Source organism: Nocardiopsis sp. SBT366 (genome assembly GCF_001083815.1).
In the GTDB taxonomy this organism is placed as follows: Bacteria; Actinomycetota; Actinomycetes; order Streptosporangiales; family Streptosporangiaceae; genus Nocardiopsis; species Nocardiopsis prasina.
Window position 1 is genome coordinate 1 of the sequence record NZ_LAVM01000024.1, and the last position, 56,797, is coordinate 56,797.

The 56,797-nt window shown below is 71.0% G+C and carries 52 protein-coding genes and 1 tRNA gene; 8 read left to right on the forward strand and 45 right to left on the reverse strand.

Features of this window, described 5'->3' with window-relative positions; all coding sequences use genetic code 11:
- Nucleotides 1-397 precede the first annotated feature (397 nt).
- The 4 genes from proC to ADX84_RS09555 form a co-directional block, all read right to left on the reverse strand.
- A complete protein-coding gene (proC, locus tag ADX84_RS09540; protein WP_049570802.1) occupies nt 398-1,192 on the reverse strand; it encodes a pyrroline-5-carboxylate reductase in 795 nt (264 codons plus the stop codon).
- 108 nt (nt 1,193-1,300) lie between these two features.
- Entirely contained in the window at nt 1,301-2,236 is a 936-nt protein-coding gene (locus tag ADX84_RS09545) for a sugar phosphate isomerase/epimerase (protein ID WP_049570804.1), read from the reverse strand.
- Between the two features lie 184 nt (nt 2,237-2,420).
- On the reverse strand, nt 2,421-3,020 hold the full coding sequence (locus ADX84_RS09550) for a C40 family peptidase (protein WP_049570807.1): 600 nt from the start codon (nt 3,018-3,020) through the stop codon (nt 2,421-2,423).
- 233 nt (nt 3,021-3,253) lie between these two features.
- Nucleotides 3,254-4,192 carry an SGNH/GDSL hydrolase family protein gene (locus ADX84_RS09555; RefSeq protein ID WP_234003896.1) on the reverse strand — a complete coding sequence of 313 codons (939 nt, stop codon included), beginning with the start codon at nt 4,190-4,192 and terminating at the stop codon, nt 3,254-3,256.
- A 190-nt stretch (nt 4,193-4,382) separates the two neighbouring features.
- Here ADX84_RS09555 and radA point away from each other — a divergent pair, with 190 nt between their 5' ends.
- The gene (gene radA / locus ADX84_RS09560; RefSeq protein WP_082206371.1) at nt 4,383-5,771 is read left to right on the forward strand and encodes a DNA repair protein RadA; all 1,389 of its coding nucleotides are present in this window, start codon (nt 4,383-4,385) and stop codon (nt 5,769-5,771) included.
- Nucleotides 5,772-5,780: 9 nt separating this feature from the next.
- On the opposite strand, the gene ADX84_RS09565 is transcribed toward radA, so the two are convergent.
- Nucleotides 5,781-6,164: an SSI family serine proteinase inhibitor gene (locus tag ADX84_RS09565; protein WP_049570968.1), complete on the reverse strand. Its 384-nt coding sequence runs from the start codon at nt 6,162-6,164 to the stop codon at nt 5,781-5,783.
- 114 nt (nt 6,165-6,278) lie between these two features.
- Entirely contained in the window at nt 6,279-6,968 is a 690-nt protein-coding gene (locus tag ADX84_RS09570; RefSeq protein ID WP_199776540.1) for a hypothetical protein, read from the reverse strand.
- Between the two features lie 144 nt (nt 6,969-7,112).
- Between ADX84_RS09570 and ADX84_RS09575 the strand changes: the two genes are divergently transcribed.
- Nucleotides 7,113-7,988 (forward strand): A/G-specific adenine glycosylase, encoded by an 876-nt coding sequence (locus ADX84_RS09575; RefSeq protein ID WP_049570815.1) that lies wholly within the window; start codon nt 7,113-7,115, stop codon nt 7,986-7,988.
- Between the two features lie 79 nt (nt 7,989-8,067).
- Here ADX84_RS09575 and ADX84_RS09580 read toward each other — a convergent pair whose 3' ends face one another.
- Together ADX84_RS09580 and ADX84_RS09585 are read right to left on the reverse strand one after the other, a co-directional pair.
- Nucleotides 8,068-8,886 (reverse strand): DUF3105 domain-containing protein, encoded by an 819-nt coding sequence (locus tag ADX84_RS09580; RefSeq protein WP_234003897.1) that lies wholly within the window; start codon nt 8,884-8,886, stop codon nt 8,068-8,070.
- A gap of 117 nt (nt 8,887-9,003) precedes the next feature.
- Nucleotides 9,004-11,508 carry an ATP-dependent Clp protease ATP-binding subunit gene (locus ADX84_RS09585; protein ID WP_082206372.1) on the reverse strand — a complete coding sequence of 835 codons (2,505 nt, stop codon included), beginning with the start codon at nt 11,506-11,508 and terminating at the stop codon, nt 9,004-9,006.
- A 391-nt stretch (nt 11,509-11,899) separates the two neighbouring features.
- Here ADX84_RS09585 and ADX84_RS26960 point away from each other — a divergent pair, with 391 nt between their 5' ends.
- Nucleotides 11,900-12,034, forward strand: coding sequence for a hypothetical protein (locus ADX84_RS26960; RefSeq protein ID WP_255352562.1), 135 nt, complete (start codon nt 11,900-11,902; stop codon nt 12,032-12,034).
- A gap of 271 nt (nt 12,035-12,305) precedes the next feature.
- Here ADX84_RS26960 and ADX84_RS09590 read toward each other — a convergent pair whose 3' ends face one another.
- The 24 genes from ADX84_RS09590 to dacB form a co-directional block, all read right to left on the reverse strand.
- Nucleotides 12,306-12,644, reverse strand: coding sequence for an Lsr2 family protein (locus ADX84_RS09590; RefSeq protein ID WP_017542917.1), 339 nt, complete (start codon nt 12,642-12,644; stop codon nt 12,306-12,308).
- Between the two features lie 215 nt (nt 12,645-12,859).
- A complete protein-coding gene (locus ADX84_RS09595; protein WP_049570821.1) occupies nt 12,860-13,141 on the reverse strand; it encodes a hypothetical protein in 282 nt (93 codons plus the stop codon).
- Between the two features lie 450 nt (nt 13,142-13,591).
- A complete protein-coding gene (locus ADX84_RS09600) occupies nt 13,592-14,173 on the reverse strand; it encodes an amino-acid N-acetyltransferase (protein WP_049570824.1) in 582 nt (193 codons plus the stop codon).
- A 123-nt stretch (nt 14,174-14,296) separates the two neighbouring features.
- The gene (locus ADX84_RS09605) at nt 14,297-14,620 is read right to left on the reverse strand and encodes a LuxR C-terminal-related transcriptional regulator (RefSeq protein WP_049570978.1); all 324 of its coding nucleotides are present in this window, start codon (nt 14,618-14,620) and stop codon (nt 14,297-14,299) included.
- 728 nt (nt 14,621-15,348) lie between these two features.
- Nucleotides 15,349-16,848 carry a bifunctional lysylphosphatidylglycerol synthetase/lysine--tRNA ligase LysX gene (gene lysX / locus ADX84_RS09610; protein ID WP_049570827.1) on the reverse strand — a complete coding sequence of 500 codons (1,500 nt, stop codon included), beginning with the start codon at nt 16,846-16,848 and terminating at the stop codon, nt 15,349-15,351.
- Nucleotides 16,849-16,956: 108 nt separating this feature from the next.
- Nucleotides 16,957-17,739 carry a type III pantothenate kinase gene (locus ADX84_RS09615; protein WP_049570830.1) on the reverse strand — a complete coding sequence of 261 codons (783 nt, stop codon included), beginning with the start codon at nt 17,737-17,739 and terminating at the stop codon, nt 16,957-16,959.
- Nucleotides 17,740-17,800: 61 nt separating this feature from the next.
- Nucleotides 17,801-20,392 carry an L-aspartate oxidase gene (locus ADX84_RS09620; protein WP_049570833.1) on the reverse strand — a complete coding sequence of 864 codons (2,592 nt, stop codon included), beginning with the start codon at nt 20,390-20,392 and terminating at the stop codon, nt 17,801-17,803.
- A 49-nt stretch (nt 20,393-20,441) separates the two neighbouring features.
- Nucleotides 20,442-21,323: a pantoate--beta-alanine ligase gene (gene panC, locus ADX84_RS09625; RefSeq protein ID WP_049570835.1), complete on the reverse strand. Its 882-nt coding sequence runs from the start codon at nt 21,321-21,323 to the stop codon at nt 20,442-20,444.
- A gap of 174 nt (nt 21,324-21,497) precedes the next feature.
- On the reverse strand, nt 21,498-22,382 hold the full coding sequence (locus ADX84_RS09630; RefSeq protein WP_049570838.1) for a Rossmann-like and DUF2520 domain-containing protein: 885 nt from the start codon (nt 22,380-22,382) through the stop codon (nt 21,498-21,500).
- A gap of 165 nt (nt 22,383-22,547) precedes the next feature.
- Nucleotides 22,548-22,787 carry a hypothetical protein gene (locus tag ADX84_RS09635; RefSeq protein WP_049570840.1) on the reverse strand — a complete coding sequence of 80 codons (240 nt, stop codon included), beginning with the start codon at nt 22,785-22,787 and terminating at the stop codon, nt 22,548-22,550.
- Nucleotides 22,788-23,247: 460 nt separating this feature from the next.
- Nucleotides 23,248-23,490 (reverse strand): chaplin family protein, encoded by a 243-nt coding sequence (locus ADX84_RS09640; RefSeq protein WP_049570847.1) that lies wholly within the window; start codon nt 23,488-23,490, stop codon nt 23,248-23,250.
- Between the two features lie 243 nt (nt 23,491-23,733).
- Nucleotides 23,734-25,143, reverse strand: a complete 1,410-nt coding sequence (locus ADX84_RS09645) for a PH domain-containing protein (RefSeq protein WP_049570849.1) — start codon at nt 25,141-25,143, stop codon at nt 23,734-23,736.
- A gap of 81 nt (nt 25,144-25,224) precedes the next feature.
- Entirely contained in the window at nt 25,225-25,716 is a 492-nt protein-coding gene (locus ADX84_RS09650; RefSeq protein WP_049570851.1) for a PH domain-containing protein, read from the reverse strand.
- Between the two features lie 171 nt (nt 25,717-25,887).
- On the reverse strand, nt 25,888-26,379 hold the full coding sequence (locus tag ADX84_RS09655; protein ID WP_049570854.1) for a DUF3180 domain-containing protein: 492 nt from the start codon (nt 26,377-26,379) through the stop codon (nt 25,888-25,890).
- The gene (folK, locus tag ADX84_RS09660; protein WP_082206374.1) at nt 26,369-26,908 is read right to left on the reverse strand and encodes a 2-amino-4-hydroxy-6-hydroxymethyldihydropteridine diphosphokinase; all 540 of its coding nucleotides are present in this window, start codon (nt 26,906-26,908) and stop codon (nt 26,369-26,371) included. The genes ADX84_RS09655 and folK overlap by 11 nt, the downstream gene beginning before the upstream one ends.
- An 8-nt stretch (nt 26,909-26,916) precedes the next feature.
- Complete coding sequence (folB, locus tag ADX84_RS09665) at nt 26,917-27,288, reverse strand: dihydroneopterin aldolase (RefSeq protein ID WP_049570856.1); 372 nt, start codon at nt 27,286-27,288, stop codon at nt 26,917-26,919.
- Nucleotides 27,288-27,734: a nuclear transport factor 2 family protein gene (locus ADX84_RS09670; RefSeq protein WP_049570858.1), complete on the reverse strand. Its 447-nt coding sequence runs from the start codon at nt 27,732-27,734 to the stop codon at nt 27,288-27,290. The genes folB and ADX84_RS09670 overlap by 1 nt, the downstream gene beginning before the upstream one ends.
- Nucleotides 27,731-28,636 carry a dihydropteroate synthase gene (gene folP, locus ADX84_RS09675; RefSeq protein ID WP_234003898.1) on the reverse strand — a complete coding sequence of 302 codons (906 nt, stop codon included), beginning with the start codon at nt 28,634-28,636 and terminating at the stop codon, nt 27,731-27,733. Before folP ends, ADX84_RS09670 begins: the two co-directional genes overlap by 4 nt.
- Nucleotides 28,637-28,737: 101 nt before the next feature.
- Nucleotides 28,738-29,331 (reverse strand): GTP cyclohydrolase I FolE, encoded by a 594-nt coding sequence (gene folE, locus ADX84_RS09680; protein WP_017542899.1) that lies wholly within the window; start codon nt 29,329-29,331, stop codon nt 28,738-28,740.
- Nucleotides 29,328-31,331, reverse strand: a complete 2,004-nt coding sequence (gene ftsH, locus ADX84_RS09685; RefSeq protein ID WP_049570865.1) for an ATP-dependent zinc metalloprotease FtsH — start codon at nt 31,329-31,331, stop codon at nt 29,328-29,330. Before ftsH ends, folE begins: the two co-directional genes overlap by 4 nt.
- Nucleotides 31,332-31,577: 246 nt before the next feature.
- A complete protein-coding gene (gene hpt / locus ADX84_RS09690; protein WP_199560655.1) occupies nt 31,578-32,132 on the reverse strand; it encodes a hypoxanthine phosphoribosyltransferase in 555 nt (184 codons plus the stop codon).
- Between the two features lie 109 nt (nt 32,133-32,241).
- Nucleotides 32,242-33,216 (reverse strand): tRNA lysidine(34) synthetase TilS, encoded by a 975-nt coding sequence (tilS, locus tag ADX84_RS09695; RefSeq protein WP_049570871.1) that lies wholly within the window; start codon nt 33,214-33,216, stop codon nt 32,242-32,244.
- A complete protein-coding gene (locus tag ADX84_RS09700) occupies nt 33,213-34,292 on the reverse strand; it encodes a zinc-dependent metalloprotease (RefSeq protein WP_049570873.1) in 1,080 nt (359 codons plus the stop codon). Before ADX84_RS09700 ends, tilS begins: the two co-directional genes overlap by 4 nt.
- A 393-nt stretch (nt 34,293-34,685) precedes the next feature.
- A complete protein-coding gene (dacB, locus tag ADX84_RS09705) occupies nt 34,686-36,032 on the reverse strand; it encodes a D-alanyl-D-alanine carboxypeptidase/D-alanyl-D-alanine-endopeptidase (RefSeq protein WP_049570875.1) in 1,347 nt (448 codons plus the stop codon).
- Between the two features lie 83 nt (nt 36,033-36,115).
- Between dacB and ADX84_RS09710 the strand changes: the two genes are divergently transcribed.
- On the forward strand, nt 36,116-36,640 hold the full coding sequence (locus ADX84_RS09710; RefSeq protein WP_017542894.1) for an inorganic diphosphatase: 525 nt from the start codon (nt 36,116-36,118) through the stop codon (nt 36,638-36,640).
- Between the two features lie 67 nt (nt 36,641-36,707).
- On the opposite strand, the gene ADX84_RS09715 is transcribed toward ADX84_RS09710, so the two are convergent.
- Both ADX84_RS09715 and ADX84_RS09720 read right to left on the reverse strand, forming a co-directional pair.
- Nucleotides 36,708-37,301, reverse strand: coding sequence for an RNA polymerase sigma factor (locus tag ADX84_RS09715; RefSeq protein WP_049570878.1), 594 nt, complete (start codon nt 37,299-37,301; stop codon nt 36,708-36,710).
- Between the two features lie 125 nt (nt 37,302-37,426).
- Nucleotides 37,427-37,678, reverse strand: coding sequence for a hypothetical protein (locus ADX84_RS09720; protein WP_049570882.1), 252 nt, complete (start codon nt 37,676-37,678; stop codon nt 37,427-37,429).
- A gap of 551 nt (nt 37,679-38,229) precedes the next feature.
- Between ADX84_RS09720 and ADX84_RS09725 the strand changes: the two genes are divergently transcribed.
- Nucleotides 38,230-38,790, forward strand: coding sequence for a hypothetical protein (locus ADX84_RS09725; protein WP_049570886.1), 561 nt, complete (start codon nt 38,230-38,232; stop codon nt 38,788-38,790).
- Nucleotides 38,791-39,037: 247 nt separating this feature from the next.
- Here ADX84_RS09725 and ADX84_RS09730 read toward each other — a convergent pair whose 3' ends face one another.
- Nucleotides 39,038-39,427 carry a hypothetical protein gene (locus ADX84_RS09730; protein WP_199776539.1) on the reverse strand — a complete coding sequence of 130 codons (390 nt, stop codon included), beginning with the start codon at nt 39,425-39,427 and terminating at the stop codon, nt 39,038-39,040.
- 58 nt (nt 39,428-39,485) lie between these two features.
- Nucleotides 39,486-39,701: a hypothetical protein gene (locus tag ADX84_RS09735; protein ID WP_049570891.1), complete on the reverse strand. Its 216-nt coding sequence runs from the start codon at nt 39,699-39,701 to the stop codon at nt 39,486-39,488.
- Nucleotides 39,702-39,872: 171 nt separating this feature from the next.
- Here ADX84_RS09735 and ADX84_RS09740 point away from each other — a divergent pair, with 171 nt between their 5' ends.
- On the forward strand, nt 39,873-40,706 hold the full coding sequence (locus tag ADX84_RS09740; RefSeq protein WP_049570894.1) for an exonuclease domain-containing protein: 834 nt from the start codon (nt 39,873-39,875) through the stop codon (nt 40,704-40,706).
- 70 nt (nt 40,707-40,776) lie between these two features.
- Complete coding sequence (locus ADX84_RS26290) at nt 40,777-40,932, forward strand: hypothetical protein (RefSeq protein WP_017542887.1); 156 nt, start codon at nt 40,777-40,779, stop codon at nt 40,930-40,932.
- Between the two features lie 12 nt (nt 40,933-40,944).
- On the opposite strand, the gene ADX84_RS09750 is transcribed toward ADX84_RS26290, so the two are convergent.
- From ADX84_RS09750 to ADX84_RS09770, 6 genes are all read right to left on the reverse strand, one after another.
- Nucleotides 40,945-41,298: a hypothetical protein gene (locus ADX84_RS09750; protein ID WP_049570898.1), complete on the reverse strand. Its 354-nt coding sequence runs from the start codon at nt 41,296-41,298 to the stop codon at nt 40,945-40,947.
- 59 nt (nt 41,299-41,357) lie between these two features.
- A complete protein-coding gene (locus ADX84_RS09755; RefSeq protein WP_049570901.1) occupies nt 41,358-44,729 on the reverse strand; it encodes a right-handed parallel beta-helix repeat-containing protein in 3,372 nt (1,123 codons plus the stop codon).
- Between the two features lie 141 nt (nt 44,730-44,870).
- Nucleotides 44,871-45,017, reverse strand: coding sequence for a hypothetical protein (locus ADX84_RS25985; protein ID WP_156208057.1), 147 nt, complete (start codon nt 45,015-45,017; stop codon nt 44,871-44,873).
- Nucleotides 45,018-45,415: 398 nt separating this feature from the next.
- Nucleotides 45,416-45,491, reverse strand: a tRNA-Thr gene (locus ADX84_RS09760).
- Nucleotides 45,492-45,566: 75 nt separating this feature from the next.
- Nucleotides 45,567-47,111: an alpha/beta hydrolase gene (locus ADX84_RS09765; RefSeq protein ID WP_199776541.1), complete on the reverse strand. Its 1,545-nt coding sequence runs from the start codon at nt 47,109-47,111 to the stop codon at nt 45,567-45,569.
- A gap of 159 nt (nt 47,112-47,270) precedes the next feature.
- Nucleotides 47,271-48,443 (reverse strand): DNA polymerase III subunit delta', encoded by a 1,173-nt coding sequence (locus ADX84_RS09770; protein ID WP_049570907.1) that lies wholly within the window; start codon nt 48,441-48,443, stop codon nt 47,271-47,273.
- Between the two features lie 184 nt (nt 48,444-48,627).
- On the opposite strand from ADX84_RS09770, the gene ADX84_RS09775 reads away from it, so the two are divergent.
- Nucleotides 48,628-49,149 carry a pyridoxamine 5'-phosphate oxidase family protein gene (locus tag ADX84_RS09775; protein WP_049570983.1) on the forward strand — a complete coding sequence of 174 codons (522 nt, stop codon included), beginning with the start codon at nt 48,628-48,630 and terminating at the stop codon, nt 49,147-49,149.
- A 93-nt stretch (nt 49,150-49,242) separates the two neighbouring features.
- Here the strand turns inward: ADX84_RS09775 and tmk are convergent, their stop codons facing one another.
- From tmk to ADX84_RS09790, 3 genes are all read right to left on the reverse strand, one after another.
- Nucleotides 49,243-51,351 carry a dTMP kinase gene (gene tmk, locus ADX84_RS09780; protein ID WP_049570910.1) on the reverse strand — a complete coding sequence of 703 codons (2,109 nt, stop codon included), beginning with the start codon at nt 51,349-51,351 and terminating at the stop codon, nt 49,243-49,245.
- A 274-nt stretch (nt 51,352-51,625) separates the two neighbouring features.
- Nucleotides 51,626-54,472 (reverse strand): type I DNA topoisomerase, encoded by a 2,847-nt coding sequence (gene topA / locus ADX84_RS09785; protein ID WP_049570913.1) that lies wholly within the window; start codon nt 54,470-54,472, stop codon nt 51,626-51,628.
- A gap of 717 nt (nt 54,473-55,189) precedes the next feature.
- On the reverse strand, nt 55,190-56,497 hold the full coding sequence (locus ADX84_RS09790; RefSeq protein WP_049570916.1) for a hypothetical protein: 1,308 nt from the start codon (nt 56,495-56,497) through the stop codon (nt 55,190-55,192).
- Between the last annotated feature and the right edge of the window lie 300 nt (nt 56,498-56,797).

Sequence of the window (56,797 nt, forward strand, 5' to 3'; positions counted from 1 at the left end):
CCCCTGGCCCATGGGTGGCGGACCGCCGAGCGGTGGGCCGCCCGGGGGTGGACCGCTGGGAGGCTGGCCGCCGGGGGGAGGCTGGCCGCCGGACGGGTGACCGACGGCGGGGTTGCCTCCCGAGGGCGGACCCCCGACGGGGTTCTGGGGACCGCTCGGAGCGGGGGGCGGGGTCGCGGCCCCGGGCTGGCCCGGGACGTTGGACGGGTCCGAAGGGGGTTGAGGATGTGTCATGGGGCCCCGGAATCAGTGAGGGGAAGACGTACAGAGTCGGAGGTAAGAGGGGGCGAGCCCCTCTTATCCCGACTTTATTCGTCAGGTAGGACGCAATGTCCGACACCTCACGACCAGAGGAACCAGGAAATCCATGTGTGAGTTAGGTCACACACACCCGTGGCTAGCTCTCCGACAGCGCCCTGCTCCGGTCCCTCGCCGCCTCGATCGCGTCCGTGAAGGCCGTGCGCACTCCGTGTCGTTCCAGTTCACGCAGCGCCGCCGCCGTGGTGCCCCCCGGCGACGTCACGGCCTCGCGCAGGACCACCGGGTGCTCCCCGGAACCGTCGAGCATGGCCGCGGCCCCGGTGATCGTCTGCCCCACGAGGCGCTGCGCGGTGGCCCGCGGCATGCCCATGGCCACTCCGGCCTCGATCATGGTCTCCGCGATGAAGTAGAAGTAGGCCGGTCCGCTCCCGGAGATCGCCGTGACCGTGTCCATGTGCTGCTCACCGACCCGGAGCACCTCACCGACCGCGCCCAGCAGCTCCTCGGCCCGGTCCAGGTGCTCGGCCTGCGCGAACGCCCCACCGGAGACGGCCGTCATCCCCCGGCCCATGAGCGCCGGGGTGTTGGGCATCGCGCGCACGACCGGCACGCCGGAGGACAGGTGGTTCTCCATCACCGCGGTGGTCAGCCCGGCTGCCACCGAGATGACCAGGTGCTCCCGCGTCAGGTGCGGGGCGAGGTCGTCCAGCAGGGCCAGCATGTCCTGGGGCTTGAGAGCCAGCAGCAGGGTGCCCGCCCGCTTGGCGGCGTCCCCCGCCGGAACCGTCTCGACCCCGTGTCGGGCGCGCAGCTCCGCCGCGTGCTCCTCGCGCGGCTCCGTGACGAGCACGTCCTCCGGTGCGTGGCCCTGGGCCAGCAGCCCGGCGAGCAACGCCTCGCCCATCTTTCCTGCGCCGATGATCGCGATCATTAGGGGTCCTCTCTGCGCGTTCACTCCACGCTAGCCGCACGGAGGCTCCCGCGCCGACCACGCGTCCCACGGAGTGGACGTCCGAGGAGGCGGACCCGTCCCCGCCGGTCAGTCCTGGGCCGTGCCCTCGTCGTCGACCGACCCGCCGGGGTCGACCGAGAAGCGCCGGGGCGGGGACTGTCCGCGCCCGCGCAGCAGCGCGATGCGCTCACGGCGGCCCAGCGTGGGTTCGGGCTCGGGCGGCCCCTGCGCGAAGTGCAGCCGGGTGAAGGCCAGCGCCTCGGCCAGCTCGCGCATGCGCGCCTCGCGGTCCACGGACTTGCGGGTGCTCACCTCCAGGACCAGCTGTCCCTCGTAACCGCTGCCCGCGAGGTGTTCGAGCAGTTCGGCCACGGGCTGGGTACCGCGTCCCGGGATCAGGTGCTCGTCCAGGTTCTGGCCGCCGAGGCCGTCCGTCACGTGCACGTGGGACAGCCGGTCGCCCAGCCGTCTGGCCATGTCCATCGCGTCGGAGCCGGACATGGCGGTGTGCGAGAGGTCGAGGGTGACGTCCGGGTAGTCACGGTCGAGCGGGTTCCAGCTCGGGGCGTAGGGGACGACCTCGCGGTCGCGCACGCGCACCGGGTACATGTTCTCGACCGCGAAGACCACGTCGGTCTCGTCCTGCATGCGCGCCACGCCGTTCTCGAAGTCGCGGGCGTACTCGCGCTGCCAGCGGAAGGCGGGGTGCACCACGACCGTCCTGGCGCCCAGCGCCTCGGCCATCTCCTTGGACCGCTGGAGCTTCCCCCAGGGCTCACGCCCCCACACGCGCTGGGTGAGCACGAGGCAGGGGGAGTGGACCGCGGTCACGGGCATCTGGTGGTAGTCCGAGAGGCGCCGGAGGAGTTCGGTGTCCTGGCTGGCCGGGTCGGAGGAGACGAGGACCTCCACGCCGTCGTACCCCAGCTTCGCGGCGATCTCGAACGCGGCCGGGGTCTTCTCCGGGTAGACCGACGCCGACGAGAGGACCACGGGCGCGTCTGGGACCTGGATAGGGCTCACGTGTTCCAGAGTATGCGCTCCTCGGCGATCTGGCGCGGGCGCCCGCGTGAACACGGCGTGGCGGGGGTGCTCGGCGAGGACCGTACGGGCCTGTGAACTGGAGGGACGGCCGTTCCCCGGCACTCGGGGAACGGCCGTCGGAGATCAGTGGCGCGCCGGTGGCGCGGCCCCGCGGATGACGGGGTCAGAGTCGCACGGCACCGGCGAGGTCGTGACGGGTCACGTCCCGCTCGGAGATCTTCCCGCCGGAGTTCGGGGCGTCGATCATGCGGTCATCGCCGAGGTAGATCGCGACGTGGTAGGCGTGTCCGCCCGAGTCCGTCCAGTACAGGACGTCGCCGCGCCGGGCGTCGGAGTAGCTCACCCGGGTCCCCGACCGAACCTGGTCCTGGGCCACCCGGGGCAGGCTCACACCGGCCTGCTTGAAGGAGTGCTGCACCAGTCCGGAGCAGTCGAAGGAGTTGGGTCCCGTCCCGCCCCACGCGTAGGGCTTGCCCTTGTGGGACTCGGCCTCGTCGATGGCCTTCTCCACGTTGTCGGTGGACAGGGACTGGTGGACCCGCTCGCGGTTCTCGGCGTTCGCGGGGCCCTCCTGCGGGGCCGCGGCGGAGACGGGCTGGGCCTGAGCCGGGGCTCCCCCGGCGACTACGGTCGCGGCCGCGAGAGCCGCGACGAGGAGTGCGCTCGACCTACGGCGACGCGCCTGGGCGGATGCGGCCTGTCGCCCCGAGTGGGTGGTGGAACGGCAGGCCCGCGTTTGCTCATGGTGTCGTGGTGTTCGCATGACGTGGTGCTCCCTCGGTGCTCCCGTCGGGGCAGCCCGCACCACTGTGACGCGGGTCTCCCTGCCGCCAACACACCACCATTGGTCACACAGAGATCACGGAAAATCACTCTGCGTAGCCTAAGCAGCACCCAAGGACGGTAAAGACCACTTGACCTCGGCGGGCAAATCGGTCGTCGAATCATCAAACGACCACTCGCCCGCCGAGGTCAGTCACCACCGGCTACAGCCAGCTACGGCTGCGGGACGTTCAGGGCGGAACGCACGAAGTCGGTCGTCGCCGCCATGCCGAGGTTGTTCGGGTGGATCGGCGCGCCGTCCTCCGGGATCAGGCCCTCGACCCAGCGGGTGCTCGAACCCTGGCAGACGTCATGGCCGCGCTCGAAGGTGTCAACGAAGACCGCGCCCTGGGCTTCGGCCTCCTCCTTGAGCATCGCGTTCAGCGCGGTCTGGGCGGAGTCCAGCCACGGGACGTCCCCGCGGGAGATCGGCGTGCTCGGCCAGCAACCGCCGCTCTCCGGCAGGATCTGGAGGTAGCCGACGCTGAGGACCGTGGCGTTGGGGCTGCGCTCGGCGATGTCCGCGTACACGCCGGAGACCTCACCCCGCAGTCCCTCGATCCGCTGGTCGAGCTCGTCACCGTAGTAGTCGGCGCAGGGGCTGCCCAGCGGGTTGCCCAGGCTGCGCTTCGCGCACTCCAGGAGGACCTCGGAGAAACCGAAGTCGTTCCCCGCGATCCCCACCGTGACCAGGTCGGTCTCGGGACGCAGCGCCTCCAGCTGCGGCGGGGTGTCGTCGAACTGCGCCTCGTAGAGGTGGCTCATGACCGCACCGGAGCAGCTGACGTCGGTGAGGTCGGCGATTCCCAGCTCGTCCGCGAGGCGCTTGGGGTAGTTGACCGAGGACTGCATGCAACCGAGGAGCGGCATGTTGGCCTGGGCCTGGACCAGCGGACCGGCGACGAAGGAGTCGCCGATGGCCACGTAGTGCTCGAAGGCGGCGGCCTCGGCCGCCTGGGCCTCCTCGGCGGCGACGGGTGCGGTGGCCAGCGAGATCCCCATGGCGGCGAGCGCCAGGGGGGCCGTGAACCGGGCGAGGCGGCGCAGAGCGCCGGGGCGCTCACCGCCTCGGGAGGCACGGGGGATGGCGGGGGTTCGGTTCGTACGGAACACGAGGGATTTCCTCTCTCCAAGGAGCGGGGGCACAGGAGTGTTCTGACCATGGGGCGAGAGTGACTCTCCCCACATACTCTCTAACATGACTTACGAAACCCTTGACCTAACCGGTAGGTAACTTTCTTGTGTTTCATGGGGCTCCCGATTCCATTCGGGTCTGTCCCCCGCAGCCGTTAGCGTGTCGCCCATGGCAAAAGCTGCGAAGACGACGTTCCGGTGCGCCGAGTGCGGATGGACCACCCTCAAGTGGGTGGGGCGCTGCGGTGAGTGCCAGGCCTGGGGCACCGTCGAGGAGGCCGGGGCCCCCGCGCCCATGGCCGTCGCGGCCGCCCCGGTGACCTCCCGGGCACGCCCCATCACCGAGATCAGCGTGGAGAGCGCCGAGGCGGTGCCCACCGGAGTGGACGAACTCGACCGCGTCCTGGGCGGCGGAGCGGTCCCCGGCGGCGTCGTCCTGCTGGCGGGCGAGCCCGGCGTGGGCAAGTCGACGCTCCTCCTGGAGGTCGCCGCCATGCGCGCCGCCAAGGCGCCCGTCCTCTACATCACGGGCGAGGAGTCGGCCGGTCAGGTCCGGCTGCGCGCCGAGCGCCTCGGAGCCCTGTCCGACCAGCTCTTCCTCGCCGCCGAGACCTCCGTGGCCACCCTGGCGAGCCACGTCGACGCCGTCGCGCCGCAGCTGCTGATCGTCGACTCGGTGCAGACCATGGTCTCCCCCGAGGCCGCGGGCGTCCCGGGCGGAGTCACCCAGATCCGGCAGGTCACCGGTGCGCTGATCCAGATCGCCAAGGAGCGCGGCATCGCCACCGTGCTGGTCGGCCACGTCACCAAGGACGGCTCCATCGCCGGTCCCCGCCTGCTGGAGCACCTGGTGGACGTCGTCCTCCACTTCGAGGGCGAACGCCACTCCCAGCTGCGCCTGCTGCGCGCGGTCAAGAACCGCTACGGGCCCACCGACGAGATCGGCGTCTTCGAGCTCACCGAGAAGGGCATCTACGGCCTGCCCGACCCCAGCGGGCTCTTCCTCACCGAACGGACCGACCCGGTCCCGGGCACGTGCGTCACCGTGACCCTGGAGGGTCGGCGCCCCCTCATCACCGAGGTGCAGGCACTGGTCGCTCCGACGCCGCTGCCCGCGCCCCGCCGCGCGACCTCGGGCCTGGACACCTCGCGGGTGAACATGATCCTCGCCGTGCTGGAGAAGCGCACCGGGATGAAGCTGGCCAACATGGACGTGTACGCCTCGACCGTGGGCGGGGTGAAGCTGGGCGAGCCCTCCGTGGACCTGGCCCTGGCCCTGGCCGCCGCCAGCTCCAACAACGACGTCCCCCTGCCGAGCGGGTTCATCGCGATCGGCGAGGTGGGGCTGGCGGGCGACGTGCGCAGTGTGAACGGAGTGCGGCGCCGGGTCGCCGAGGCGCAGCGCCTGGGCTTCACGCAGGCGGTGGTGCCCAAGCACTTCGGCGACCCGGTCAACGGCATCCGCGTGCACGAGGTGGAGGAGCTGAGCGAGGCCCTGTCCTGGGTGGAGCGACGGGGCCGGCGCCGGGGTTCCCAGCGCGCGGCCGCCGAGGACTAGCGGACCGCCCTAGAAGTCGAAGATCACGCCCTTGGCGTTGGCCAGCTGGCAGGCGTTGCCGAAGGTCTCCTCGTAGTCCTCGGCACCGGTGACCCGGACGGTGACCGGGCGGTACTCCATCGTGCAGACGCCGTCCGTGTTGGCCGTCACGCTGGCGATGTCGCCGTGCTCGGCGATGAGGTCGCAGGCCTGGGCGGCCCGGGGGTGGTCGCCCCCGGCCGGGTCGCACTCCAGGGTGGCCCCACGGGCCCAGCTCGTGGCGGTGTCACCGTGCTTCTCGACGCCTCCGAAGACCTCGAGCATGTACGCGGCGCCCCGTTCGTCGGCGGTCGCGGGCGCGGCCGCGCTCACGGCGAGGGCGACGGCGGCGGCACAGGACAGGGCGGTGGCCATGAGCTTCACAGGAACTCCCGGGACGAGAACGACGAGAACAACTTTCGCCACGAATAGTAGTCACTCAGTGACGATCAGTTGTGTGTTTTGCGTGAACTCGTCCCGCGACCGCGGTCAGGCCTTGAGCTGGAACACGAGCTGGTCGACGCTGCCGACGTGGTCGCCGCGCAGGTTCGCCTTGTACCACCCGGGCTGCGCCTTGGCGCCGCCGTCACGGCAGTCGGTGAAGGAGCGCTCCAGGTCCCAGGAGACCGTGTACTCGTGCGGTCGGCCCTGGGTGAGCTGACGCTCCTCCTTGCTGTTGCCCTTGACGCAGTCGGCTGAGGAGTAGATCCGGTCGTCGCCGGAGTCCAGCCTGAGCTCGAACGCCTCGGGACCCACGTCCACGGTGCAGGTCTGCTCGGCGACGTTGACCACGGTCACCTTGAACTCGGGGTTGGCGCCACCGCCGTACACCTCCCGCTCCTTCTCCGCGAAGTCGAAGGTGACCACGACGTCCTGCGGACGGCAGTGGTCCTCGGGGCGCTCGGGAGCCGCGGCGTCGGCCGATCCCCCACCGGAACCGCCGCCGGAACCCTCGTCCCCCTCGCCCTCGGAGGGCGAAGCGGACGGCGACGGGGACTCCGACGGGGAGGGCGAGGCGGACGGGTCCGCGTCCTCTTCGTCGGTTTCGGCCTCGGAGGGATCCTCGGCTGGGATACTGGAGGAGGCCTCGGGTTCCTCGATGGACGCCTGGGAGCCCGCTGGCTCGCCGTCGTCGGAGGAGTTCCGGAAGGCGAGCGCGACCAAAGCGAACACCAGCATCACGCCAGCCAGGACGAAGGCGCGTCGCTTCCAGTAGGTCTCACGGCTGACGGGTGCAGGTTGTCCGGTACTTGACGCCATGGGCCGTAGTATTGCGGTTTTGCGTGCCACCCACCTACTCAACCCGCCGATTTCCCGTTAAAGATGAGCGATAACCCTTACAGCACCGCCGTTCTGGCGTGGTACGAGTCCAACGCCAGGGACCTGCCCTGGCGCCGCCCCGAGGCCTCGGCCTGGTCCATCCTGGTCAGCGAGATCATGCTCCAGCAGACCCCCGTCGTGCGGGTGCTCCCCGCGTGGGAGGCCTGGATGGAGCGCTGGCCCACCCCCGCCCACCTGGCCAAGGAGCCCTCCGGCGAGGCGGTTCGCATGTGGAACCGGCTCGGCTACCCGCGCCGGGCGCTGCGCCTGCACGCCTGCGCCGTGGCCATCACGGAGGAGCACGGCGGCGAGGTCCCCGACGACCACGCGACCCTTCTGTCCCTTCCGGGGATCGGCGCGTACACGGCGGCGGCGGTCGCGAGCTTCGCCTACGGACAGCGGCACGCCATTCTGGACACCAACGTGCGCCGGGTCCTGGCCAGGACCGAAACGGGGATCGAGTACCCGCCGAAAACCCAGACCAAGGCGGAGACCTCCCTCGCCGAGACGCTCCTGCCGCCGACACCCTCGGTCGCGGCCCGCTGGGGCGTGGCCGTGATGGAGCTGGGCGCCCTGGTCTGCACGGCCCGGTCGCCGCGCTGCGCGGACTGCCCCGTCGCGGGACAGTGCGCCTGGAAGCTCGCCGGGAAGCCCGCCCACGACGGCCCTCCCCGGCGCGGGCAGACCTACGCGGGAACGGACCGCCAGGTGCGCGGCAAGCTCCTGGCCGTGCTGCGGGCCTCACGCGAACCCGTGGTCAAGGACGCCCTGGACGCCGTGTGGGACGACGGCGTCCAGCGCGAGCGGGCCCTGGACGCCCTGGTCTCCGACGGTCTGGTGGACCCCCTGGACGACGGCCGCTACGCCCTGCCCGGGTAACCGGGTAACCGGGTAACCGGGTAACCGGGTCCCCGGTCACCCGGGGGCCGGTCCGGTCGTGTCGGGTCCGGACGGGACCTCAGTTCATCCGGGCCCCGACCTCCCCGGCGCCCTCCGCGTCGAACTCCGCCTGGGTGCCGTCGAAGGCGCCGCTGCACGGAGCACCGGGCTCGGGGGCGTGGGGGCTCTGCTCGTACTCCAGCAGGAAGTCCGCCAGCCGCGGGTCGGCGGGGTCGTCCAGCTTGAGCTGGGCTCCCCAGGCCGAGGCCACCACGGGGGACGGCAGGTCCTCCATCGGGCTGACCAGCACGTAGGAGCCCTGGGTGTGATGCGCGGTCAGCGTCTCCACCTCGTCGTCGGACAGTGCCGGGTCGTGCGTGATCCACACCGCCCCGTGCTCCAGCGAGTGGACGGCCGCCTCGGTCAGGACCGGTTCGTCGTACACCCCGCAGTTCTGCCAGAAGCCGTAGTGCTCCCCGCCGACCGGCGGGTACTGCTCGTAGTCGACGCTCACGCCGGTCTCCACGTGGTCCTTGGAAAGGTCCTCGAAGGTCTCGACCCCTTCGGTCCCCCCGCCACCGGCCCCACCGGAGCCGCTCGCCTCGTCCGACACCGCGGTGCCCCCGTAGAACAGGAAGCCGCCGAGGACCGCGCCACCCACCAGGAGCAGCGCCAGGGCGACGCCACCGACGATGAGCCACGGCGCCGCCGAACGGCCGCCGGGACCGGGCGCCCCCGGGTGCCCGTAGGGCGGATGTCCGGGCGGCGGACCCTGGCCCACCGGAGGCCCCTGGGAGGCGTCGTGCGGCCCTGAGGGGCCGTGCGGGAACGGGGAACCGAGGGGCCCCGGCTGCGGCGGCTGGGAGCCGTCTGGGCGGGGTTCGTTTGGATTGGCCACGGACGGCACCCTAGCGTCCGACTGCCTTCCCTCGCTTCGGGAAACGACGAAGGGGGCACCCCCGAAGGGATGCCCCCGTTCCTCAGACCACCGCCGGTACGGGACCGGCCGGGTCCACTACTCGCCCTTGGCGGCGGACTCCACCTCGGGGGTGTCCGGCACCGCGGCGGGCTTCGGCACGCCCTTGAAGGTGAACTTCGCGTCCGTGCCCTCGCCCTCGGCGTCGATCACGACGATCTGACCCGCCTTGAGGTCGCCGAAGAGGATCTTCTCGGAGAGCTGGTCCTCGATCTCCCGCTGGATCGTGCGACGCAGCGGCCGCGCGCCCAGGACCGGGTCGAACCCGCGCTCGGACAGGATCTGCTTCGCCTTGGGGCGCAGCTCGATGCCCATGTCCTTCTCCTTGAGCCGGTTGTCCAGGCTCGTGATCATCAGGTCGACGATCTGGAAGATCTCCTTCTCGGTCAGCTGGTGGAAGACGATGACGTCGTCCACACGGTTGAGGAACTCAGGCCGGAAGTTGGTCTTGAGCTCATCGCTGACCTTCGCCTTCATCCGCTCGTAGTTGGTGTTGGCGTCGTCCTCCTTGGCGAAGCCCATGGCCTGGCCCTTGGAGATGTCCCGCGTACCCAGGTTGGTCGTCATGATGATGACCGTGTTCTTGAAGTCGACGTTGCGACCCTGGGCGTCGGTGAGACGACCCTCCTCCAGCACCTGGAGCAGAGAGTTGAAGATGTCGTTGTGGGCCTTCTCGATCTCGTCGAACAGGACCACGGAGAACGGCTTGCGGCGCACCTTCTCGGTGAGCTGGCCGCCCTCCTCGTAACCGACGTAGCCGGGCGGGGAACCGAACAGCCGCGAGACCGTGTGCTTCTCCATGAACTCGGACATGTCCAGCTGGATCAGCGAGTCCTCGTCCCCGAACAGGAACTCGGCCAGGGTCTTGGACAGCTCGGTCTTACCCACACCGGACGGACCGGCGAAGATGAACGAACCACCGGGGCGCTTGGGGTCCTTCAGACCAGCGCGGGTACGGCGGATCGCCTGGGAGAGCGCCTTGATGGCGTCCTCTTGGCCGATGACCCGGCGGTGCAGCTCGTCCTCCATGCGCAGCAGGCGCGAGCTCTCCTCCTCGGTCAGCTTGAAGACCGGGATGCCGGTGGACGCGGCCAGGACCTCGGCGATGAGCTCCTCGTCGACCTCGGCCACGACGTCCATGTCGCCGGCCTTCCACTCCTTCTCCCGCTGCGCCTTCTTGTTGAGAAGCTGCTTCTCGTCGTCGCGCAGGGACGCGGCCTTCTCGAAGTCCTGCTCGTCGATGGCCGATTCCTTGTCGCGGCGCACGCCGGCGATCTTCTCGTCGAACTCGCGCAGGTCCGGCGGAGCGGTCATCCGGCGGATGCGCATCCGGGAACCGGCCTCGTCGATGAGGTCGATCGCCTTGTCCGGCAGGAACCGGTCGCTGATGTAGCGGTCGGCCAGCTGCGCGGCGGCCACGAGGGCGCTGTCGGTGATGGAGACCCGGTGGTGGGCCTCGTAACGGTCGCGCAGGCCCTTGAGGATCTCGATGGCGTGCGTGATCGTCGGCTCGTCCACCTGGATCGGCTGGAAGCGGCGCTCCAGCGCGGCGTCCTTCTCCAGGTACTTGCGGTACTCGTCGAGCGTGGTCGCACCGATGGTCTGGAGCTCACCCCGGGCCAGCATGGGCTTCAGGATGGAGGCGGCGTCTATGGCACCCTCCGCCGCGCCCGCGCCGACCAGCGTGTGCAGCTCGTCGATGAAGAGGATGATGTCACCGCGGGTGCGGATCTCCTTGAGCACCTTCTTGAGGCGCTCCTCGAAGTCACCGCGGTAGCGGCTGCCCGCGACCAGTGCGCCCAGGTCGAGCGTGTACAGCTGCTTGTCCTTGAGCGTCTCGGGGATCTCACCCTTGACGATCTTCTGTGCGAGCCCCTCGACCACGGCGGTCTTACCGACACCGGGCTCACCGATGAGCACCGGGTTGTTCTTGGTGCGCCGTGAGAGCACCTGCATGACGCGCTCGATTTCCTTGTCCCGGCCGATGACCGGGTCGAGCTTGGACTCACGCGCGGCCTGCGTCAGGTTGCGGCCGAACTGGTCCAGCACCAGCGAGGTGGAGGGGGTGGACTCGGAGGAGGCTCCGGTGGCCTGCGGCTCCTTGCCCTGGTAGCCGTGCAGCAGCTGGATGACCTGCTGGCGGACACGGTTGAGGTCCGCACCGAGCTTCACGAGGACCTGGGCGGCGACGCCCTCGCCCTCGCGGATCAGGCCCAGCAGTATGTGCTCGGTACCGATGTAGTTGTGGCCGAGCTGAAGCGCCTCGCGCAACGACAGCTCAAGGACCTTCTTGGCGCGCGGGGTGAAGGGAATGTGTCCCGACGGCGCCTGCTGGCCCTGACCGATGATCTCCTCGACCTGCTGCCGAACCGCTTCGAGGCTGATACCAAGGCTCTCGAGAGCCTTGGCGGCGACACCCTCACCCTCGTGGATGAGGCCGAGCAGGATGTGCTCCGTACCGATGTAGTTGTGGTTGAGCATCCTGGCTTCTTCCTGAGCCAGAACCACCACTCGCCGCGCGCGGTCGGTAAACCTCTCGAACATGTCTCGTCGCTCCTCTACAGAGCGGTCAGGCAGGGACGGCGATGACCGACCCGACTCTTCCGCATATAGGCCCCACAGGGATTAACCGCCCCGGGGAGCACTGTCGCACCCGCCCACCCTTCCGGCGGCTGCCGACAGGGTGGACATCTCCGTACGGCCGACCGCAGCCGTCCGTGCCAGAGACTTTCCCCGACGATAGGGCGTTCACCCAACATCCAACTACCAATTGGCGCGTCAGATTTCCCTGTACGCCGAAGGCGAACGGCCCGGGACTCCCATCCATCACGAGAGTGCCCGGGCCGCACGTGCGTAAGCCGGATTGTCGGCTCTAAGCGAACAAGCGGAAGCCGTGTTGTTCTTCAAGCGGAAATGGACCGAACCATCTCCCGGAGTGAGCCCGGTGACCCGGGCCGACCCGCGCGCGAGCCACCCGGCGGCGGGCCGGGGGCAGAGCCCCTCGGGGATCCTCAACGGCGGCGCGAACCGCGACCGAGCCGACACGCCGGTGTACCGGGCCGCCTCGTGAGCGGGGGTACCGCGCGTGTCACGTCACCCGCACCGCTCTCCGCCTTCGGTGAACGCCGGGGACCACGGGTCCATTCCGAAGCCTCCCCGGCCTCGGGTCGGGATCCGTGCCCACAGGGCCTCACGTTCATCGGCGCGCCCTCTCGTCCCGGTGTCACAGGCCTCGGGAACCGGGCCTCGGGACGAACGGGTTCGGGACACCGCGTCGGTGACGCATGGGGCGAAATGTCGACCAGGACCCACCCCTATTCCGCCGCGTAGCGGCGGCAAACCTAACCCTTGACGGCCTCGTATTCGGCGACGATGGCCGCGGGGATACGGCCGCGCTCATTGACGGGCTTCCCGGCGGCCTTCGCCCAGGCGCGAATCTCGGCGCTGCGCTCACGGCTGGGAGCATTCCGGGTACCGCGACGAGCGGTACCGCGTGCCTGCTTCGCGGGGGCCTTGCGGGAGGCCTCAATGAACGGAGTAAGAGCCTCACGGAGCTTGGCGGCATTACCCGCGCTGAGGTCGATTTCGTACGTCGATCCATCGAGACCGAACGTCACCGTCTCCTCGGCCTCGCCGCCGTCGAGGTCGTCGACCAGGAAAACCTGGACCTTCTGTGCCATGGAATCAAACCTTTCAGCAGAGCGGTGTCTCCACACCTGAATATAAAGCTATCTCGCGAGAACGCGAAAGACAATTCCCGGCGTGCCAGAAATCACCTGGACCCGGAGCGACGAGATTCGGGGTCGCCGGAGCAGCGCGGGGCCGGCGAGTTGGCCCGCACACGCTGACCCCCGGCGCCGCGGCGCTGGGGACCGGGTTCAGCGAGGCACGGTATCTAACGAGCCTCGGATTCGGTACGTTCCCCGTCCTGGGCAATCGGCGTCTCGTTCGTCGCCTTGGTCTCGTCGACCCGGGCCGCGTCGTTGTCGACCGCGGCCTCCTCATCCTTGGCCTCATCGCTGACCAGGCTTCCGTCCATCCTGCGCGGCGCCATCTCCTTGCGCAGCAGCTTGATGACGAAGGCACAGAACACGGTCGCGACAACCACGGGCGGGATGAGCGCGGACAATACGTCGATCAGTCCAGGGGGAAGCACCGATGACAAAAAGTCACCCATCGAAGCGGCCTACCCTTCCTGGTTGTTACTTATTGCAGCAAATACCCGACTCAGTGTCGGTCCTGCCGTGGGGGATGGCGCTCCGGCACCGCCGGGCAAACGCATACCAGACATCATAGACATCGTTTGCCCCCGACTTGACACCGGACGTACCGAAGATGGTCCTTCAAAGCCTGATGGTGGCCAATGTCCGGTCGACTGTTCCACCTCCGCGCGGGAAGACCTCCATCACGGAGTCGGCCGATCGCGGACGGTGTCCCACAAATCCGGGATGCCGAACGTCCCGTCGTCACTTCACCGGGGAACCGGCGATCCTGACGGACGCAGGTACACATTACCTGCCTTGTTCCACACCCATACCACCCGGTGCGGTTAAGGACCTAGGGCCATCGGGGGATCCGGCGAACCGTTCCGAAGACGAAGCCGGTCCCTATCCGGGACCCAAAAGCTTTAGCCGGACACGCTTGCCGGACTCCCGTCGAGGTGCACAAGCATCCTGGTGTTCCCCAGGGTGTTGGGTTTGACCCGCTCCAGGTCGAGGAATTCCGCCACGCCCTCGTCATAGGAACGCAGGAGTTCCTCGTAGACACGGAACGAGACCGGAGTGCCCTGGATCGGGGCAAAGCCGTGTTTGGCGAAGAAACCGGTCTCGAATGTCAGACAGAACACACGGCGTACGCCCAACTCGCGCGCGGTGTCCAGTAGTTCGGTCACGATTCGGTGTCCGACGCCGAAACCGCGCAGGGAGGGGTCCACGGCGACGGTGCGCACCTCGGCCAGGTCCTCCCAGAGCACGTGGAGGGCGCCGCAGCCGACCACGCGGAGCTCACCCTCCGGCTCGGCGTGTTCGCCGGGTGTCGGCTCGGGAACGCTCTCCGCCTCGGCCACCCAGAACTCCTGGATGTCCTCGTAGAGGTTGACGGTGCTCTTGGAGAGCACGCGGCGGTCGACGGAGTAGGTGTCGACGAGGCGGCGGATGTGGGTCACGTCACGCGTCCTGGCGCGACGGATCCGGACATGACGAACGGGCATAGCCGGACCAGACTACGCCCAAGCGACCTCCCACCGGAACGCTCCTCATCCGGTGGTCGAAAGCTCGGCCTGCTGGGCCGGTATGCCCGCGGTGTCTCCCGGCGGTCGCCGGGTGGCGTCAGATCAGATGAGCTGACGCCGCGCGGCCCACACGACCGCCTCGATGGGTGTGTTCACGCCCAGCACGTCGCAGATGTTGCGAATGCGACGTCGCAGGGTCCGGGCGCTGAGCTCGAGGTGCCGAGCGGCCACTTCGGTGGTGACACCGGTGGCGATCTCGGCGAGCAGTTCGACTTCCTCGTGACTCAGCTCGACCGGCGTGTAGGGGCCGTTGAACGCGTTCTCGCGCGACCGGGCCTGCAGGGGAACCACGTTCTCCCTGTGTTCCCGTGGCGAGAGGGTGTTCTGGTCCTCAACGGTACGTCGTACGAGTGTGGCCTGTTCCACTCCGTCCTCCCTCATCCATGTGAGTGCGGAACATCAACTCGTTACCGAGGAGTCAAGCGCGTCGACTGGCTGTCGGCGCGGGTGAGTCCCGACCACCCCGACCGCCCCCGGAACCCCTCTGGCACAGGGGTGGGAGCAGGAGGGGAGCACGAGACACACGGACCCCGGGCGTCGCGGTCTGGGACGGACAGACCTCGTCGTGGGTACGCGTGCGGCGGGTTGTCCGGATCGTGTCTCGACCCGGGCCCCGGCTCACCGTTGTTCTCGACCACTTCGGCAAACTCGCGGACCGAAGTCCGCCCTCAGCACGCTAAGCGGAGCGGATGATACCGTCAAGGCCCAATAAATCACCATGCGTGATGGCGTAAAGCCCGTGCGTCACAAGTTCACGCGTCGGGAAATATCCTCCCCAGCCTGACCTGCGTAAACAATCTCCAACTTTGTCGGGGCTCCGATAACTCAACTTTCAAGGGAAAAACCGGGCTCTTCCCCACAGGACATCCTGTTCTGGCGGGTGGTTTGTTCCGTCTGCCCGGAAAGTGAGGCGAGTCTCGTGGTGTCAGACACATTTGCGCTCTCAGAGGCGCCCACGACTCGGGGCCGCCGCACCTGAGGGTGCGACGGCCCCGAGTCCAACTTTCGGTCATCCCGCTACAAGCGTTTCGCCTTTCCCCTTTCCCTCCTCGGGATCGGGGAACCGGCTAGGACGTACGTCCGTCGGACACGACCTAGTCCCCGGAGGGCTTGACGATCGGGAAGAGGACGGTCTCCCGGATGTTCTTCCCGGTGAAGGCCATGAGCAGACGGTCGATCCCGATCCCCACACCGCCGGTGGGCGGCATGCCGTACTCCAGCGCGCGCAGGAAGTCCTCGTCGAGCTGCATCGCCTCGGGGTCGCCGTCGGCGGCCATCAGCGACTGCTCGGTCAGGCGGCGGCGCTGCTCGACCGGGTCCACCAGCTCGGAGAAGCCCGTGCCGAGCTCCATGCCGAACCCGATCAGGTCCCACTTCTCGGTGAGCAGCGGGTCCTCGCGGTGCTGACGGGTCAGCGGGCTGGTCTCCAGCGGGAAGTCGCACACGAACGTGGGCTGGATGAGCGTGTGCTCCACCAGCTCCTCGAAGACGTGCTCCACCAGCTTGCCCTGACCCCATTCGTGGCTGTACTCGACGCCCTTGGCCTCGGCCAGGCGACGGACCTCCTCGATCGGCGTCCTCGGGGTGACCTCGGCCCCCAGGGCCTCCGAGACCGAGCCGTACAGCGTGACGCGCGGCCACTCCCCGCCCAGGTCGAAGGTCTCGCCGTCACGCTCGATCGTGGTGGAGCCGAAGACCGCGCGGGCGGCCTCCTGGATCAGCTCTCGGGTCACCTCGGCCACGTCGTCGTAGTCGGCGTAGGCCTGGTAGAACTCCAGCATCGTGAACTCGGGGTTGTGCGTGGAGTCCGCGCCCTCGTTCCGGAAGTTCCGGTTGACCTCGAAGACCTTCTCCAGGCCGCCCACGACGAGCCGCTTCAGCGACAGCTCGGGGGCGATGCGCAGGTACAGGTCCATGTCGTAGGCGTTGATGTGCGTGACGAACGGACGCGCGGTGGCGCCGCCGTGCACGCGCATGAGCATCGGGGTCTCGACCTCGATGTAGTCGCGGGAGCTCAGCCCCTCCCGGATCGCCCGGATGGCGGCCGAACGGCTGCGCACCATCTGCTGCGACTCGGGGTTGACGATGAGGTCCACGTAGCGCTGGCGCACCCGGGCCTCGGGGTCGGTCAGACCCTTGTGCTTCTCCGGGAGCGGGCGCAGGCACTTGGCCGTCAGCGTCCAGTCGCTCACCATGATGGAGAGCTCGCCGCGGCGGGAGGTGATGACCTCGCCCTCCACACCCACGTGGTCACCGAGGTCGACGTCGGCCTTCCAGGCGTCCAGGCCCTCCTTGCCGACCTGGTCCAGGGACAGCATGATCTGCACGTCCCCGGTCTCGTCGCGCAGGGTCGCGAAGCACAGCTTGCCGCCGGAACGGTAGAGCATGACGCGACCGGCGATGGCGACCCTCGCCCCGGTGTGGGTGTCGGGCTCCAGGCCCTGGTGTTTCTCACGCACGGGACCGATCGACGTCGTCCGCGGGTAGTTCACGGGGAAGGGGTCGGTGCCCTCCTCCCGGAGACGGTCCAGCTTCTGCCGCCGGACCCGCATCTGTTCGGGCAGGTCGTCATAGTCGTCGTGCGTGTCATTCACGGGCCCGATCCTACCGGCGCCAGCACCCCGGGGGGCACCGTACGAGTGGTGCGCGGTGGTGGGCCCGGGCGCGGACGGGCGGGTGGGCGCGGGGCCGCCCACCCGGGGTCAGCCGGTGTTGCGCTCGAAGACCAGGCGCAGCCCGGTGAGGGTGAGCCAGGGTTCGTGGACGTCGACGGTCTCGCACTCGCCGACCACCGTTCCGGCCAGGCCGCCGGTGGCGACCACCGTCACGTCGTCCGGGTTGTCCGTCAGCTCCGCGACCATGCGGTCCACGATGCCGTCGACCTGCCCGGCGAACCCGAAGACGATCCCCGAGCGCAGCGCCTCCGTGGTGTTCTTGGCGATGGCGGAGCGCGGCCTCACGATCTCGACCATGTGGAGCTGCGCCCCGCGCCGGGAGAGGGCGTCCACCGAGATGTCGATGCCCGGCGCGATGGCGCCACCCACGTACTCGCCCTTGGCGCTCACCGCGTCGAAGGTGGTCGCGGTCCCGAAGTCCACCACCACGCTGGGCCCCCCGTAGAGGTGGCTGGCGGCCAGCGCGTTGATGATCCGGTCGCTGCCCACCTCCTTGGGGTTGTCCATGCGGATGGGCACGCCCGTCTTCACCCCCGGCTCGACGATCACCGCGGGCCGGTCGCCGAAGTGGCGGCGGAACATGTCCCGCATCTCGTGCTGGACCGAGGGGACCGAGCAGCACATCGCGATGCCCTCGATCTCGCTCTGGTCGTTCAGGGAGCTGCCGTCGATGAGCCCGCGCAGGACCACCGCCCACTCGTCGGCGGTGCGTCTGGTGTCGGTTCCCACTCTCCAGTGTTCGAGAAGGTCGTCGGAGTCGAAGAGACCGAAGACCGTCTCGGAGTTGCCGACGTCGATCGCGAGCAGCATTCTGGGGGCCTCACTGGTCGAATTGGTGTGTACCCAAGGAATCTTCCACCAAGTGGCCCCCTCACAACAGGTCGAGCGCGATATCCAGTGCCGGGCTGGAGTGGGTGAGCGCCCCGACCGCCAGGTAGTCGACCCCGGTGCGGGCGACGTCGGCGGCCACGTCCAGGGTGAGTCCGCCGCTGGACTCCAGACGGGCGCGGCCGTCCACGAGGGCCACGGCCTCGGTCAGCCGCTCCACGGGGAAGTTGTCCAGCAGGATCTCCTCGGCCCCGGCGGACAGCGCGTCCTCGATCTGGTCGATCCGGTCCACCTCCACCTCCAGGGGCAGGTCCGGGAAGCGCGCGCGGATGGCGCGGACCGCCTCGGCCACTCCCCCGGCGGCGACCACGTGGTTGTCCTTGACCAGCCCGGCGTCGCTCAGGCAGTACCGGTGGTTGACCCCGCCGCCGCAGCGGACCGCGTACTTGTCGAGGGCGCGCAGCCCCGGGGTGGTCTTGCGGCTGTCCCGGATCCGCGCTCCGGTACCGGCCACGGCGTCCACCCAGGTGCGGGTGGCCGTGGCGATCCCGGACATGTGGGTGAGCAGGTTGAGCGCCGTGCGCTCGGCCGTGAGCAGGTCGCGGGTGCGGGCGGTGACCGTCATGAGGACGTCGCCGCGCTTGACGGGGTCGCCGTCCCGCACCGCCCGGGAGACCTCGACGGCGCCCTCGGCCACCGTCCAGAAGACGAGTTCGGCGAGGGGCAGACCGCTGACGGTGCCGTCGGCCCTGGCGACCACGTGGGCGGTGCGGACCTGGTCGGCGGGGATGGTGGCCACCGTGGTGACGTCGATCCGCGGACCCGCGGTGAGGTCCTCGGCGAGGGCGCGGCGGACGGTGTCCACGTGGGACTGGTGGGGGGCGGTCCACGGAAGCGTGAACTCGGCGCGCGCCTCGGGCGCGGGGCCGGGCTGGGCCAGGGGGAGGGCGATGGCGTCGAGTTCGGCCACGAGGGCGGGCGGCAGCGACGCCTCCCGGATCTCGTCGGTGGTCACGATCGTGTCCCCTTCCAGTCGGACGACCACGGGCCGCACGCGCAGCTCGGGTCGGGGTTCGGGTGTGTCGGCGCGCTGGTGCGCGCCCCGGCTCTCGGTCCGGTGGAGCGCGGCGGCGGCCACGAGGCGCGCCACCGTGAGCAGGTTGGTGGCCTCCCAGGCGGCGACGCCGGGTGCGACGTGCGCGGCGGGAGTCGCCAGGGAGCCGAGCCGGTCGACCAGCGCGGCCAGCCCCTCACCGGTACGCAGGACCCCGGCGTCGCGGGACATGAGGGCGCGGACCGTGGCGGAGGTGGCCGGGTCGACCAGCGGTGCGGTGGTCCCGGTGGTCCGCGCGGTACCCGGGTTGCGTTCCGGGTTCCGGGCCAGGCGGTCGGCGATCCGGTCGGCGTAGACCAGTCCCTCCAGGAGGGAGTTGGAGGCCAGACGGTTGGCCCCGTGCACGCCGGTGCGGGCCACCTCGCCCACCGCCCACAGGCCGGGGACCCCGGTGCGGCCGTCGATGTCGACCTCCACCCCGCCGGACGCGTAGTGCGCCGCCGGGGCCACCGGGATCACCTGGGTCAGCGGGTCGATGCCGTGGGAGCGGCAGGAGGCCAGGATGGTCGGGAAGCGGCGCTCCCAGGTGGCACGGCCGAAGTGCCGGGTCTCCAGGAACACGTGGTCGGTGTCCTGTTCGGCCATGGTCCGGGCGATGGTGCGGGCCACGACGTCGCGGGGGGCGAGGTCGCCGAGCTCGTGCACCCCCTCCATGATCCGGCGGCCCTCGGCGTCGACGAGGTAGGCGCCCTCGCCGCGCAGTGCCTCCGAGACCAGGGGTTGGCGGCCGCGCGCGTCCGGGCCGAGCCAGAGCACGGTCGGATGAAACTGGATGAACTCCAGGTCGCGCAGGCGGGCCCCGGCCCGGGCGGCGAGCGCGAGGCCGTCGCCGGTGGACACGGTCGGGTTGGTGGTGGCGGCGAAGATCTGCCCCATCCCCCCGGTGGCCAGCACCAGGGCGGGGGCCAGGACGGCACCGACGCCGTCGCGCTCCCCCTCCCCCATGACGTGCAGGGTGGCGCCGAGCACCGCCCCGCCGTCCGGGTCGCGCAGGGCGTCCAGGGCCACGGCGTGTTCGACGACCTCGATGCGCTCCTCGGACAGGACCGCCTGGACCAGGGCCCGCTGAATCTCGGCACCGGTGGCGTCGCCGCCCGCATGGGCGACCCGGTCGGCGCGGTGCCCGCCCTCCCGGGTCAGGGACAGCTCCCCGTCGTCGTCCCGGTCGAACTCGGCGCCGAGGGAGATGAGCCAGCGCAGCGCGTCGGGGCCCTCGGTGGCCAGGACGTGCACCGCGTGGGGGTCGCACATTCCCGCTCCGGCCAGGAGGGTGTCGACCATGTGGGCGACCGGCCCGTCCTCGGGGGCCATGGCCGCGGCGATACCGCCCTGGGCGTAGGCGGTGGAGCCCGTCGAGAGCCGGTCCTTGGTGACCAGGACGACCCGGCCCGTCCCGGTGCGGCGGACGTAGCGCAGGGCGGTACTCAGGCCCGCGATGCCCGAGCCGACGACGGCGACGTCGGCGTGGACGGTCCAACCCGGCTCCGGGGCCTCGATCCGGGTCTGTCTGGCAGGTGTCATCTTGGATCTCTTTTGGGGGCTGTGGCGGATGGCGGCTGGGGGGTGACGGTCACGTCCGGAGGGGCACGGTCACGTTGTCGATGAGCCGGGTGCGGCCCACCCGGGCGGCCACGGCCAAGACGGCGTCGCCCCGGTGGTCGTCGGCCGCGTCGGCGAAGGTGGCCGGGTCGACCAGGGCGAGGTAGTCGAGTTCGACCGGCGGGGTGGCCCGGGCGGCCTCGTCCAGGACGGCGCGGGCCGCCTCGCGGACGGCCACGGCGCCTCCGGTCGCGGCGTCGGCGCCCGCGCGCAGGGCCCGGGACAGGAAGAGGGCGCTCGCGCGGTCCGCCTCGGAGAGGTAGACGTTGCGGCTGGAGGAGGCCAGGCCGTCGGGCTCGCGGAGGGTGGGGGCGCCGACGATCTCCACCGGGAGGTCGAGGTCGTCGACCATGCGGCGGACCAGGGCGACCTGCTGGGCGTCCTTGGCCCCGAAGACCGCCAGGTCCGGGCGGACCAGCTGGAACAGCTTGGTGACCACGGTGAGGACTCCGGTGAAGTGGCCGGGGCGCGAGGCGCCCTCAAGGCGTTCGCCCATGGCGCCGGCGTCGACGGTGACCATCTGCGGGCGCGGGTACATGGTGGCGGTCTCGGGGGCGAAGACCACGTCCACGCCCTCCTCGCCGCACAGCCGGGTGTCGCCGGGCAGGTCGCGCGGGTACTGGTCCAGGTCCTCTTCCGGGCCGAACTGGAGCGGGTTGACGAAGACGCTGACCACGACGGTGTCGGCCCGTTCGCGGGCCAGCCGCATGAGGCTGCGGTGGCCGCCGTGGAGGGCTCCCATGGTGGGGACCAGTCCCACGCGGCCCGCGTCGGCCAGGGCGCGGCGCAGTTCCTCGGGGGTGCGGACGACGAGCGGACCGTCGGCGCCGTCGCGCCGGGCGGGATCGGTCATGGTTCTCCTTGGTGGTCTGCCGGGTCTCCGCGTCGAGTCCGGGTCGTGGCCCGGTACCCGTGCGTGTGCCGGTGGACGTCGTGTTCGCGGTGGCGCTCCGCCGTGGGCGGGCGCGCCCTCGCGGTCGGAGGGCGGTGCCCCGGGGTCGGGATCGGTCTCCGAGGCGCCGTGGGGTCAGCGACGCAGGACGTCCAGCAGACGGGCGGCGTCCTCGGGTTTGAGCATCCCGGCGTTGATGGCGCGGTCCGCGGTGAGCCGGGCCAGCTCGACGTAGCTGGCCACGCTCTCGGGCGCGTGTTCCCGAAGCTGCTCGACGTGTCCTGCCACCGTCCCGGCGTCGCCGCGCAGGACCGGCCCGCTCAGGCCGTGGATGCCCAGTCGCAGGGCGTTGTCCAGGGCCGCGCTGAGCATGGGGGCGAGCATGCGCGCGGGTTCGGACACCCCGGCGGCCGTGAGCAGGGAGGCGCTGTCGGCGACGAGGGTGACCAGGTGGTTCGCCCCGCCCGCGAGGGCCGCGTGGTAGAGGGTGCGCTTGTCCTCGGCGACCCACACCGGTTCGGCGCCCATCTCGACCACGAGGGCCTCGGCGATGGGGCGGAGCTGCTCGGGCGCGGTCACGCCGAAGGCGCAGTTGGCGAGCCGTTCGACGTCCTCGTCGCGGCCGGTGAAGGTCATGGCCGGGTGCAGGGCCAGGGGAAGCGCGCCGGCGACGGTGGCGGGGGCCAGGATCCCGTAGCCGTGGGCGCCGCTCGCGTGGACGAGGATCTTGCCGCGCAGGTCGGTGCCGGTCGCGGCCAGGCCCTCGACGAGGTCGGGGAGGGCGTCGTCGGGGACGGTCAGCAGGACGAGGTCGCTGGCCTCCGCCACCCGGGCGGGTTCGAGGACGCGGGCGCCGGGGAGCCGCTCCTCGATCCTGGTCCGCGAGGCGTCGGAGACCGCAGAGGCGGCCACGACCCGGTGCCCGGCCCGTGACAGGGCGACGCCCAGGACGGAGCCGACCCGGCCCGCCCCGATGACGCCGACTCGCAGGCGGGCGGGACGCCCTTCGGTCGTCTCCATGAATCGTGTCCCCTCGTGGTCCGGTGCGTCCGCTTCACCTCGCACCGTGCTCTGAGCACACGATAGCCCGCCCGTACCGCTGACCAGCCGCCCCGCCCCCGCGGAAGGGGACGGGGCGGCCGGGTGACACGGAGAGGGGCGGGTGAGGGCACCCGCCCCTCGTCGTCAGTTCTGGATGATGACCCCGGAGTTGAAGCAGGAGCCCAGCGACTGGCCGAGGACGGCGTTCGAGTTGCCGCAGCCCTCGTTCTCGGCCTCCAGGTCCTTGATGTGGGTGAAGTTCCCACTGGCGTGGGTGTGGTGCGGGGTCCAGTGGCCCGCGTGCGCCGCGGCGGGGGCGGCGGAAAGGAGGACTCCGGCGGAGGCGAGGAGCACGGCACCGGTGGCGAGCGTCTTCTTCAGCACTACTTGTCTCCTTCAGTGTCCGGACGGGGGGACCGACCGAACTCGCAGTGACCCTTCGTGGCGCCCGGGGGCGTCGAGACGAAACTATCGACGCACGACCCCCATGAACATGCCCTGAACTGCATTGATCACAGAACATTGGCCTTTGCTCACACTGGGTACCCGAACGTCCCGGTGCCGATCGGGACAAAGGCGGGGACTTCGACCCCCGCCGCGTGCGCGCAGCGTGACCGGGCCACGGGGTTCCAGCCAGGCACCAATCACGGTTCCGGATGGGCAACCACCACCGGACACCGATTCCCCGGAGGCGGTCCGCATCCGGACACGCGAAAGGGCGCCACACCGTCGTCACGGAGTGGCGCCCCTGCACGGAAAGCTCGCTGGCCCTGGACCGGGTCGGATCAGCCGGGACGTCTCCGGCCGGACACCCCCGCCCGGGCGGGCCGGGAAGTCAGTCCTGCTACCAGTTCTTGACGCTGGCGCCGGAGTCGGTGCAGCTCGCGCCGGAGACACCCAGGATGGAGATCGCGTTGCCGCAGACGTTGATCGGCGCGTCGACGTCCACAACGGCCTGGTTGCCGCTCAGGATGCCGCCGTTGCCGGAGGTGAAGACGTTGCTGTTGGCCATGGCAGGAGTGCCGGCGAACAGGACGCTGCCGGCGGCAGCGGCGATGGCCGTGGCGGCGAAAGCCTTCTTCAGCATGTGTTTTCTCCCGTCAGCCGGTCAGCGGGGGCGCCAACCGGTCGATAACGTTGACGATGTGTATGACAGTGAACACTCAACGTGTTCACCACTATTTAGCCATAGGCCATCGCCGTCCGTGGCCGAAACACGAAAGAGTTTTCCAGTCCTGACCTGGAGGTATCACCATGAGTGAGAAGACATGTCGGACATGAAACGCCGAATCGGAACCCCTGAGGCCCCACAATGTGACACACGACACAGTTACGTCTCGGGGGTGTCACCGCTCGAACCCTCCGTTTTCTCACCCTCGTCCAGGCTGTTCAACGACTCTCCGTGCATGGTCGCCCGGGTCGCCCACCGTTCCGTTCCCGCGGAGGGCACCCTCGCCCGCCTTCCGTGCTCCACCAGAGCGTCCAGGAAACGGCGTCCCTCACTCGCGTTACGGTCGGTCGCACGCGCCGAGACGGGCCCCGGAGGGGTGTCCACGTCGACGGTCACCCTGCCCCTCAGCTGCGCGACCGGGCCCGCCGACAGCCGCAGCGCCTGCATCCGCTCCACCGGCACGATCTCCGTCACCCGGCACAGGATCCCGCGCACACTGACGAACAACCGTTCGTCCACCCCCACCGCGTGCGGCAGCGGGCCGCGGTTGTCCACCAACGGCACCAGGGCCGCCTCGCTCTCCGGGAACACCTCGTTCACCAGGGCGAAGGCCCTCCCACGCGGCGCCACCGGCAACAGCGCCGTCGAGTCGGCCTGGCGCGCGCCCGCGTATCCCGCCATCGTCGCCTCGACCCTCGCCACGCCCAGGGCCCGCCACAACAGCGGCTCCACGACGCGAACCGCCTGCACCCGGCCGGGCGGGACCGTCTGCATGCGCCGCTGGAACATCCCGTAGCGCAGCCGCAGCCCGTCCGAGGACGAGGAGGCGTAGAAGTCCGTGTAGCGCGCCAGCGGCCCCCAGTAGTAGCGCAGCAGCCCGAGGACGAGCGGGACCGCCCCGGCCAGCGCACCCTGTTCGAGGAAGACCACGAACGCGGTGAGGAGCAGGAGCAGCAGGACGAACGACAGCAGCACCGGCACGCGGAACGTCAGGGCGCCCAGGAGCAGCAGGAAGGGAAGCCGGTAGAAGGGCCACTCGGGTGCCTCGGGCGCCCGCCCAGGCAGACCGGCGGCGTGCGCCAGCACCGCCGCCCGGAGCCGTTCGGCCACCCTCCACCGCAGGCAGCGCAGCCGGATGGCGCTCCCGTCGCCCCCGGCCAGCTCGACCCGCAGCTCCGCCAGCCCGAACACCTGCATCAGCAGCGGGCGCACCACGTCCACCGCCTGGAGGCGGCTCAGCGGGATCTCCCGCGAACTGCGCAGGAACAGCCCGCTGTGCACCACCAGATGGTCCTCGCGCAGCCCGAACGAGCCGTACCACCACGCGGGCAGCGCGTAGGCGAGGGAGCCGAACACCACCGCGAACGCCAGCACGAACACCCAGGCCAGGCCGAACTGGCTCAGGATCGGCCCGACCAGCGCCGCGAAGACGAGGGTGACCCCGAGGACCTGGAGCGGGATGATCAGCCAGTGTGAGCGGAAGATCCCCGTGGTGACGTCGGCCGCCGGGTCCGGCCGCCGGGGCGGCGGGGGCGGCGGGGCGCCCCAGGCGCCACCCGGCGGCAGCATCGACGGCCCCCAGGCGGGCGGCGGAGGCCCCGGGCGGTGCGGTCCCTGCGGCCATGGTCCCCGCTGCGGCGGTCCGTGCACTTACAACCCCGTAGAGAAGGTCTCGCTGCGCGCCGCGAGCCGGTCGCGCAGCTGGACGGCCTCGGCCAGTGGAAGCCCCACCACCCGCGTGTCCGCCGTGCTCGCGGCGGTGCGCACGCGCACTGTCGCGATCCCCAGCGCCTGTTCGAGCAGATCAGCGGTGACGTCCACGACCTGCATCCGGCCGTAGGGGATGACCACCAGCTGCCGCACCAGCACCCCGTAGGTGAGGTACAGCTCGGCGGACTCCTCGGCGTATCCCCAGGAGCGCTGGAAGCGCCCGGCCAGGAGCCACAGAACGACGGCGGCCACCAGGACCGCCACCACCCAGGCCACGGCCGTTCCCGGCCGACCCGACAGGAACAGGAACAGGGCCCCGGCCGCCCCGACGACCAGGCAGCCCGCGCCCGTCACCAGACGGCGGTACCAGGCGAGTGCGACCGGAACCCGGGTCCATGCGGTGTCCCCGGGTGCGGCGAAGGCGGCGTCCACGGGGCGCGGCGGCGGGTCGGAGCCCTCCGGCGCCGGTGATGTCGGTTCACTGGTGTCCACGGGCTCAGTCAACCATCAGCGGGCAAGCCCCGCCCGAAACGGCTCGGCCGGAACCCGGAGTCATCCGCGTTCCGCCCCCGTCCCGGGCGGGCCCCACCCCTCAGCTCGCTCCTAGGCGAGCCCCGGTGTGTCGTCGCGGTCCTCGTCCTCGTCGTCGGGCACCCGGCAGGCGTGCTCGAGGTAGAGGGCGGCGGCCAGCAGCAGACCGGCGGCGAGCGCCGTGCCCAGCGCGGTCGCGAACACCTCACGGTGGCTGGGCAGCTCCAGCCGGTCGGAGACGGCCAGCGCGGTCCCCGCGAAGTACCCCGCGGCCAGCGAGGCGAACAGCGCGCTCGCCTTGGCCAGGGCCAGCAGGCGGGCCGCGCTGAGCGGCTCCATCGGCTCCGTCCCGGGCGCCCGGCGGACACGGCGCGCGGTGCGCCCGGCGGTGAACCCCTCCGCGAGGGCCAGCAGGAGCAGGGTCGGGATCGCCGACCACGGCATCAGCGGCAGGCCGCTCACCGTGTTGGCGACCAACAGCCCCAGCAGCGCCCCGAGGAGCGCCAGCAGGGTCGGGACGCGCCACCCGGTCGGGGTGAGCGTGCCCCCGCCCTCACCCGACACGTGCGTCCTCCTCCGGCAGCGTGAGCCCCAGGTCCTCCCGGAGGGTCAGCTCCTGCTCGCCCCCGGTGTCCGCCTCTTCAACACCGGCCAGCAGGGCGGCGACCGGCGCCCGGCCGGGCAGGACCGCTCCGGGGTCCGTGTCCAGCCAGGGACGCAGCACGAACGCGCGCAGGTGCGCGCGCGGGTGCGGCAGGGTCAGCTCCGGATCGTCGTCGGTCGTGTCGCCGAAGGTGATCACGTCCACGTCCAGGGTGCGCGGCCCCCACCGGACCTCGCGGACCCGCTCGAAGGCGCGCTCGGCGGACCGTGCCAGCTCCAGCAGCTCCTTCGGAGCACCGGCGGTGTCCACGACCAGGACCGCGTTGAGGAACGCGCCCTGGTCCGGCCCGCCCACCGGGGCGGTCTCGTAGACCGGGGAGACCGTCACCGGGGTGACGCCCTCCCCGGCGGACAGCAGGTCCACCGCCCCCTGGAGGGCGGCCATCCGGTCCCCGAGGTTGGAGCCCAGGGAGAGCACGGCACGCGCCACCGCCGGGCTCACCGCTGCCCCCGCTCACCCCGGGTGACGGTGACCGCCACGTCCGCGAACTCGTGCTCGATGGGCGCCGACGGCTTGTGCACCGTCAGCTCCACCCCTCGCACCAGGGACTCGGCCAGGCACACCTCGGCCAGGCGCTCGGCCAGGGTCTCGATCAGGTTCACCGGCTCGCCGGTCACGACCTCGACCAGCCGGTCGGCCAGCTCACCGTAGTGGACGGTGTCGGCGACGTCGTCGCTCTTCGCGGCGGTCGTCGTGTCCAGGTACAGCACGGCGTCCACGAAGAAGTCCTGCCCCTCGCGGCGCTCGAAGTCGAACACCCCGTGGTGGCCCCGGGCCCGCAGGCCCCGGAGCTCGACGCGGTCCCGCATCAGTCCTCGGCCTCCGTCTCGTCGTCGTCCTCCATCAGCACCGGGGAGGCGTGGTGCGACCACAGCCGCCACCCCTGGTCGGTGTCGACGAACAGGTTGGTGGTGACCACCTGCCCGCCCGCCACGAACCCGGGGCTGCCGTCCTCCGCCGTCAGCACGTTCTCCTCACAGGTCACCATGGCGATGTCGCCACCCACCCCGATGTGGGTCTCGGTGAGCACGTACTGGATGTAGGTGACGTTGGCCATGATCAGCGACCAGGCGCGCATGATCTCGGTGCGGCCGCGCAGGAGCGGCCAGCCGGGGTTGACGCAGACGAGGTCGGGGGCCTCGTGCTCCTCCGCCCACACGGTGCGCATCAGGTCGATGTCACCGTTCTCGATGGCGCTGTAGAACTGCGCGTTGGCCTCGGCGACGCGCTCCATGACCTCCTGGCGGGACTTCACACGTCACCCCGCTCAAGGTTCCGGTCCCGGCCCTCGGCGAGGCTGGCCCCGCCGTCGGCCCAGGCCGCCGCCACGCGAACCGCGTCGGCGTTCGGACGAACATCGTGCACCCGCACCGCCCAGGCGCCGCGATCGGCGGACAGGGTGGTCACGGCCGCGGTCGCGGCGTCGCACTCGACGAACGGGCGGTCCTCGCCCTTGGCGTCGCCGAGCAGTCGGCTGAGGAAGCGTTTGCGTGATCCCGCCACCAGGACGGGTCGGCCCAGTTCGTGGAACCGGTCGAGATGCCGGAGCAGCGCCCAGTTGTGCGCCTGTTCGGGGCGCTTGGAGAATCCCAGGCCCGGGTCCAGAACGATCTGGCCGGGGTCGACACCTGCGCTGATCATGGCCTCCATACGGTCGCGGAGTTCATCGAGGACCTCCTGGACGACATCCGTGTACACAGCACGGCTCTGCATGTCATGACTATGCCCACGCCAGTGCATCAACACGTAGGCCACACCGGAAGAAGCGACGAGTCGGCCCATCTCGGGGTCGGCCAGGCCGCCGCTGACGTCGTTGACCAGCACCGCGCCGGCCTCGACCGCGCTCGCGGCGACCTCGGACCGCATCGTGTCCACGCTGACCGCGACGCCGCGCGCGGCGAGTTCGCGCACCACCGGTTCGACACGGCGCAGCTCCTCGGGGGCCGAGACCCGTTGGGAACCGGGGCGGGTGGACTCACCACCCACGTCGACGATGTCCGCGCCCTCCTCGACGAGGCGCAGACCGTGTTCGATCGCGCGCTCGGGGTCGAACCAGGACCCGCCGTCGGAAAAGGAGTCGGGGGTGACGTTCACGACCCCCATGACCAGGCACCGCCCTCGGTCGGGCAGCCCCGGAAGTGTGTGTTTCGGCGCCATGCGCATCACCCTACGCGTACGCCGAGGGGCCGGGGGCACACGGCCCCCGGCCCCTCGGGCGGTGGTGTCGGAGTTCGGACCGGCACGGCCCCGAAGCGGGGTCAGCGCTGGTCGAGGATGAGGCTCATGACCTCGGAGCGGGTGCGGTCGCTGCTGCGGAAGATGCCCCGCACCGCGGAGGTGACCGTCTTGGCCCCGGGCTTGCGCACCCCGCGCATGGTCATGCACAGGTGCTCGGCCTCGACGACCACTATCACCCCGCGCGGGTCGAGGTGCTCCATAATGGCGTCCGCGACCTGGCCGGTGAGGCGCTCCTGCACCTGCGGGCGGCGGGCGTAGACGTCCACGAGGCGGGCGAACTTGCTCAGCCCGGTGATCCGGCCGTGCGGTCCCGGGATGTAGCCGACGTGCGCCACCCCGAAGAACGGCACCAGGTGGTGCTCGCAGGTCGAGTAGAGCTCGATGTCCTTGACCAGGACCATTTCCTCGTGGTCGGCCTCGAAGACCGTGGTGAGGACGTCACCGGGTTTCTGACCGAGCCCGGAGAACTGCTCCTCGTAGGCCCGGGCGACTCGCTCGGGGGTCTTGGTCAGACCGTCGCGGTCGGGGTCCTCCCCGATCGCGATGAGGATCTCCCGAACCGCGTGCTCGATGCGCTCGCGGTCGACGGGTCTGGCGGGAAGGTCCGAGCTCACGCCTGGTCTCCTTCGGTGGTGGTGGTCGACTCCGGGTGCTGACCGTTGCTGGACGGACCCTGGACGTCGGCACCGTTCAGCGCGGCCGTCTCCTTCTTGGAGCGGACCGGGGGCCGGTTGGAGGGCTGGCGCTTGCCGTAGCCGGTGTAGGAACCGCGGGTGGGCCGCTTGCGGACCGGCTCGAAGACCTCCAGCACCTGGGTCTTGGTGAGCGTCTCCTTCTCCAGGAGCTGCAGGACCAGCTCGTCGAGCACGTCGCGGTACTCGACGAGGACCTCGTAGGCCTCGTCGTGCGCGGACTCGATGAGGCGCCGCACCTCCTCGTCGATGAGGGAGGCGATCTCCTCGGAGTACTCGCGGGCGTGGGACATCTCCCGGCCCAGGAACGGCTCGGTGTTGCCGGAGCCGAACTTGCGGGCGCCCAGGCGCTCGCTCATGCCGTACTCGGTGACCATGTTGCGGGCCAGGCTGGTGGCCTTGTCGATGTCGTTGCCCGCGCCCGTGGTGGGCTCGTGGAAGACGAGCTCCTCGGCGGCGCGGCCGCCGAGCATCATGGCGAGCTGGTCCATCATCTGCGAGCGCGAGGTGAGGAACTTGTCCTCGGTCGGCACCGACATCGTGTAGCCGAGCGCGCGGCCGCGCGGCAGGATCGTGATCTTGTGGACCGGGTCGGCGTTGGGCAGCGCGTGACCGACCAGGGCGTGACCGCCCTCGTGGTAGGCGATGACCTTCTTCTCGCGGTCCGACATCACGCGGGTCTTGCGCTCGGGACCGGCCATCACGCGCTCGATGGCCTCCTCGAGGACGGCGTGGGTGATGACCTTGCTGTCCGCGCGGGCCGACAGCAGGGCGCCCTCGTTGATGACGTTGGCCAGGTCGGCGCCGGTCATCCCGGAGGTCTGTCGGGCGATGACGGCGAAGTCGACGTCCTCGGCCATGGGCTTGCCCTTGGCGTGCACGCCGAGGATCTCCTTGCGGCCGTCCATGTCGGGACGGTCCACGACGACCTGGCGGTCGAAGCGGCCCGGGCGCAGCAGCGCGGGGTCGAGGATGTCGGGGCGGTTGGTGGCGGCGATCAGGATGACGCCGCCCTTGACGTCGAAGCCGTCCATCTCGACCAGCATCTGGTTGAGGGTCTGCTCGCGCTCGTCGTGCCCGCCGCCCATGCCGGCGCCGCGGTGGCGGCCGACGGCGTCGATCTCGTCGATGAAGATGATCGCGGGGGCGTTGGCCTTGGCCTGCTCGAACAGGTCGCGCACACGTGAGGCGCCCACGCCGACGAACATCTCGACGAAGTCCGAACCGGAGATGGAGTAGAACGGCACCCCGGCCTCACCCGCGACGGCGCGGGCCAGCAGGGTCTTGCCGGTTCCGGGCGGGCCCATGAGCAGGACGCCCTTGGGGATCTTCGCCCCCATCGACTGGAACTTCTCCGGGTTCTGGAGGAACTCCTTGATCTCGTGGAGCTCCTCGATGGCCTCGTCCGCACCGGCCACGTCCTCGAAGGTGTTCTTCGGGGTGTCCTTGGTGATGAGCTTGGCCTTGGACTTGCCGAACTGCATGACCCGCGAGCCGCCGCCCTGCATCTGGCTGAAGATGAACCAGAAGATGACGATGATGATGATCAGCGGCAGGAGGCTGAACAGGGCCGTGGTCCAGATCGGTGTGGTCGCCACCGAGACCTCGTAGGCCTTCAGGTTCCCGTCGGGGTTCTCGCTGGACTCCTGGAGCATGTCGGCCAGCTGGAGGCCCTGCCCCTCCACCCAGTAGGCCTCGAGGATGTCCTCATCGACGGTGGTCAGTCGGATGCGCTGGTCGCGGTCGACGATCTCGGCGTTGTCCACCTCGTCCTGCTCGATGAGCTGGTAGACCGTCGAGATGTCGGCTTCCTCGGGCTGGGGACCGGAGCCCACGTCGAACACGCGGAAGCCGATAACGAGCATGAGGGCGACAGCCAGGATCCAGATCCAAGGGCCGCGGAAAAAACGCTTCAGATTCATGTGAGCGGAACCCTGTCGGGTCCGTCCCTCCTGACCAGGCCGCCCGCCCCAGAGGAGATTCCGAAGCAGGACCTATCGGACACGTGCTCCCTGCGATGACGCCGGGATATTCGACGGTACACCTCGCCGCGCGGAGCGGTCACACCGCTCGGACCGGTGGCGGGTCCGTCATGAACGCAACGACCGTGACCCGCTCCGTTGTTCCCGTGGTCGCCGCCGCGCGGGCACCGCGCGGCGGCGGTAACGCTACTTCTCGTAGACGTGCGGGGCGAGGGTGCCGATGAACGGCAGGTTGCGGTACCTCTCGGCGTAGTCGAGCCCGTAGCCGATGATGAACTCGTTGGGCAGGTCGAACCCGATGTACCTGACGTCGAGGTCGACGTCGAAGGCCAGGGGCTTGCGGACCATGGTGCAGATCTCCACGGACCGGGGCCCGCGCGACTTCAGGTTGCCGACCAGCCAGGAGAGGGTCAGGCCGGAGTCGATGACGTCCTCGACGATCAGGACGTCGCGGTCCTTGATGTCGGTCTCCAGGTCCTTGAGGATGCGCACGACACCCGAGGAGGTGGTCCCGGCCCCGTAGGAGGACACCGCCATCCAGTCCATGGAGACGGGGTTGTGCAGCGCCCGCGCCAGGTCGGCCATGACCATGACCGCGCCCTTGAGCACGCCGACGATCAGCAGGTCCCTGCCCTCGTAGTCGGCGTCGATCCGCGCCCCCAGCTCGGCCAGGCGCGTCTTGATCTCTTCCTCGGTGACGAGGACCTTCTCCAGGTCCTCGCCCATGTCCTTAGCGTCCACGCTCACGTCCTCGCTGCTGAGTTCCCCGTTTGCGGCAACCAGGATAAACGTGCCGAACGAGGCCACGGTGCCCGACCGCCCGCCCGGGGCCCGGGGTTCGGCCTCCGGCTCAGGGCCCGAAGACGATCCGACCAGCGGTCCGACGCCCGCGAACCCCTCCTGGAAGGTCGATGTGGGCCTGCCCCCGCCACTCGGTGACAAGGCGATCCAGCTCACGTACGTGACGTGCGTTCAACGCGCTCGCCGGGCACCCCGATTCGAGGGCGGCACGGCGCAGCACGCGGGTGCGCAGTGAGGGTTCGGCCCGCTCCAGCGGTTCGACCGCCAGCCCGGGCCCCCCGCCCTCCCGGGCCCGTTCGTGCAGGGCCCCGGCGAGCGCGTCCAGGGTGTCGGCGTCCGAGCGCAGCAGGGCGGCGGTCCTGGCCAGAGCGGAGGCGACCCCCGGGCCCAGGGCTGCCTCCAGGGCGGGCAGGGCCTCGTGGCGCACTCGGGAGCGGGCGAAGCGCGGGTCGTGGTTGTGCGGGTCCTCCCAGGGGCTCAGCCCCTCCAGGGAGCAGGCCTCGCGGACGGTGGCGCGGTCCAGGTCCAGCAGGGGACGCAGGTAGGCGCCGGTGCGCCGGGCCATCCCGGCCAGGGACCGCGCCCCCGATCCACGGGCCAGCCCGAGCAGAACCGTCTCCGCCTGGTCGTCAAGGGTGTGGCCGAGCAGGACCACCGCCGGACGGAGTTCGTCGACCACCGCGTCCAGGGCGTCGTAGCGGGCCCGCCGGGCCGCCGCCTCCGGGCCGCCGGACCCGCCGACCCGGACGGGGACCGCCCGCACGGGGTCGAGGCCGAGCCCGTCCAGGACCTTGGCCACGGTTTCGGCCCGTTCCCCCGAGCCCTCCTGGAGGCCGTGGTCGACGGTGACACCGCCCGCCCGCACACCCGCCCGGGGCGCCTCGAAGGCCAGCGCACCGGCCAGGGCCAGGGAGTCGGCGCCGCCGCTGCACGCCACGAGGACGGTGGTCCCCTCGGGCAGCTCGGACAGCGCCCGCCGGACCGCCGAGCGGACGGCGGCCACGGCGGCGGGCGGCCCGCTCACTCGGTGATGGCGGCGGGGCGCACGACCCGTTCGATCCACTGCGACGGGGCTCGGATCTCCTCCAGGGTGGGCAGCGTCTCCGGCGAGGTCCACACCCGGTTGAAGTCGGCCATTCCGACCTGCGCGACGACCTGCCGCACGAAGGCCGCCCCCTCCTCGTACTGCTTCATCTTGAGGTCCATGCCCAGCAGCTGGCGCATGATCCGGTCGAGGGGGTTGAGCGACTCACGCCGCTTCTGGAAGCGGGACCGGATGGTCGCCACCGAGGGGACGACGTCCGGCCCCACGGCGTCCATCACGTAGTCGCCGTGGCCCTCGGCCAGGCTCATGACGGCGGTGACCCGGTCCATCAGAGCACTCTGCTCCGGGGTCTGGAAAGCGGTGAGGAGGTTGCCCTCGCCACCACGCACCGCGTCCGCCACGGCCTCACCCGCCTGTCGCAGGCGGTCGATGAGGTCGGAGGCGTCCATCTCCGTGGACAGCAGGAGTTCCCGCATGAGGTCCTGGACGTGGCCGCGCAGCCACGGCGTGGCCGTGAACTGCATGCGGTGGGTCTCCTCGTGCAGGCAGACCCACAGGCGGAAGTCGCGCGGGTCGACGCCCAGCTCGCGTTCGGTGTTGACGATGTTGGGTGCCACGAGGGTCAGGCGCCCGGTCGGCGAGTGGCCGTCGGGGTCCGGTGGCAGGAAGAGTTCGTACTGGCCGAGGACCCGCCCGGCCAGGTAGGACAGGACCGCCCCGAGCTGCACCCCGGTGATCCGGGAACCGACCGCGCTGGTCAGGTTCCCGGCCGGGCTGTTGTTCAGCCGGTCGGCTCCCATCTGTTCGAGTACGGGTTCGAGTACGACCCGAAACCCGTCGACGTTGGCTCGAATCCAGCCCGGGCGGTCGACGATGACCGCGGGCCCCGAGGGTTCGAGGGGGTTCATTCCGGTGAAGTCGCGCACGTGCCCGGCGGCCACGGTGGACAGCTCGCGCAACTGCACCACGGCCTGCCGTGCGTCGGACAGGTCCACCTGCGGCCCAGGGCGCACGAGGCGAACACCGGTGTTGACGGCTACGTCCCAGTCGATCACAGTCACACGGTCAGCCTACCCACGCGAGGGCTGTGAGCACGGGGATCAGGGCGCGATTTCAGGGCAGACCCCGGGATACCCCTGAGACGGCCCGAAAGCCCCACCCGTACACCTCGGCCGTGGATCCGGCCCTTCCCCGCCCAGGTGGGGAGTCGAACGCTCGCCCCGGCCACGGCTGACGGACCACCGTGCCCCTGAGCCACAGGCGTGAACCCCGCCCGTACGCCCCAGCCGCAAGGGGGGTGCTTGGTTCGGCGCCGGAGAGGGTTCTGGAGGTGGTGGAGGTGGGATTGCGAGGAACGAGCCATCACACCGCAGACACCGAAGGTTCCTCTGCAAAGGCGCCGAACCCGGGCCAAAGCGAAGCGGAGGCCCCCAAGAACACCCCACCCGTCAACCGCACCCGCACTGGCTGAGCGCCGTCGCCAGCGTGTCCAGCTGGGGCCCGGAGGCTCCGGGACTGTTGGCCATCAGGGCGAACACGAAGACGTTGCCCTCCTGGTCGTGGATGGTGCCCGCCAGCGTGCTGACGCCGTCGAGGGTTCCGGTCTTGCCCCGGACGAGGCCCGCGGCCGCGTGGGAGCTGGAGTTCTCCGAGTAGCGCCCGGCCAGGGTCCCCGTGGAGTGGGCGGTGGGCAGACCGGTGATGGTGGCGTTGAGGCGCGGCTCGTCGGCGGCGGCCTTGACCAGCTGGACCAGGGCGCGCGGCGTGATGCGGTTCTCGGTGCTCAGACCGCTGTTGTCGGAGAGCCGGACCCCCTCGATGCCCAGTCCGTCCATGACCCGGTGCGTGGCGACCGCGGCTCCGGCGTGGTCGGGCTCCTCGCCCATCTCCAGTGCGGTGATCCGGCCCAGGGACTCGGCCATGTTGTTGTCGCTGGCGAGCATCATGAACTCGACCAGGGCGCTCATCGGCATGGAGTCCACGGTGGCGACCGGTTCACCGGAGGCTTCGGCCTCGTCGGGCGAGCCCTCGACGGTCAGCCCGGCCTTCTCCAACTGGTCGGCGAAGGCCTCGGCGGCGGCCAGCGGCGGGTTCGCGGACCGGGTGAGCACGTCGGTGTCCACCCGCCCGCTGTCGACCATCAGCGCGTGGATCGTGGCCGTGCTGCCCTCGGTGACGTAGGTGGGCTTCCACCCGGGGGCGGTGTCCGGTCCGGTGAAGAGCGAGTCGTCGTAGCCGACGGTCACGGTGTCCAGGCCCCGCTCGGCGAGGGCGGCGGCGGTGTCCTCGGCCAGCTCCTCCAGTGTGGCTACCTGCGGGTAGGCTGCGGAGTCGGCGGTCGCGGTCAGTGTCACGTCGCCCCCACCACGCAGCACCACCCGGTTCTCCTCGGCGTCGAGGTGGGCCCCGGTCCGCAGCACGTGGTCGGGGCCGACGGTGTCCAGGACGGCGACGGCCGTGGCGATCTTCGTCGTCGACGCCGGGGTCACCGGGGTGTCCGCGTCGCGTTCGAAGAGCGTCTCTCCCGTCACGCCGTCCACGACGTAACCGGAGAGGCCCTCCTCGAGCCCGGACGATGACATGGGATCATCAAGAATGTCCGCGATCCGAACCGGGTCCGCCGGGGTCGGGGTCGCGGGTGCAACCGCCGCCACGCCGTCGGCGCGCGTGACGGGGTTGGGCACCGCCGACAGCGGTCGTGCCTCGATCACGTCCAGGGCGACCAACCCGGTGATCAGCACGAATATGTTGAGCAGGGCCAGCGCGAGGAACGCCTCGCCTCGTACCCGTCGCACCCGGGGACCTGCCTTCCGTCGGTGTCGCGGCCTGACGTTGTAGTTATACGGCGACATTAGTCGCATTGGGAGCCGAGATCAGCATGGAATTCGACGTTACGATCGAGATCCCCAAGGGGGAGCGCAACAAGTACGAGGTGGACCACGAGACCGGTCGTATCCGTCTCGACCGCATGCTGTTCACCTCCACCACCTACCCCGCCGACTACGGCTTCGTCGAGGGGACGCTCGGCGAGGACGGCGACCCCCTGGACGCCCTTGTCCTGCTCAAGGCCCCGACGTTCCCGGGCTGCCTGATCCGTGCGCGCGCGATCGGCATGTTCCGGATGCGCGACGAGGCGGGCGGCGACGACAAGCTGCTGTGCGTTCCGGCGACGGACCCGCGCCAGGAGCACCTGCGTGACATTCACCACGTGAACGAGTTCGAGCGCCTCGAGATCGAGCACTTCTTCACCGTTTACAAGGACCTGGAGCCCGGCAAGTCCGTCGAGGGCGCCAGCTGGGTCGGCCGCCACGAGGCCGAGCAGGAGATCATCGCTTCGGTGAAGCGCGCGGAGGAAGCCGGTGCGCACGGCGACTCCTCGCACATCACCAACGAGGACCAGTAACCGGGGTTGCCGGTGTCGGCGCCAGGCCCGGTCGGGGTTTCCCGCCGGGCCTTCGCCGTGCCCGGGGTCAGGAGGCCCCGGCGATCTGGGGTTCGCCCGTGCCCAGTTCACGGCCGGGGTCACGGGTCAGCGCGTACCCGGCCAGGACGAGCACCAGCAGCGCGCACAGCAGGGCGATGACGAAGGACAACTGGGGCAGCGGCCCGTCCGCGAGGGGCCCGTGGCCGGGAGGCAACGGGAAGCCGTCGCGGTCGAAGCGGTCGGCCCGGGCGGCGACGTGTGTGCGGTACCCGGCCAGTTCCGGTCTGCCGATGCCGTTGAGGACCCGCGCCCGGACCAGGTCCGCCCTCGCGGGCAGGGCCAGGGGGTGGGCGTCCCAGGCCCGGTGCGCCTGGTGGCTTCCCAGGTAGCGGGAGCACTCGGCCTCCGTCAGGGCGTGCAGCCACTCCCTGAACCGCTCGGCGTTCGGCAGGCGTCCGATGTGCGCGCGGGCGACGATCAGGGTGTCCCTGAGGACGACGTGCGCGGCGTCCCGGTCGCGAAGGACCAGGATGCAACGCCGGTACAGCTCGTCTCCGTAGGCGTCGAGGAGTCTCGCGTAGGCGTCCGCCGTGTCGCCCCGGTCGAAGCGCAGGGCGTGCAGAAGATCCCGGTCCGTCATAGACCTAGAATCTACGCCGCGCGCGGCGCGGTGACCCACGGCTCGCCGGTGCCGCGATCGTACCGTCGCACACCTGGACCGGCTCCTACCTGCTCGGCGGGCCTTCCCGAGGGGCGAGTGTGACCTCAGTCCGAGGTCCCCCGGGGCGGTTCCGGGGGGTCGTCCCGATCACCGGGAGGTTCCTCCCCCGGATCGACGAACAGGAAGCCCGCGTAACGGGAACGGGCCCACAGCAGCACGTGGGTGAGGGCGGTCAGGAAGGCGACCAGCAGTGCCGCTCCGGGGCCCAGGAAGCCGAGCGCCATCACACCGGCGGCGACCACCACGAGGGCGCGCACCAGTACACGCGCCCACAGGCCCGGTGCCTCCGGGGTCAAGGCTGCCCTCTGGGGACGGACGGCTGCACGGCCACTCCTGTCGCTACGGCTGTACTGGGGGATGGTCTCCGGTTCGACGGACGCGCCGTGTTCTCGGGTTCCACATGTCACCACCACGGGACGCCGCCCGCAACACGTTCCGGGCAGACCGGTAAGTGGTCCGACACGCACGATTCCCGGCGTTCGCTTGACGCGCCACCGACTTTGCTGGTCTCCTTACCTTCATGTATCCGCGCACCCGCACCGACGCCACGGCTCGTACGACCCCCTGGGTCTCCTGCCACCTGGCCCGTGCGGCGTGTCCGTGTTGTCGTCGCTGAGTCGTTGCCGAGGGGTCTGAGTCGACCGACCCCGCCCGACCAGTCCGCGAGCGGCCTCCACCATCCGGTGTGACTGGCCCGCGAGCGAACTCCACCAGGGTGATTGTCCTCTCCGAACGTGCGTTCGGTGTGGCCGCCCCTGCCGCCCCGCACCGTCCGGGGCCCATTGACGACACCCTCGCGGCTCCGGTCACCGAACCCGGCCGCGTACACGTGAAGGATCTTCCCACGATGTCCCAGCAGGCCCTGGCCACGAGCGCCGCCCGTCCCGGAACCACCGAGCCCGCTCCCCGTCCGCGCGCCGCGTCGGTCTCCCTCGACGGGATCGGCGACGTGGTCGACGCCGGACGCGCCTCCGGCTACTCCCACCTGGCGGAACGCCGTCTGCCCACCGTGGGCCAGTTGGTCGCCGCCGCGCGTGGCGCCGCCGAGTCGCTGCGCCGCCCGACCCTGTGGCCGACCCGCAGGGGCCACTGGCAGCCCGCGCCGCGCAGCGCCCGCCGCCACGTGGGCGGCCGGTTCCGGGTGACCACCGTGGCCCTGGAACCGAACAGCTTCGTGCCCGGTCCGGCCCGGCGCCCGGACCGCTCGCACGGCATGGAGGTGCTGCACCTGGTCAGCGGGAGGGCGCACCTGATCACGTCCGGCGCCGACGGCCAGATGCGTTCGGCCGCGGAGTTGGCCACCGGCCGCACCCGCGTGGTGGGCGGCGCCGGGAGCTCCTCCCAGGGCCACCACCACCTGGTGAACACCGGCGACGAGGTCGCCGTCCTGGTCCGGGTGAGCGTCTGACCCTCCCGATCGGCGCACCGGGACGGTGGCGTGTGGTGGGTCCTCCCCCTCCCCCGGCGTCGGCAGGAGTGCCCGTCCCGGCCCCGGTGACACCGGCTTCGGGATCGACCGGACGTCCGGGGTTGGTCCGGATGGTGCCGGGGCGCAGACCGCCGCCTCCGGCGGCGACGGGGACCCCGGGCCCGAGGTGGTCCGCGTGTCCGCGGGACGCGCTCCGGACCGTCCGGGGGTGCCGTGCCTCGGAGGTTCACTCATCGCGGCCCCGACCCGGGGCCGCGGCGCGCAGGGCGCCGTCCACGGCCTCGACCGCGCGCAGGACCTCGGCGGTGCGCCGTCCCTCGGCGAGGTAGGCGTTCATCACCTGGTCGAGCGCGTGCGGAGGGAGTTGGCCGCGTAGGTCCACGCGGGCCGTGCGGTACCCCTCCCGGGCCGCGTCCAGCGTCGCGGAGACGTACTGGCGCGCCAACCGGGAGAGGGCCACGGGATGACGTCGCAGAACCCCGTGCAGCCGGTAGTCGGCGGGCACGTGGTCGAACAGCCACTCCAGGGCCGTCTGCTCGAAGGAGTCCGACCCGGGTGGGTGCACACTCGCGGGCCAGTCCGATGTCAGGGACTGATCGGGCATACCACACAGCATACCCGCTGTTCGAAAGTATGTTCGATGTCCACGGCCCCGGGATCGCGGAGCCCTCCGATCATTCGGGGGTGTCGGCCTCTTCCTTTTCCTTCTTCTCGGCCGTGCGCCTCTCCAGTTCCACCCGGATGGCCTGCTCGGCCGCGTCCACGGCGGCCCTGGCGGTGATCGCGTTGGTGTGCGCCCGATCCAGTTCCTCCAGCAGGATGCAGTCGAACGCGACCCGCGCGTCGTGGATGGTCGCTTCCAGCTGACGTGATGCCTCTTCCAGACTCATGCTCCTTCCCTTCCCCAGAATTGGGCACCCGCACACACTCGCCACATGGGCCCCGTCACCCCACAGCCTGGGACGTCCTCCTCCGCGCCTACGATGGTTCCGAATCGCCGCTGTTCACGGCGGTGACGCCGAGGCAGGCACCGGGAGACCGCCCGGTCGGAGAGGGACCCCATGCGCAACCGCTACCCCGGCACCTGTTCCACCTGTTCGGTCCTGGTGGCGACCGGAGAGGGCTCCCTCCTCAGGGTGGACGCCCGCTGGCGCACCTACTGTGTCGGGCACGAACCGCGCCCGGTCCCGCCACCGCGCGGCGAGCACCCCGGCTGGCACACCCTCGACCTGCTCGGGTTCGACACCGAGACCTCGTCGCCGGACCCGGCCACCGCCTTCCTGGTGTCGGCCGCCCTGATCGACGTCGACGGCCACCGACGCACGTGGCTGGTCGATCCCGGTGAGAAGGAGATCCCCGCCGGAGCGGTGGCCGTCCACGGCATCAGCACCGAGCGGGCGCGCGCCGAGGGCCGTCCCGCCGTGGAGTGCCTGAGGGAGATCGCCGAGGCGCTCGCCGGACACCTGGGCCGGGGCGGGGGGCTGGTCGTGTTCAACGCGCCCTTCGACCTCACCCTGGTCGACGCCGAGCACCGCAGGCACGGTCTGGGTCCGCTCGCCGAGGCTCTCGGCCGCCCGCCGGAGCCGATCGTGGACCCGCTGGTGATCGACCGCGCCGTGGAGCCCTTCCGGCGTGGCAGGCGCACCCTGGGCGACCTGTGCGCGTACTACGGGGTCCCGCTGACCGACGCGCACACCGCCGGGGGCGACGCCCGGGCCGCGCTGGCCCTGGCATGGGAGATCGGGGCCCGCCACGCCGAGACCGCCGCGCTGACCCTGCCGGAGCTGCACCGGCGCCAGGTGGAGTGGGCCCTGGAGTTCGCCCGCAGGCGGCAGGAGTGGCTGGACCGGGAGAAGCCCGACCACGGAACCGTGATCGACGGCACCTGGCCCTGAGGGGCGGCGCGGCTTTGGAGGTCGGGCCTCGGGGTAGGTCACCGAAAACGCTGACTACCCGGGGGTCCACATGCTCTACCTCGTCCTCGTCCTGCTCGCCGTCTGGCTGATCCTCGCCATCCTCGGAGTGGTGATCAGGGGACTGTTCTGGCTGGCGGTGATCGGCGGTCTGCTGTTCGTCGCGACCGCCGTGTGGGGCTGGCTCCAGAACCGCCGGAGGGTCTGAGGCCCGCCCGGTTCAGGGTTCGAGCGCGGGCCGTTCCTCGCCGCCCAGGCGTCGCACGACCCCGCGCGCACGCACCTCGTCAGCGCCGAGGCGGGTCCGCACCATCCGGACCGCGTCGTCGGTGTGACCCAGCGCGACCAGGTTGCGCACCCGCGCGCGGAGTTCGGCGGGCAGTTCGTCGGGGTGGCCCTGGACCGGGACGTACCCGCCCACGTGCGGGTCGGGCCCGACCCTCGGGGGCGGTTCGGGCTCCGCCACCGTCATGGGCGGGTCCATGTGGGCGAGGACGCGGCGCAGGGCGTAGGAGCCACCGCCGAGGACGACCACGGCACCCATCAGGGCGAACAGCATGAACATCAGACTCATAACGCCCACTTACCCATACTTCGGACACAGCAGGCGCATCACCCCCACACGCTGAGTAATCATTCCCCCAAGTCGGGTCCCCCGGTGGGAAGGTCCTCCGGCAGCAGGGTCCGGAGCTGGTCCACGTCGGGGCTCTCCCCCGACAGCGCCGCCGCCTCGATCCGCCTCGCCTGCCTGGTCAGACCGGCCTCGAACAGCGCGCGCACCCGGTGCCCGCCGCCCTCGGCCAGGCCCCGGGAGTCCACCCCCAGCAGCTCCGACAGCGCACGCCGGGTCGCCTCCGGCACCAGGAGGTCGGCCCGCTCCGCCATCCCGACGAAGATGGCCGCCAGCTCCTCCCTGTCGTAGGAGGAGAACTCCAGGGTCCGCGAGAGCCGCGCCGCCAGGCCGGGGTGGTCCGCGAGGAACCCGGTCGTCTCCCGGGCCCGGCCGGACACGACCACCACGACCTCGTCCCGGTGCTCCTCCATGAGCCGCAGCAGGGTGTCGACCACCTCCTGCCCGACCCCGCGACCTCCGGTGAAGTCCCTGTTCAGCACCTCGGCGTCGGACAGGAGCAGCAGGCCCCCGCGCGCCCGCTCGAACAGTTCGCGAGTGCGCAGCGCGACCCTCCCGGGCCCCCGCTGTCCCGGCGGCCCCACCAGGCTCCCCGGCGAGGCCTCCACCACGTGCCCACGGGGCAGGACCCCCACGGCCGCCAGCAGCTCCCCGTAGAGCCGCGCCACCGTGCCCTTCCCGGTTCCCGGCGGCCCCAGGAACACCAGGTGCCGGGCGGCCGGGGGCCGGTCGCCCTCCGAACGGGCCCGGCACAGGAGGTCTGTCAGCCCCTTCACCTGGCGCTTGACCTCTCCGAGCCCCACCATGCCGTCCAGGCTCGCCAGCAGGGCGTTCACCCGGACCCCGTCCACCGCCTCGGTGGCCGTGGCCCGGCCCTCGGCCACCACACCCCCGAGGTCGTCGGTCCGGATCCGGGTGAGGTCCGCGACGGTCTGGTACCCACCCGCCGTGATGCGTTCGGCCTGGACCCGGAGCACCTCCTCGAACACGGCTCGCGCCTCCCGGCCGTGACCGAAGGAACCCTCCGCGATCCGCCCCCGGAAGTGCCGGAGCAGGAGGTCGCGCGCCCCCTCACCCAGGGTGTAGCCGCGTTCCTCGGCCATGCCCTCGAAGATCCCGCCGAGCTGCTCCGGGGAGTAGCCCTCGAACTCCACGGTGCGCGCCACCCGCGCGCGCAGCTCCGGGTTCGCGTCCAGGAGCGCCCGCATCCCGTTGGTGGGCCCGGACAGAACCACCACCACCTCGTCGCGGAGCTCCTCCATGAGCCCGGACAGGGTGTCGACCGCCTCCTGTCCCGAACCGTCGCCCCGGGACAGCGCGTACGCCTCCGCCACGAACAGCACGCCGCCCCGGGCCCGCTCCACCAGGTCCGCCGTCCTCTGGGCGCTGCCGACCCCGCGGTCGGCCACCAGGTCGTCCCGTGAGGCCGTCACGAACTGTCCCTGGCTGAGCAGGCCGAGCGAGCGCAGGATCTCCCCGTAGAGTCGGGCCACGGTCGCCCTGCCCGACCCGGAGGGCCCGGAGAGCACCAGGTGGCGGCTGACGTTGAGCGGCGGGAACCCCGCCTCCATACGCTTGGCGCTCACCGTCTGGATGTTGACGAGGGCGCGGACCTCCTTCTTCACACGGTCCAGCCCCACCAACCCCTCCAGTTCGGCCAGCAGGGTCTCCAGCGGGCGGGCCCGGTCCCGCACGGTCGCGTCACCGGACTCCTGCGCCGCCGTCCCGCCCTCGTCGGGACGGGCCGCCCCCGTCCCCGCGACCCGGGCGGCCGCCCGGTCGCCGTTTCCGCCCTGGTTGGCGTCCCCGCCCCGGTTGCCGCTGAAGGTGGTCTCCTCCAGGTACACCGACGAGCTGTCGGCGGCCCACAGGCCCTCCTCGTCGTTGCCGGTCACGGTGCACCGCACCAACCGAACCCGGCCGCCCTCCTCCACCATGACCCCGTCCCCGCGCCCGTCCCGGATGGAGGTGTCCTCCAGGGCGGCCACGCCGCCCTCCCCCACCCGGATCCCGCGCTCCCCGCTGCCGGACAGAGTGGAGGAGCGCACCGTGACGTGCCCGCCCTGGACGTAGACGGCGTCCTCACCGCAGTCGGAGAGGTCGGCCTGGTGGAGCTGCACCTCGGTGCCGTCGAGGATGTTGAGCCCGTCCTCGCGGGCGTCCCGCAGCACCATGCCGCGCACCGTCAGGGTGGCGTCCTCACGGCTGTGGATGCCCGAGCCCACGTCGTGGCCGACGATGTCCTCGAAGTAGCCACGGCCGCCCACCACGATCGCCATCGGTCCGTGCCAGCGGCTGACCCTGAGGTCGCTCACCTCGAACCGGGAGCGGACCGAGGCGATGGCGCCGCGCTCCTCCACTCCGCTCTCCGCGACGGACATCCCGGAGACGGTGACCCGGGCGCCGTCCGCGATGAGCAGGGCGGCCTTGCCGATCCGGGTGCACCGCAGGTCGGTGACGTCGGCCTGGCCGCCGTCCACGAGTACCGCGTCCGTGGCGGTGCCGTCCACCGTCAGCCCCTCGACGGTGAGTTTGCCGCCCTCGATCGCCACCCCGGTCCGGGTGGCGTCGGTGATCTCGCAGTCGTTCAGGGTGGCCTCGGAGTCGCCGTGGACGAAGAACGCGTCGGTGTCCTCCTTGCGGGCGCCCTCCACCACCATGCGGGTGAAGGTGGCCCTGGAGCGCTCGTAGACCCGCACCGGCCAGTCGTAGGAGCCCGTGACCCGGAGGTCGGTGAACTCCGCCCGCGCCCGGTCCCGCACGTACACCCCGCCGCCGTCGACCAGCGCGCAGTCGGTGAACTCCGGGGACGCGTTGGCCACGTACAGGGTGTGCCAGTCGTCGTGGGCGCCCGTGAAGACCGTCCCGCTGATCTTCGGGCTGCACCTGCCCTGGACGGCGATCACCGCCCCGGCGAAGTAGCACTCGCTGACACTGCCCTCACTGCCGTCCCAGAGCAGCCCGCTGTCCTCGAACCGGCAGCCGACGACCTCCGCGCGGGCGCCCACCACGTTGACCCGCCGTGGCGCGGTGAAGACGCAGTCCACCGCCTTGAGCCGGGCGTCCTTTTGCACGTACAGCGGCGGGTACTCCTCCGAGGTGCTCCGCACGGAGATCCCGTGGAGCTCCAGGCTGCCGCCCTCGTGCACGTTGAACACGTTGGTCTCGCCGGTGGCGACCACCGTCACGGTCCCGGCGCCCTCCTCGGGTGTCACGACCACCCGTCCCCGCACGCCGATCACCAACGGCTCCACGTACTCACCCGGTGCGACGCGCAGGTGCAGGTCCGCCCCGGCGTAACGGTGTTCCCGGACCGCTTTCCCGAGTGAGGAAGTGGCGGCGGGATCTGTCTTCGAGACGCGGACCGTGATCATCCATCGACTCCCATGGGGGTATCGGCCCCGGCGCCGCGCCGGAGGGTCTGCGATAGGTACCGTATCCACCTGGGAGGCCGGGAACCCGGGACGACGCACAGACCTGTGGCCAGGGTCGGTCAGAAACCCCCGAACGCCAGCTCAGCCGACCCCGCCCGATCGGACGTACTCCCGGGTCACCTCTTCGGTGAGGGAACGTACTCCCGGACCCCCGCCGCCGTTCTCCTGAAGGGTCACGTCGCAGGTCTCGACCACGGCGTCCGGACGGGCGCGTGCGCCCGTGAGCACGTTCCGGCCTCCCGGATCGCAAAGATTCCAAGGGTCGTGGCGCGGCGACACCAGCCCGACACGGCGGCCGTCCCTGGTCACGTCGGCCTCCAGACCGACCCCTCCTCGGCCACGACCGCGTCCTCCGTACGTTCCGAGGTCACCGAGCCCAACGAGGGGACGGGGCACGCGGGGGCTGGCTGTGGACCCGGGCGGTGGACGTCGAGGGTCTGCCTGCATACAGGGGCGGACGAACGTAGCGCGCGACATCACGGGTCCACCGGAGGGAGCTGCGTCCGGTGATCGCGGAGGGGGCGACGTCATGGGCGACCTGTTCGCCGAGTAGGCCCCTGGACCCTTTGGCCACCCGGTTGGCCCCCAACGCGAAACGCCACCCCGGTGTGGGGTGGCGTTCTGGCTGGAGCCGCCTATCGGAATCGAACCGATGACCTATTCATTACGAGTGAATCGCTCTGCCGACTGAGCTAAGGCGGCACATCGCCACGCGGTGCGCGTGGCGAAGCAGAAGCCAGTCTAGCGCCTCCGCCGAGTGACGCGAACCGGCCCCTGCTATCCGGCCTCGAGGTGGCTGGCGCAGGCCAGCCCGTCCTCGGGCACGGTCAGCTCCAGCAGGTACTCGTCGACGACCGTGTCCACGCAGGCGTCCCCCATCCGGTAACCGGTGTGGCCGTCGCCGTCGCGGGTCACCAGGAAGCCCGACTCCAGTTGGGCGGCGAGCGCCTCGGACCAGGCGTAGGGGGTCGCGGAGTCACGTGTGGTGCCCACCACCATGATCGGGTCGGCGCCGACGGCGTTGAGCTCCCCGAGCGGAGCGACCGCCTCTTCCGGCCAGAACGCGCAGGTCAGCGCACCCCAGGCCAGCATCGGGCCGAACATCGGCGACTCCTCGGCCGCTTCGGCCGCCGCCTCCGCGTAGGCCTCCACCTCCCGTGGGGCGACCGAGTCCGAGCAGTTCACCGCGGTGAGGGCGGCGGTGGAGTTCTCGTACTCGGCCAGGTCGCCGCGCCCGTAGAGGTCGTCACCGAGCAGCAGCAGGCCGGTGCCGTCGCCCTCCTCCATCGCGTCGGTGAGCGCCTCGCGCACGCGCGGCCACCAGTTCTCCGTGTACAGGGCGGCGAGCACGCCGAGTTCGGCGCGGGCACGGTTGACCTCACGGCCGTCGCCCGTGGAGTTGGTCAGGGGCTGGTCCGCGGCGCCCTCCAGGAAGGTGTCCAGCGCGGCGATGCCCTCGTCGACGCCGCTTCCCCGGGCGCCCAACGGGCAGTCGGGTCTGGTGAGGCAGTCCTCGACGAAGGAGCGCAGCGCCGTCTCGAACCCGGTGGCCTGCTCCACGCTCACACTCAGCTGGTCCTGGCTCGGGTCGACCGCGCCGTCGAGCACGAGTGCCCGCACCCGATCCGGGAACTGCTCGGCGTACTGCGCACCGATGTGGGTCCCGTAGGAGGCGCCGAGGTAGGTGAGTTCCTCGTCCCCGAGCAGGCCGCGCAGCACGTCCATGTCGCGGGCCACGTCGGCGGTGCCGATGTTGCGCATGAGCTCGGGGTCGTTCTCCTCACAGGCCTCGACGAACGCCCGGCTGTTGGCCTCGATCTCGGCCAGTCCCTCGGGGCCGAGATCGGCGAGGTCGTCCGCCCCCTCGCCGTCGCCGTAGTCCGTGCCCAGGAACGCGTCGATCCCCTCGGCGTCCAGGCAGGTGAGCGGGGTGCTGCGGCCCACGCCGCGCGGGTCGAACCCGACCACGTCGAAGCTCTCGCGGACCGGCTCGCTGACGGTGTAGGGGGCGTGGTCCACGAAGTCGTGACCGGAGCCGCCGGGACCGCCGGGGTTGACCAGCAGCGATCCGACGACCTCGTCGCCGGTGGCGGGGAGCCGCTTCACGGCGATCTCGATCCGTTCACCGCCGGGTTCGTCGTAGTCCAGCGGCACCTCGAAGACGGCGCACTCGCTGTCGGGCAGGCCGGTCTCGCACTCCTCCCAGGCCAGTTCCTGCTCGGTGACCTCCACCCGGGCGGCGTTGTCGTCGCCGGTCGCGTCCTCGTCACCACCGCTCGTGCAGCCGGAGACCAGCACAGTCCCGGCGAGCAGCGCCGCCAACGGACCCCGATACCTCGTGCCCACCCGTAACCGCCTTCACTCGAATCCGTGGCCACGCCCGTGGGAACGCGGCTCCGGACGACGCCCGTCCGTGCCCGGCCGCGCCGACGCGTGACCGAACCATTCTCCCGTTCGCCGTGGCCGCCCGCGCCCCGGGTCCTATCCCGCCAGGAGCGCGGAGGTCATGGCCTCCATGGCGATCTGCGGGTGCACGTTGGCCGCGATCCGTCCACGGCAGGTCATGATCGCGTCGATTCTGCGCAGCGTGGACTCGGGGGTGCCGGAACGGGCGATCCGTTCCAGGTCCCCGGAGCGTTCGGCCGTGGACAGCTCCACCGACGCGCCCAACTGGAGGGCGAGCACGTCCCGGTAGAAGGCGGCCAGGTCGAGCAGCGCCCGGTCGTAGGAGTCCCGTTTGATCCGGGTGGCTCTGCGCTTCTGCCGCTCGTCGAGGTCCTTGAGCGCCCCCGCCGCGCCACGGACGGCCTTGGCCACGCCCTTGCCGGTGGAACCCTCGCCGAAGGCCGCCTTGAGCTCGTCCTTCTCCTTCTCGTTCAGGGCCGTGGTGAGCGCCTTGGACTCCTCCTCGGCGATCTCGAACAGGCGCGCGGCCGCGGTGACGCAGGCCCCGAGCCCGTCGAGTCCGGCGGGGACGGACAGCACCTCCTCCCGTCTGCGCCGCGCCTCCGGGTCGGTGGCCAGTTGCCGGGCCCGGTCGACCCTGCCGGCCGCGGCCCTGGCGGCCGCCTCGGCGGCGGTCCTGTCCACCCCGTCGCGCTGGACGAGGGCGTCCACGATCTGACCGGTGCCGGGGGTGGCCAGGGTGACCAGTCGGCAGCGGGAGCGGATGGTGATGAGGAGGTCGTCCGGGGTGGGCGTGCACAGCAACCAGACCGTGCGCGGTGAGGGTTCCTCCACGGCCTTGAGGAGCGCGTTGGAGGCGGCCTCGGTGGCGCGGTCGGCGTCCTCGAAGAGCACGATCCGGAAGTTCCCGCCGGAGGGCTTGGACCCGGCACGGAGCACGAGGTTACGGGTGGCGGCCACACCGAAGCTCAGGCCGCTGGGCTGCACGTACAGCACGTCCGGGTGGGTTCCGGCCAGCACCTGGTGGCAGGAGTCGCAGTGTCCGCACCCCCCGGCCCGGCACTGGAGGGCGGCGGCGAAGGCGCGCGCCGCCTCCTCCCGACCGGACCCGGGCGGGCCGGTGAACAGCCAGGCGTGGGTCATCCCGGCGCCGCGCCCCCCGGCGAGGAGGTCGGCCGCGCCCGCCACGGCACGCCCCAGCTGCGCGCTCGCCGCCTCCTGGCCGACGAGGTCGTCGAAGACCGTCAAGCTTGCCCCCCGGAGCACATGGAATGTCTGGTTCCAGAATAGGAGCCCCCGCCGACACCGGGACCGTTTTCCACAGGCCCTCCCCAGCGGCGAGGCGCACCGGCGCGTCCCCACCGGCGAGGCGCACCGATGAGTTCGTCTCGCTCAGCGAGTCTGTCCTCGTGAGAGGAAGAAGGTGGTCAACGTGAACGCACCCGCGCCCCTGGTCGAGGCCTGCCCGGAGTTCGGCAACCCCGGCGCCGAACCGATCCCCTGGGAACGGACCCGCGCCGTCATGGCCGACGCACCCCTGTACTGGGTGACGACCGTGCGCCCCGACGGCCGCCCCCACGCGACCCCCCTGCTGGGCGTGTGGGTGGACGGCACCGCGTGCTTTTGCACCGGAAGGGAGGAACGCAAGGCCCTCAACCTGTCCGCGAACCCGCACTGCGCCATGAGCACGGGTGACAACGCGCTGGAGGGCGGCCCGGACGTGGTCGTCGAGGGCACCGGCGCACCCGTGGACGACCCGGCCGCGTTGGACCGGATCGCCAGCGCCTACGAGGAGAAGTACGGTCCCGCCGTCACCGCCGAGGGCGGCACCTGGTTCGGGCTCCCCGACGCGGTGCGCGGTTCCGGGGTCCTGGTCGTCCGGGTCACCCCGGTGAAGGCCTTCGCCTTCGGCAAGGCACCCGTGTTCAGCCAGACCCGGTACACGTTCACCTGAGTCCCGGGGCGGCACCCGCCCCGCGCCAGGTGGCCCCCGACAGCGAAGGGGCCCCTCCCACCAGGGAAGGGGCCCCACGCTCGCGAACCGGTCCTACTCGGGACGGATCACCGGGATCATGCCCGTGACCGCCTCGGAGCTGGAGTCGATCGGGTCGGGCAGCAGCGGACGCATCCGGCGCTGGATCTCCCGGGTGATCTTCTCCTGCGGCTCACGGGCGTCGAGCACCAGGTAGCGGTCCGGGTCCTGCTCGGCCAGCTCACGGAAGCCCTTGCGGACCCGCGCGTGGAACTCCACCGACTCCGACTCGATGCGGTCGGCCGGCCCGCCCAGCCGCGACAGCCCGTCCTCGGGACGCACGTCCAGCAGCACCGTCAGGTCCGGGACCAGGTCCTGGGTGGCCCACGAGCTGATCCGGCCGACCTCGTCGACCTCCAGGTCGCGCCCGGCGCCCTGGTAGGCGAGCAGCGAGTCCACGTAGCGGTCGCTGATCACCACGGCGCCCCGGCGCAGCGCGGGCAGGATCTCCTGCTCCACGTGGTCGGCCTTGTCTGCCGCGTAGAGCAGGACCTCGGCGCGGTTGGTGATGTGCGAGTTCTCGCGGTCGAGCAGGATGCCGCGCAGGCGCATGCCGAGCTTGGTGGCGCCCGGCTGACGGGTGCCCACCACCTCGAAGCCCTGGTCGCGCAGCCACACCGTCAGCTCACGCACCTGGGTGGACTTGCCCGCGCCCTCGCCGCCCTCCAGGACGATGAAGGCGCCGGTGATCCGTGCGTCCTCCTCCTGGTCGGCGGTGGGCGTGATCCCGCGCAGGGCCGCGAAGAGTTCGGGGAGCAGACCGGGCCCGGCCTCCGGGTCGTCCCGGTTGACCTGCTGGTGGGCGACGATCGCCCCGACGACGGCGAGCAGGCCCCCCGCCATCAGGACCAGACCGCTGCCGTGCAGGTCGTAGCTGAGCGGGCCGCCGAGCGGGATCACGTGGTCCCCGGCGAAACCGGCGACCAGCGGGGCCAGGACGGCGCCCGCGAGCAGGGCCAGCCTGCCCGTGCCGTGCAGGAGGGCGAACGCGGCGCCCCGCTGCTCCTCCTCGACCTCCACGCCGACCAGGGACGTTCCGGTCACCCACGCCAGACCGGCGCCCGTTCCGAGGACCAGCGCCAGGACGGCGGAGAGCACCATGTCGCCGATGGCCCCGGTGAAGAGCAGGGCCAGGGCCGCCAGGACGACGGCCAGCCCGAGCAGGCGGCGCCTGCTGAACTGCTTGAGGACGCGCGGACCGGAGACGATCCCCAGTCCCAGGCCCAGGAAGAGCGCGGCGACCAGGACACCGAAACCGGCGTTGCCCGCGCCGAGGTTCTCCACGTGCGCCCGGCCCACACCGATCACCAGACCGCCAGCGGCGGCCGTGACGGCCAGCCCGACGACCACGCCCCGCACGAGCGAACCGCCGCCGACCGCGGCGCGGCCGGAGAAGACCGCGTGCAGGACGTTCGCGTCGCGGTTGGGGCTCAGCGACGCCTTGGACACCGCGTGCTTGGGCAGCGGCAGCCCCGCGACGACGATCGCGGCGACGAAGAACGTGAGGGCGTTCAGGTAGAGGGCGACGTCCGCCTCGGGGTTGGCCATGGACGGCACGAGCGCGCCCAGCAGGTTGCTGACCGAGGCCAGAACCGCGAACAGCAGGGCCGCGACGGGGGCGGCGCCGTAGGTCGCCAGAAGGGTCAGCTTGTTGGCCTGACCGAGCATCCGCTTGGGGACGAGGGTCGGGATGGTGGCGTCCCGTGCCGGGGTCCACAGGAGGGCGACGATCTCCGCGAGCAGGCTGGCGATCAGCAGCCACTGCAACGTGAAACCGGAGGACAGCAGGCCGACCACGGGGATCGACACATAGAGGAGGCCCCGCAGGACGTCGCCGCCGACCATCGTCCACCGCCGGTCCAGACGGTCCGCGACAGCCCCGACAAGGGGGCTGAGCAGGACCGCGGGGGCGAGTTTGATGGCGACGACGCCGCTGACGGCGAGGTACTGGACAAGGGGGGAGCCGTCCGCGGTGAAGATGGCCGCGAGGGACACCAACGCCAGCAGGCTCAGCCAGTCACCCAGGCTGGAGAGTGAAAGCGAGATCCACAGCCTTCTGAAGGGTGTTATCGCGAGGACGTTCTGCGCCTCGGCCGGCGCTCCCAGGGGTGCAGATCTGCTCATAGCGCTCAAGATTATCGATGAGGGGGATAGGAACTGACAGGCGTGCTCGCCTGTCCAGGTGATTCGGGGGGAACGTTCGGGGTTCACACACGTTTTCGTGTCCCAATCCGTCCCGCACAGCGTAGTACGGAAGATCATCCCCGAACAGGGTCCCGCGTCGCGTATCCGTCACGTCTCCTCCGGGGCCACACACGCCCCGGGGAACCGTGCAGCCGGAGAACCGCGCGCCCGGGCCTCCCCCGTGAGGGTGCACCCGGGCGCGCGATCGGGGCGGTCAGGACTCGTCGGTGGTCCTCTTCGCCGTCGTCTTCGGCTCGCCGGTCTTCTTGGCCGCGGGCTTCTTCGCCGCCGCCTTCTTGACCGTGGTGGTCGCGGTCTTCTTCGCCGCGGGCTTCTTCGCCGGGGTCTTCTTCGCGGCGGGCTTCTTCGCCGGGGCCTTCTTCTTGGCGGGGGCCTTGGCCCGACGCTCGGCCAGCAGTTCGGCGGCGCGCTCGTCTGTGATCGACTCGACCTCGTCCCCCTTGCGCAGGGAGGCGTTGCTCTCCCCGTCGGTGACGTAGGGACCGAACCGGCCGTCCTTGATCACCATCTTGGCGCCCGACTCCGGGTCCTCACCGAGCTCGCGCAGGGGCGGGGCCGCCGCCCGGCGACCGCGCTGCTTGGGCTGGGCGAAGATCGCCTGGGCCTCCTCCAGGGTGACCGTGAACATCTGTTCCTCGGTCTCCAGGGAGCGGCTGTCGGTGCCCTTCTTCAGGTACGGGCCGAAGCGGCCGTTCTGGGCGGTGACGTCCTCGCCGTCGAGCTGTCCCACCACGCGGGGCAGGGACAGCAGGCGCAGCGCGTCCTCCAGGGTGACCGTGTCCAGGTCCATGTCCTTGAGCAGCGAGCTCGTCCGCGGCTTGACCTTGGCGGCCTTCTTCGCCTTGGGCTTGGTCTCGCCCTCGGGCTCCTCCGGCTCCGGGATGACCTCGGTGACGTAGGGACCGTACCGCCCCGACTTGGCCACGATCATGCGGCCGGTCTCCGGGTCCGTGCCGAGCTCGCGGTCCCCGCTGGGCTGGGCGAAGAGCTCCTCGGCCTTCTCCTCGGTCAGCTCGTCGGGGGCCAGGTCCTCCGGGACGTTCACGCGGACGCCCTCGCGGTCCAGGTAGGGGCCGTAACGCCCCACCCGCAGCACGATGTCGGTGCCGGGCAGCGGGAGGGAGCTGACCTCCTTGGGGTCGATGTCGGAGAGGTGGTCGCCCACCAGCTCCTTGAGCCCCGTCTCCTGGTTGCCCTGGGCGTCCTCGCCACCGAAGTAGAACCGTCGCAGCCACGGCAGGCTCTCGGCCTCGCCCCGGGCGATGTCGTCGAGGCTGTCCTCCAGGCGGGCGGTGAACTCGTAGTCCACCAGGTTCCCGAAGTGGCGCTCCAGCAGCTGCACCACGGCGAAGGCCAGGAAGGACGGCACGAGCGCCGTGCCCTTCTTGAACACGTAGCCGCGGTCCAGGATGGTGCCGATGATCGAGGCGTAGGTGGAGGGGCGGCCGATCTCCCGCTCCTCCAGCTCCTTGACCAGGGTCGCCTCGGTGTAGCGCGCGGGCGGCCGGGTGCTGTGCCCCTCGGCCTCCAGGCTCTGCGCCTTGACCGGGTCGTCCTCGGACATCGCGGGCAGGCGGCGCTCGCGGTCGTCGAGGTCGGCGGCCGGGTCGTCGGAGCCCTCCACGTAGGCCTTCAGGAAGCCGTGGAAGGTGATGACCTTGCCGCTGGCGGAGAACTCGGCGACCTCGCCGTTGGAGGAGGTCCCCTCGATCCGCACGGACACGGACTCGCCGACCGCGTCCTTCATCTGGGAGGCGACGGTGCGCTTCCAGATGAGGTCGTACAGGCGCAGCTCGGGACCGGACAGCGGGGTCTCGTTGGGGGTGCGGAAGGTTTCACCGGCGGGGCGGATGGCCTCGTGGGCCTCCTGCGCGTTCTTGACCTTCTTGGCGTACACGCGCGGCTTGTCCGGCAGGTAGTCGCCGCCGTACAGGCGCCGCACCTGGTTGCGGGCGGCGTTGATCGCGCTGTCCGACAGCGTGGTGCTGTCGGTACGCATGTAGGTGATGTACCCGTTCTCGTACAGCCGCTGGGCGACCTGCATGGTCTGCTTCGCGGACAGGTTGAGCTTGCGGGAGGCCTCCTGCTGGAGGGTGGTCGTACGGAAGGGCGCGTACGGCGAGCGGCGGTAGGGCTTGCGCTCCACCGACTTCACCGCGAAACCGGCCCCGGCCAGGCGCTCGGCCAGGCCGCGGGCCGTGGCCTCGTCCATCTGGCGCACGTCGCGGTCGGAGCGGATGGTGCCCTGGGGGGTGAAGTCACGCCCCGAGGCGATCCGCTTGCCGTCCACGGAGGAGAGCGTCGCCGGGAACGTGGCGGGACCGTCGGGGACCCCGGCCTCAGTTGCGTCGAAGAGCGCCTTGAGGTCCCAGTACTCGGCGGAGGTGAACGCCATGCGCTCGCGTTCGCGCTCGACCACCAGACGGGTCGCGACGGACTGCACGCGGCCAGCCGAGAGCTTCGGCATGACCTTCTTCCACAGCACGGGGGAGACCTCGTAGCCGTAGAGGCGGTCGAGGATGCGGCGTGTCTCCTGAGCGCTGACCAGGCGGGTGTTCAGGTCGCGCGTGTTGTTCGCGGCGTGCTGGATGGCGTCCTTGGTGATCTCGTTGAAGACCATCCGGCGGACGGGGATCTTGGGATTGAGTTCCTCGCGCAGGTGCCAGGCGATGGCCTCACCCTCGCGGTCCTCATCTGTGGCCAGCAGGAGCTCGTCGGCGTCCGCCATCAGCTCCTTGAGCTTCTTGACGTGCGCCTTCTTGTCGGAGTTGACGACATAGAGCGGTTCGAAGTCGCTGTCCACGTCCACACCGAGCCGCGCCCAGGGCTGCCCCCGGTACTTGGTGGGGATCTCCGCGGCCTTGGTGGGCAGGTCACGGATGTGACCGATGCTGGACTCGACGACGTAGCCGCGCCCCAGGTACCCGGCGATGGTCTTCGCCTTGGCTGGTGACTCGACGATGACGAGGGCGGTACCCGCCCCCTGGCTTGCGTTGTCCTTCGAGCCGTTCTTGCCGGCGCTGCCCTTCGTGGGTGGCACGCTGTTTCCCCTACGTCTAGCCTTACGTGTTCTGTCGGCCGCGGTCCTTCGGGTCCCGTGGGAACCGACAGTAACCGAACTACGGGCTCTCCCCCGTCGGTGAGCGGGCCTGGCCCCTCATTGGGGGCTCACCCTCCACGGACGTCGGGCCCTCTCCCACCGGCACCCGCAGAATAAGCGCAACCCGAGCCGGTACCGGCCCGTAACCTGCGCTACCGGCCGTGGCGCCGCTCTCCCCCGAACCTTTTCCTGCTCGGGAGAGCACCTGGAACACCCCGAGAAAGTGACTTGCATCACACTTCGGGGTGTCAGGGTGTCTCCGCCTCCAGAATGCGGCGAGTCCTCCCGGATATTCCCGGGAGGACTCGGCTCACGTCCTGAGCTCGGCGGTCGTCACCCCCACCCTCCCGCAGTCCACCGCGTTCCATAACGGAACGGGAGCGCGGAGGCGACTCACCACCACTTCACTTCGGACGTGCACGGCACCTCACTCGGTGCCGGTCGCGGGGACACTGTCCCGACCCACCGCCGCCGCCGTGCCCGGGGAGTCCCGGCTTCCCGCAGTCCACCGCGTTCCATAACGGAACGGGAGGCCGCACTCCCCTGGTCCGGCGGGTGGCCGTGAACGGGCACACCCCCCACTCAGGTCCTGCGGACCGCGTCCGGAGGAACGCCCGGAGGCGTCCGCCGCACGGATCCTGGAACCCGTTCTGTCAGCTACAGGCCGATGCCGGCGGCGCCCAGCAGGTCACCGACCGGGTCGACGGCCGGGATCTCGGAGGCCTTGGGCAGCTCGGAGGCGCGCTCCGGGGCGTGCTCCTGCACCGACTGCGCGGCGGTCTCGCTCAGGTCGTAGCCGACGGGCAGCATCTCGGAGACGGGCACCTCGGGCAGGCGGTCGACGACCGGGACGCTGCTCAGGGCCGAGGACTGCGGCTCGGTCTCCGCGCTCTGGTGCACGACCTTGGAGTCGGCGTCGGTGGCGCTGGCGCCCGCGACACCCGCGACGGCGGCCACGGCGTTGCCCGCGACGTTCACCGGGACGTCGGCGTCGGCGACCAGCTGGTTGCCGCCGAGCACGGAGCCGTTGCCGGAGGTCGCGATGTCGCGCTGGGCCTCCTTGACGACCGCGTCGCTGTCAGTGGCGGCCGCCCCCGCGACACCGCCGACCGCACCGATCGCGTTGCCCGCGACGTTCACCGGGACGTCCAGGTCCACGACGGCCTGGTTGCCGCCGAGCACGGAGCCGTTGCCGGAGGTGGCGATCGACTGGTGCTCACGGACCGGGGCGGACTGACGCAGGATGCCGGCGTCGATGCCGGAGGTGTCGGGCAGGATCTGCGCGTTGCTCACGGCCTCGGTGACCAGGTCGGTCGCGGTGATCGGAGCGGACTGGTGCTCGACGCGGGGGGCCTCGTGGCTCTGACGGACGATCGCGTCCGCGTCCGTGGCCGCCGCACCGGCGACGCCGCCGACGGCGCCGATCGCGTTGCCGGAGATGTTCACGGGGACGTCCAGGTCACCGACGATCTGGTTGCCGCCGATGAGGGAGCCGTTGCCGGAGGTGGCGATGTCGGGCTCACCGTGCTTGTGGCCGTGCTTGTGACCGTGCCCGTCGTGGAGGACCTTGGAGTCACTGCCGGTGCTGGAGGCACCGGCGACGCCGCCGACGGCGCCGATCGCGTTGCCGGTGACGTTGACGGGGATGTCACCGTCGACGACCAGCTGGTTTCCGCCCAGGATCGAGCCGTTGCCCGAGGTGTGCACCTCGTTGTGGTGGTGGTCGATCACCTTGGCGTCGGAGCCCGTGCTGGATGCACCGGCGATACCGGCGACGGCGCCGACGGCGTTCCCGGTCAGGTTGACGGGGACGTCCGCGTCGACGACGGCCTGGTTGCCGCCGAGAACCGAGCCGTTGCCGCTGGTGGCGACATCGCTGTCGGCGAAGGCCACGCCGGTGCCCAGAGCAACGAAGCCGGCCGCCATGAGCACGGACTTCGCGGAGGTGCTGGCCCACTTACGCATGTGGGAAGTCCTTTCAAGAGAACAAGTTGATGAGAAGGTGTCGTGTGCGGGCCACAGGCCGTTCCACACTCCTGGGTGGAGTGCGGGCCTTCGGCCGAGGCGCCGGGGATCATCCGGTGGGCTCCGCACCTGGGCGGTGCGTTGTCTGCCGGGCTGGTGGGTGTGGGCGGCGTCCGTCTGCGCTGGCTGCGTGCGGACGTCCACACCCCGTCGATCAGCTCCGCCCTGGTTGGGCGGCGGCTGACGTGAACCCCGAGCACATGGCCTCGGCCGGTGCTACGGGACTCGCGTCAACCCCCG

Excerpts from the sequence above, each read along its gene's own strand:
- ADX84_RS09565 (WP_049570968.1), bottom strand. The coding sequence starts at position 6,164 with ATGGCCACCGCCCTGTCCTGTGCCGCCGCCGTCGCCCTCGCCGTGAGC.
- ADX84_RS26290 (WP_017542887.1), top strand. The coding sequence starts at position 40,777 with ATGCTCTACCTCGTCCTCGTCCTGCTCGCCGTCTGGCTGATCCTCGCC.
- ADX84_RS09750 (WP_049570898.1), bottom strand. The coding sequence starts at position 41,298 with ATGAGTCTGATGTTCATGCTGTTCGCCCTGATGGGTGCCGTGGTCGTC.
- ADX84_RS09735 (WP_049570891.1), bottom strand. The coding sequence starts at position 39,701 with ATGAGTCTGGAAGAGGCATCACGTCAGCTGGAAGCGACCATCCACGAC.
- ADX84_RS09585 (WP_082206372.1), bottom strand. The coding sequence starts at position 11,508 with ATGTTCGAGAGGTTTACCGACCGCGCGCGGCGAGTGGTGGTTCTGGCT.
- ADX84_RS09600 (WP_049570824.1), bottom strand. The coding sequence starts at position 14,173 with ATGCCCGTTCGTCATGTCCGGATCCGTCGCGCCAGGACGCGTGACGTG.
- ADX84_RS09740 (WP_049570894.1), top strand. The coding sequence starts at position 39,873 with ATGCGCAACCGCTACCCCGGCACCTGTTCCACCTGTTCGGTCCTGGTG.
- ADX84_RS09790 (WP_049570916.1), bottom strand. The coding sequence starts at position 56,497 with ATGCGTAAGTGGGCCAGCACCTCCGCGAAGTCCGTGCTCATGGCGGCC.
- ADX84_RS09725 (WP_049570886.1), top strand. The coding sequence starts at position 38,230 with ATGTCCCAGCAGGCCCTGGCCACGAGCGCCGCCCGTCCCGGAACCACC.
- radA (WP_082206371.1), top strand. The coding sequence starts at position 4,383 with ATGGCAAAAGCTGCGAAGACGACGTTCCGGTGCGCCGAGTGCGGATGG.
- ADX84_RS09615 (WP_049570830.1), bottom strand. The coding sequence starts at position 17,739 with ATGCTGCTCGCGATCGACGTCGGCAACTCCGAGACGGTCTTCGGTCTC.
- ADX84_RS09730 (WP_199776539.1), bottom strand. The coding sequence starts at position 39,427 with ATGCTGTGTGGTATGCCCGATCAGTCCCTGACATCGGACTGGCCCGCG.
- ftsH (WP_049570865.1), bottom strand. The coding sequence starts at position 31,331 with ATGAATCTGAAGCGTTTTTTCCGCGGCCCTTGGATCTGGATCCTGGCT.
- ADX84_RS09645 (WP_049570849.1), bottom strand. The coding sequence starts at position 25,143 with ATGCTGCCGCCGGGTGGCGCCTGGGGCGCCCCGCCGCCCCCGCCGCCC.
- ADX84_RS09570 (WP_199776540.1), bottom strand. The coding sequence starts at position 6,968 with ATGCTGGTGTTCGCTTTGGTCGCGCTCGCCTTCCGGAACTCCTCCGAC.
- ADX84_RS09640 (WP_049570847.1), bottom strand. The coding sequence starts at position 23,490 with ATGCTGAAGAAGGCTTTCGCCGCCACGGCCATCGCCGCTGCCGCCGGC.
- folP (WP_234003898.1), bottom strand. The coding sequence starts at position 28,636 with ATGGCGCCGAAACACACACTTCCGGGGCTGCCCGACCGAGGGCGGTGC.
- tmk (WP_049570910.1), bottom strand. The coding sequence starts at position 51,351 with ATGAGCAGATCTGCACCCCTGGGAGCGCCGGCCGAGGCGCAGAACGTC.
- ADX84_RS09595 (WP_049570821.1), bottom strand. The coding sequence starts at position 13,141 with ATGGGTGACTTTTTGTCATCGGTGCTTCCCCCTGGACTGATCGACGTA.
- ADX84_RS09620 (WP_049570833.1), bottom strand. The coding sequence starts at position 20,392 with ATGACACCTGCCAGACAGACCCGGATCGAGGCCCCGGAGCCGGGTTGG.
- ADX84_RS09710 (WP_017542894.1), top strand. The coding sequence starts at position 36,116 with ATGGAATTCGACGTTACGATCGAGATCCCCAAGGGGGAGCGCAACAAG.
- ADX84_RS09590 (WP_017542917.1), bottom strand. The coding sequence starts at position 12,644 with ATGGCACAGAAGGTCCAGGTTTTCCTGGTCGACGACCTCGACGGCGGC.
- proC (WP_049570802.1), bottom strand. The coding sequence starts at position 1,192 with ATGATCGCGATCATCGGCGCAGGAAAGATGGGCGAGGCGTTGCTCGCC.
- ADX84_RS09550 (WP_049570807.1), bottom strand. The coding sequence starts at position 3,020 with ATGCGAACACCACGACACCATGAGCAAACGCGGGCCTGCCGTTCCACC.
- ADX84_RS09755 (WP_049570901.1), bottom strand. The coding sequence starts at position 44,729 with ATGATCACGGTCCGCGTCTCGAAGACAGATCCCGCCGCCACTTCCTCA.
- ADX84_RS09575 (WP_049570815.1), top strand. The coding sequence starts at position 7,113 with ATGAGCGATAACCCTTACAGCACCGCCGTTCTGGCGTGGTACGAGTCC.
- ADX84_RS09630 (WP_049570838.1), bottom strand. The coding sequence starts at position 22,382 with ATGGAGACGACCGAAGGGCGTCCCGCCCGCCTGCGAGTCGGCGTCATC.
- panC (WP_049570835.1), bottom strand. The coding sequence starts at position 21,323 with ATGACCGATCCCGCCCGGCGCGACGGCGCCGACGGTCCGCTCGTCGTC.
- folB (WP_049570856.1), bottom strand. The coding sequence starts at position 27,288 with ATGCGGGACCGCGTCGAGCTCCGGGGCCTGCGGGCCCGGGGCCACCAC.
- ADX84_RS09715 (WP_049570878.1), bottom strand. The coding sequence starts at position 37,301 with ATGACGGACCGGGATCTTCTGCACGCCCTGCGCTTCGACCGGGGCGAC.